This is a genomic window from Spirosoma migulaei (genome assembly GCF_054776855.1).
This window is the reverse complement of record NZ_BAAHBG010000013.1, coordinates 348,015-405,685: the sequence shown is the minus strand read 5'-3', so window position 1 is coordinate 405,685 and position 57,671 is coordinate 348,015. Positions and strand designations below refer to the sequence as shown.

Below are 57,671 nucleotides of genomic sequence, written 5' to 3'. Positions count from 1 at the left end.
CTACGAAGTTCCAAAAACGCTGGGCTTGGCCGTACGGCTGAAAGACACCGAAGTACTTACGATTGTGAGCGAAAAGGAATTGGCGTTGTAAGAAAAAATGGAACGCTGATGACGCAGATTTTTTAAGATCTAGAATGATAAATCTATATTAATCTTAAAAATCTGCGTCATCAGCGTTCCACTCTTCCAGTTTATCGCCCACAAATCCCTTTAAAATCACAGAACTGGCAGGTTTCGAGTTTGTCGGTCTTCTTAAACGGTTCCGTTTCATCCAGAAGCTGGCGGATCAGTTGCCGTAATAATTCTTCCGAATCGTTGATGTACTGCTCAGGATCATCATTGGTATCGAACCGAACGGGGTTCGTTTTGAAACCACCACTGATATCCCGAAAGGAATAAAATCCTGCTTCAACCGGCAGCCCTCTGGCCGGGAAAATATCCCGTTTGGCTTTATCGCGGGGCAGGCCGCCGTAGTCTCTGATATTCTTGAGGGCCAGATAGCGGTATAACCACAACTGCCTCATTTTTTCTTCCTTACCGTCTTTCAGGAGTTTTTCCGATAGGTCGCTGGGTGTTTTATCGGATAAATCAACCCGTCCTGTTTTATAATCCACGATCCGAATTTGATCGCCAAACTGTTCGATTCGGTCCACTTTACCGGCTATTCGCACCCTAATTTCCTGGCCATCAACCAGGGGTACCATCAGGTAGGTTTCGAGGGTTTGCTCAGTTCCAATAACGGTAAGCCCAGCCAGTTTACTTTGCTCCCGCTGGAAGTCGAGCATGAGTTTCTGCGCCAGTTCGTACAGGAGTAAATTCATTCCCGATTCAATAACCCGACCCTTCATCGACTTCGCAAACTCTTCTTCCAGCAGGTTCTTGATAATCGACTCATCAATAGGCAGGTTTTTCAGCCGATAGTCTTTATCCAGCCGCTCCAGCACCATGTGGAGCCAGCTCCCGAACTCGGCGGCCCCCATTTTCTCTTCTATATCTTCCTCCTCGCTAATGTTCACGATCCGGCTGAAATAAAAGCGCATGGAGCAACTCACGAACTGATTCAGGTAAGATGGATACAGGCCTCTTGTTGTTAGTGTATTGATGAGTTCGGCGCGGATAGCATCCGTTTTAGGCACCCGCAAATCCGTCAGATCAGCTACCGTACTAGCACCCGTTCGACCGAAGCGCACAGTGGGGTGGCTGATCCGGATAAGCCCTTTCGAGCGGGGCACCAGTTCATGTTCAATTTGCCGGATAAACCGGCTAGGCTCTCCTTTGCTGTTTCCATAGGCATCGGTAGATGTGGTGTGCAGAAGTACAATCTCGCTCGCCCGTTGCAACAGCCGGTAAAAGTGATAGGCCATTACAGCTTCCTGTTCCCGGTACGTAGGCATGTGCAGTTCAGCAGCAATATCGAATGGGATCAGCGAGTTTAACTTCCGGGATTGCGGCAATACACCTTCATTGACCGACAGTATAATCACCCGGTCGAAGTCCAGCGCCCGTGTTTCGAGCATCCCCATAATTTGCAACTGACTCTTCCCTTCACTCGTAAACGGAATACTCGTTTGCCGAATCAGTTCATACAGAAACTGTCGAAAACTCCGCACGGTAATAGCGGGGTGCTCGGAGCGGGGAGCCAGGGGCGCGGAGCGGGGGGGGGGATCGACAGCAGAATCACGGTTCCCTGCTCCCGGCTCCCGGCTCCCTGCCCCCTGCTCTCTGCCCACCGCTACCTGCCCACCCTCCAGTGTTGCTTCGAGTTGTTTAAGGAGCGTAAAGAAGAGGTAGAGATACTCGATCTCGATAGCATCCTGGCTGACCCTGTACACATCGCGCAGTAGCTCGATCAACTCGTAGAAAACGCGAATGGCTTTCATCGGATTCTCGTTGGGCCAACGGGTAAATAATACCCGAATGAGCGGATCATCCTGCCCTAACTCCCTCATTTCCTTTTCGGTGAGGTACACGCGCTGATCTTTCACGATCACCTTCGCTATCCACTGGAACAACGGTTCTGGCGGTAATACCTCTCCCGATTCCAGAAATTCACCAGGCCACATAAGTTCCCGAATGCGCTCATACTGCTTTACAAACGGATGATTCAGCACCTTTACTACATGGCGGTGATGGTATTTGGGAATCCGCAGATCACGCCCATCCTTTGTTCTGAATTCGTGCACTGTCCGTTGCATCTCGAACAGGGTATCGACTAGGGTAAATAACAACGACGATCGCAGCGACAAGCCCATTGTGACGTTCAGATCGGTCACGTTTTCGTCAAGAGCATATAACACCGGAATCAATAACGTCTCATCGGCCAGCACAATAGCGGTTTTGGGGCGCGGGGCAGGGGGCGCGGAGTGCGGAGATGACGCATCCCCTGCTCCCTGCTCCGCGCTCCATGCCCTCTGCCAATCGCTATAAATCTTTCCGGCCACTTTTGCCTGCATGCTTGCGTTTGGCACGCCAACAACCCGTATATTTTTCTCCGTACCCAGCAGATTGTTCGATTGTTGGGCCAGATCTTCCTGGTTTTGTTTTGAGAAAAACCAGCCATTATCCCGGTATCGGCGGAGAAATTCACCCGCTTCCTGTCCCCAATCGCGGATATAATATTGGTCAGCATCCCAGATAAGCTCCGCTTTCTGGGCATCGACCAGCACCCGGATAATATGTTCTTCAGCGCGGCTAAGGGCATTAAAGCCCACAAAATACACCCGTTCATAGGCCAGATTGTCTCGAATCAGGGGCTCTACATCCTGGGCGAGCAATCGGTACGCCATTCCCCGATACGCTAATCTCTGTTCGGTCAGGCGTTGATGCAGGGCGTTGTAAGCCGTGTGTAAGTTTTCGAACAGTTTGAAATAGCGAGCTGTTCCGGGGGTTTCTACAATTGGCTGCGCAGATGAAGGCCGATCAACCTGCCAACGCTCAAGCGTTTTAGCGGCTGTCAGGTAACTGAAGAGTTCAGTTGGACTAACGAGGTATTGATCAATACGATCGAAGTCGGCCAGTAGCACCGACGCCCAACCAATAAATTGCTCAAATTCAACCAGAGGGTCTATTTCCTTAAAAACATCATAGAGTTCAAACAGCAAACTAACCGAATCAATGAGCTGTACACCAGCAGCCTGCGTAATAAAATCATCGACCGCCAGTGCATGAGGAGCCAGAAACGGCCTGTCAGAACAAGCCGCTAATTCGTCCAGAAACACCGATACAGCCCGGCGTGTGGGCAAAATCACCCATACGTCGCTCAGGCTGGGGCCGTGCTGGTCAAAAATTTTATGTGCCGTTTGTTGAAGAAAAGTCATGAGCCGGTGAGTATAGAATCGGACTGTAAAGATAACCCTCCCACTCACCACAACAGCCCAGGCAGGTAGATAATTACCAAACTTATCCAGCAAAAAACCTATCAGCAAAGCGCACTTCCGAAAAATCTGGCAGGGTAAATAACGGGAATGCACCACGATGGCACCTTCAAAAGGGCAAGTCCAGATACAACTCAGTCACTAAATCTGGTACTTCTGTAAAATCCGTATAGCTTCAGCGGCCCAGATACGGTAGGCAGATTCTGTTAAATGAACCCCATCGGTAGTATATTCTGCTTGTAACTGCACAGAGTCGGACAGCAACGAATTCAAGTCAATAAAATCAATATTTTTTTCACCACAAAAGGCCTTAAGTTTCTCATTCAGACTAGTTACCTGGGTATTAATGGCCCTCCAATCGCTTCGCCAGGGATATTTTTTCGCTGCTTGTGGAGAAATACAAACCAAAGAGGTAATGACAGGGATCAACTGTTTTGATTGAAATACGGTAGCCATTTCCTGGTATTCAGCCAAAAGAGTATCTGCATCAGACGGAGGCAAGTCATTTATACCTCCCTCAATAAACGCAATCCTCGCTGTCGTATCTGCTAACTGTTTCAGGCGTGCATGAATTTGGCTTAGCGTTTCGCCACCTATGCCCCGGTTAATGAAATCGCTCCGGTTCAATAACTCCTTCCAATTCCCCATGCGAATCAGTGAGTCACCAATCAGAATAATAGCCGGGTTTTTCGGTTCGGGATTAAGTTGTCTAACCAGGTAAGCAAGTACCTTCTTTACGAATGGCTTCATGGATCAAAAACCAAAGATACCCAAATCTCCTAAGGCTTCTTTTCTTAAGGACACGGCTATCCATATATAGACGCTTAAATGAGATAGATCAACGCCTACTCCACTGACCTACGGGATAAATAAAGCCCCATACCCGTAAAAATAAGAGAAACCAGGAAGCACAGTAAGGTATATCGGCTCCTGAATGGGATAAACAATACGCTAACCATCAGGAGTGTGGATATCAGAAGGGATATAATACTAAGCGTGCGAAAAAGCTTACTCTTCATACTGGGATCGAGGTTAAATCTTCCCCTGCACCTATTTGATAAAACCGCTTACCACAGGCTGTGCAATGATAAGCTTTGCTTTGAACGATTTTTAGCAGTTTAGGGCGAGCTACCCGGTCAGGATGTGGATTGCCACAAACGGGGCATCTCTTTGTAAAACTAATTGTCCGGTAGAGGTAAACCAGGATCAAAAGTAAAACAATACCCCCTACTGCGAGGAGGATGAGAAGTAGAGAAGTCATGATTGAGCGAGTGAGTTACGGGGTACTAAAAACAAGCCTGACAAGGCCAGAAGCTTGATTTTAGTACCCAAAGTTACCCTTTCATCTTATGGCAAAGCCTCAATCCGAAAAAATTTAACAAACTATTAATTAAGTGGCTAACCCATGCCCAAAATGGTCAACTAAATCTAAAAAACACTATAACCATTAGTCGCCTATAGTAGGCATACGGGTATAACTATGAAGTCATTTCTAAACGATAGGCTATATACGTGACTAGACATAACAAGCCAAGTTAGCCTACGATTAAACGAGTTGACGCGCTCCCCCACATTGTCTGCTTTCGTGATTTCAATTCCTATCTGGTACGACGATTATCAATTTCAGGTATGTGGTGGGCTGGCAGCTCGACTACCAGAAAATCCGGGTGTTTGGTCTGGACCGGATCATGGCCCATTCGTTCCAGATCATTGATGTCCTGTGTGATCCGCCCGCTTTCGATGCCGATGTCTATTTTCGGCAGGCATTGGGCGTAGCTGCTTACGACGATCCTGCCGAAGACGTCATTCTGTCATTTACCCGCCAGCAGGGACTTCATTTTCGGGCGCAACCATTTTATCCGTTTCAGGAAGAAGACATCCTGATCGATACGGAAGCCGAGTTTCGGGTAAAACTGACGATTATCGTCAATAAAGAACTGGTATTTGAACTGGCCCGCTTAGGCGATTCGGTGAAGGTGATTAGTCCGCAAACGTTGGCAGATGAACTGACAAGTTTCTTCCGGCAGGCATTGAAACGGTATCAAGGCAGTAGTACCGAACGTTCCGGTTAGGTGAGTAACTCTTAACTAGACGCCCGACCGGGACGGTCAGTACTACACGCTAAACAGCTGAACAAACGCATCAATCTGTTTGAGGTAATCGTCGTTTGTTTCGTTACGCGTTTGCGCTAGTTCCCGGAGATCAAGCCATTGCTGATGGTAAAATGTCTGACCGAAAATAGGCTGGCGGAGCCGGGCAAACTCAGATTCGAGATGGATTGATTCAAGCGGGTTGTCTATTTGATCCAAACCTATCTTTAACTGCCCATCGGGCTGGCGCGTATACACAACAATCCGGTCGAACAGTTTCTCGTCTTCAGCTTTAGCGAGATTGAGTGGAATCTGGCGATACGCTTCATCGTGAACAGCAATCGGTGAGAACCGACCAACACCTGTACGCTGTTTATCGCTTTCAAATCGCTGGAATACGCCTAACAGGCTATCCTGGCGGTGGATGGCTAACGCATGGGCTTCGCACCGAAAACCGGCCTGTTTAATTTCCTGTGCTGTTCGTTCGATAACGGCGTAGGTACGCATAGTGCCTTCAATGATGAAATTGCAGCGCAAGCGCAGGCATTCGGCTTTTAGGTATTCGACTAAGGTATTGGAAAAAGGCTGTGTGTATTTTGGGGCATCCTAGCCGTATTCCTCGTTTATTTTTCTGGCACGAGGATGATATTGACGGTATTCATCGCCATTTATAACAACGAACTTCTGACCACTATATTGATGCCGTAATTGACGTATTAGACTAGTTTTACCTGCTGCTGGTTGCCCACCCAGAAGTATACCAGTAGGACGTTCGGATTGGTAGAGTTTCGGCTCACCAATGTATTTTACAAAAACAACCTGTTTAGCAACATTTAATTCTTCCTCCGTAAAAGAATGTATAGTCATTAAGGGATTCGTGCAGATAATAAAAATTATACAGTCGCGTTCATTTGCTCACGCTGTAACTTCAGATGAGGCACATACTCTTCGTCTACTTTTTTATACAGATCATCTAAACCATTACCATCATAAATTTGGTCTATCTCTTGCTTAAAATCGCCAATATGTTTCATAAATTGCTGATAACGAGAATCTGTCAAGACTTCCTGGCTGTCATAGCTAAAGCCTGCCAGTTTATACTCCTCAACTAGCTTATACAATTGCTCTGTCTGCTCGGCAATCATCTTGCCGATAATTTCAATCGCTACATCGTCTTTAATCCAGGGCAGTACCTTCATATCCATAGTAACGGTCGTTTTACTGATAACTACCAAATGTAACGAAAAAAGTAATTCAGTCTATCAATGCATTCGATCGCTCCGAACGTCCAGACTGGCCATAATGTCGGCTTCGATGGCCAGAAATTCTTTCCACCGCTCCCGAACCCGTTTGGCGGGTAAATAAGTCTCGGCCAGTTCGATAAAGGTGCGGTAATGACCCGCTTCCGAAATCATCAGCTCCCGATAGAACTTCTGTAAGCTTTCATCGGCGAGGTGTTCTGAGAGGAGTTTGAAGCGTTCGCAACTTCGGGCTTCTACGAGGGCATTGATGAGCAGATTATCCATCATTTGCCCCTGCTGATCGCCACTGGTTCGGCGGATGCGGGTGCGGAGTTGATTCACGTACTCATCTTTCCGTTGACGACCCAGCGGAATATTCCGCTTCTTCAACTCTTTAAGCACCCGCTGAAAATGACCCCACTCTTCGGTCACGATGGGCGTTAGCACCTCCACCAGTTTCACTTTGTCGGTATACATGACAATGAGCGAAATGCAGGACGAAGCGGCCTTCTGTTCGCACCAGGCATGATCGATCAGAATCTCCCCGATATTCATTTCGGCAATATTGACCCAGCGCGGGTCGGTCGGCAATTCAAGTCCTAACGTAGTAAGCGACATAAGTCGAAAGTCAATGGTCGATAGTTGGCAGTCAGTAAGCAAAGATACAAACGAGGGTGTAATGAGAAGTAGACAACCCAAACCGGGCGTTTTGTGTTATTAAGCTATAGAACCCGATTCATGAAACGGCTTATCCTAATTTCGCTACTCTTTTTTTCTGTAGGCCTGCTGGCAGGTTGCAACCAACAACCCGCCGAGAAAACCCCAACGGTTATCGACATTAACCCCGCAAAACTGCCTACGCTACGTACTGGCGAAGCAGTAGCCACAGTAGCGGGAGGCTGTTTCTGGGCCGTACAGGAAGAGATGAAATCGCTGAAAGGCGTTCGGGTAGCGATTTCGGGTTACGCCGGTGGCGATCTGGATTACCCGACCTATGAGCAGGTCGGTACGGACCAAACGGGGCATGCCGAGACGGTCCAGATTTATTACGATCCGAAGGTGATTTCCTACGATATCTTGCTCGATGCGTTCTTTGCCGGACATGATGCTACCCAGTTGAACCGGCAAGGTCCCGATGTTGGCAAGCATTACCGTTCGGCCATCTTCTACCGAACGCCCGACGAGAAAGCCCGCATCGATGCAGCCATTCGTCGCGAGAATGCCTCTGGCCACCATAAAGTCTCAGTGGTTACGCAGGTAGCACCATTCAAGGCATTCTATCCCGCAGAAGTCTACCACCAGGATTACTACCAGCATAATTTCTATAACAACCTGTATATTCAACTCGTATCCAAAGCAAAAGTGGAGAAGTTTCGGGAGCAGATGGAGGGGAGGTTGAAAGACTAGAGGTTTGATGTTCGTAGTTTGAGGTTTGACGTTGCTGCCGCATGGGTAAACCTCAAACTGAAAACTTCGAACATCAAACCTCCTCTGGTAACATTCGGCCCGCCCTACAACAAGTTGTCAAGTCCCGCAACCGTTCGGCCAAATCTGATATTGTGGGATTGATGCGAACCTCGTAACATTGTTCAGTATTTCACGCACGGGTATTCCCGCAACTGATAAATAACTATGCCAGAACCTGATAAATCAATTGGTCGTAAAATTCTGAGTTTCTTCGTCAAAGAGGAAGAACCCGGAGTCGCTACCGGAACTTCGCCCGCACCGGCGTCGACGGCACCGCGTCCTGCAAGTGCATCGCCCGCACCAACGCCGACGCCTACTATAACGGCGGCACCCGCAGGCGCTGTCGATTCAAAGTTTGCAGAGCATTTTGCGAATGTACTGGCGCAGAACAACCCGCCCGGCCCCGACTATTTTGAGTTTCGCGAAACGCTGCGAAGTCTCACGAACCTCGGTCTGCCCGAAGACAAACAGTACCAGGCAGCCTGGGCGAGTTTCAAGGCACTTGGCGGAAGTACGGACATGGCCGCTTTGACCAACACCGCGAATCAGTATATTGCAGCGCTGAACAAAGACCGTGATGCCTTTGGCAAAAGTGTTGAGGCTGCCTTAGCTGAGCGAGTGGGTGGTTTACAGAACGAACAGAAGCGACTGCAAACCGAAAACGAAGCCCTTACTAAACAGTTGGCAGAAATTCAGAAACAGATCGACGCCAACACAAACCGACTGTCGGCCATTGGTGGCGAAGTCAATGAGCAGAGCGCGAAAATCACGCAGAACAAGCAGAACTACGAGACAACCTTCGCGCATTTTACCGATCAAATCAAAGGCGACATCGCCAAAATGGGTCAATATTTGAAATAAGTCTGAAGTTTGTAGTTTAAGGTTTGACGTTGCTGACGCATGGGTAAACCTCAAACTGAAAACTTCGAACCTCAAACTAAAAACTAACAAATGGCAACACCTGATTTTTCTCAACTTGGCGGCAATACGGACGTAGAGAAGCGTTCGTTCTGGAGCCGCCCCGAAGGTATTCTGGGCATGATCACGCTGGCTGGTGTGGCTGGCTTCGGCCTGGTTTACTTCAACCGAATTATCGAGTTCCTGATACGGGCTACGTCGAACATCCTCGAACTGGCGCTGCTCCTGGGCGCACTGGGTGTACTAATCTTTCTGTTCACGAGCAAAGACGTTCGGACGGCCATATTCTTCCTGTTCAAGACACTGATGCGTAGCATTACGGGAACGGTGATCCAACTGAACCCGATCGCCATCATGAAAATCTACATTCAGGATTTGCGGGAGAAGCGCGAAAAAATGCAGGGGCAGATTAATATTCTGGCCGGTCAATTGGTGAAGCTGAACAAGAAAATCACGGAGAACAACGACACGATCAAACAGAAGTTTGCCGAAGCGAACAAAGCAAATTCTCTGAGCGATAAACCCGGCATGCGCGAGGCAGCTCAGCTCGCCACCATTGAAGGCGCGGGCTTGCAGGAAATGAACGAAAAACTCCTGCCGCTCCAGCGGAACATGAAAAACGTGCTGGCATTCATGGAAAAAGTGAACCAGAGCGCCGATTACATCATCAAGGAAACCGAAATCAAAGTTCGGCTCAAGGAAACTGAATACCAGATCGTTAAAGATAGCTCCAATGCCCTTAAAACGGCCGTAAGCATCTTCAAAGGCGATCCCGACAAGAAGTTCTACTTCGACCAGTCGATGGAATACATTCAGGACGACATGAGCATGAAACTCGGTGAAATGAAACGCGCCATGGATCTGTCGATGGACTTCATCAATGGGGTCGATATTCAGAACGGTATCCTATCCGACAAAGGCGAGGCTCTGCTCGAAGCCTACAACAAAGGCGAGTTCAAGATCGTCCAGTTGGATGCACCAGCACAACCGCTCAACCTCGGCCCTGCCCCGCAAAAAGACGCGGGTTATAAGAATTTGCTTGATTAAAAGAAGTTTGAGGTTTAACATTTGAAGTCTGTAGTTTTTCAAACTCGAACGTTAAACCTCAAACTATAAACCACAAACTTCAAACTCAAACCTATATGCAACGCTTAACCGTAGCCGGTCGGCTGCTGATCACGGCCGTTATTTTGGCTGGCATTTTCTTCGCATTCCGCTACTTCGGCGGTAACGAAGCCCTGCGCAAACTCGCGCCTAAAGACAAAGAAGCTACAGAGTCGCAAACGCTGCCCAGTGGCGACGATAAAACAACGGAGCCAGCAGCCGAGGAATCGACGGCGTCCTCATCTGGCGCATCAGATGAAGCAACGAGTACGCAGGCTAGCCCAGCCTTCACCTACACGGCACCAGAACCCCAAAATGGCGTACTGAAAGGTGTAGTTGAGATGGGCGCCAGTGGCTTTAACTCGTTCATTGTTCGTATTGACGATCAGAAACGCTGGAAACTCGAAAAAGCCGAGTTTGGCAACAGCCTGGTCATCGAAAATATGGCTACCGATAATGACATTCGCACCGGCTTGAAAACCTATATTGGTAAAATGCTCGACTTTGGTGTTGGCGGACGCAATATTCAGTTTGTGGTCAGTTCGGGGGCTGTGAAAGCAGAAGGTACGCAGAAGATCATTCGTGTCCTGAAATCACTTAACTATGTAGTGAATACCGTTACACCCGAGCAGGAAGGTTCGTTGGGACTGCGCGCGGTTCTTCCTACGGAGTATTACGATAACTCATTCGTAACAGACATTGGATCAGGCAACACAAAGATTTCCTGGAAAGAAGGTGGTTCGACTAAAGCACTGGAAACGTATGGGGCTAAATATTTCCAGGAAGGGACAAGTGACGACGTTGTTGCTTCTGACGTAAAAGCCAAAGCGAAACAAATCCCAACCGACCATCGGAAAACCTGTTTCATTATCGGTGGTGTTCCTTTTGAACTGGCTAAAAGCGTTCGGAAAGGCAAGGAGCGCTATACGGTTCTCGATGCACCATCGGCCTACAAACTCGAAAACGCCAAATCCAAAGCAGGCCTGAATATTTACAAGTCGATTGCCGAAGCTACTGGCTGCAATCAATTCGTATTCGACTGGGACGCTAACTTCACCATCGGCTATTTGTTGACGCTTAAATAAACGGAGGAAGGGGAGGAAGGAGGAGAGGGAAGAAAGGAGGAGAGAAAGTGATGTAAATCAGCCCTCTCGCCCTTCCTCCCTCTCCTCCTTTCTCCCCTTCCTCCCTCTCCCCCATGACCCTCCGCGACGTTTTTGCTTCTCTCTCAGGTCACCCTGGTTTGCTGTTTATTCTTCTGGCAGCGATACCCACGCTAGCTTTTTTGGTAAACCTATGGTCGGGCGAAACGGCGGAGGAAATCATTAAATGGAAGTATGTGTATGCCACGCTGGTTTATCTGGCCTGTATTCCCGGAATTTTCGCGGTTACGCTCAATATTTATTTATTTCTCTTTGAACGGCAGAGCATCTGGGACATGAATCTGGCGCTGCAGGTGTTGCCTATTTTAACGATGGTTGTCACACTGTTCCTGATTCGCCGAAAAATACCGTTCAACTACATTCCTGGCTTCGGCAAACTATCTAGTTTTCTGACAATCATTGCCGCCGTTATGGGCATTATGTGGTTCATTGATCGAACCCGAATTTATGCCATTACCTACGTACCCTTCACCTACATCGTAGTAGGATTCATTGCCCTCCTGCTGATTATCCGTTTCGCCTGGAGCCGGATTTTTTGAGCCTCTCCAATCGGCAGGGTTGCCTACTGCTGGCTGACTTCATATCTTCGGAAATCTAATTTCCGTTGACTTATGCGTTTTCAGCAATTTACCTGGGCAGCCCTATTACACTCCCTCCTATTTTCTGGATGCCAATCCAGCATAAACGAGTCTTTTGCTTCAGATGATGAGTACATGCCCCTTGAGACGGGCCGGTATATTATTTACGACGTAGAGGAGAAACGTTACTCGCTGAGCAGCGCCCCTATTCTGCTCATGTATCAGCTAAAGGAAACCATTGGTGCATCCTATACCGACGTTACCGGCCAACCCGCGTACCGGTTACTACGGTATCGGCGCTTGTCAGACAACCAACTGTGGCAGGCCGATTCTGTCTGGTCGGCCCGTAAAGTCAATAATGAAATTATTCGCACTGAAAACGGCAGGGATTTTGTTCAGCTACTAGTTCCGGTTAGTAACCAGTTGAGCTGGGATGGCAACCGGTTCAATACGCTTGGCTCAGATACGTACACAGCACGCAACGTAGGAGAGATTTATCGCGTACAGGGTAAACAGTTCGACCAGACTGTGACCGTAGTAGGGCAGACTGATTCAACACTGATTTCACAGACTAAAAACATAGCGGTTTATGCCCGGCAGGTTGGGTTGATTTATAAGGAGCGGATCAATTTCCAATTTTGTATAGCTACTCCAGCCTGCCTGGGACATAACCAGATCGATTATGGCACTCAACAAGTATACCGCATCCGGGCTCTTGGCAAAGAGTAAGACTTTCTGCTTTGTACTCCTGTTGGTGCTTAGCCAATTCAGCAGTTTTGGTCAGGTTACCCGCAAATATCTGGTGCTGTTGCGCGATAAGGCCAACACGCCTTACAGCATAAGTAAACCCGAACAATTTTTATCCCAGCGTTCTATTCTACGTCGGCAAAAACAAAACATTCCTGTATTGGAACGCGATCTTCCCGTTAATCCAACTTACCTAACGCAGCTTCAACAGGCAGGGGGGAAAATCTGGTTTTCATCACGCTGGATGAATGCGGTGTTGGTTGAAGCCAGCGACGCCACGATTGCCGCTATCCAAAACCTCTCTATCGTAAAAGGCCTCGAATTCGGCAGGTCGCTGGCCAACGCCCGCATCAGTGCAACAGAAACCCAAACCACAACGTCTTACACGGCTGATCGTTTCGGCAAGTTTGGTACGGTTGACAATCCACCCCTTAATTATGGCAGCTCACAAGATCAAGTTACGCAACTGGGTGCCGATAAAATGCACCAGCAGGGTTATCATGGCGAAGGGATGCTCATTGGTGTGTTGGATTCAGGTTTTCTGAATGCGAATAAAGTAGCTTACTTAAAACCAGTATTCGCCGAAAATAGGGTGCTGGCTACCTACGATTTTGTCAAGAAAGAAACCAGTGTGTATGAAGATGACTGGCACGGTTTATCCTGTTTGTCGACTATTGCGGCTACAGCCGATAATCAACTGTATGGAACCGCCTATAAAGCTTCCTTTATTCTGCTTCGCACTGAGGATGTAAACAGTGAAAAACAAATCGAAGAAGCTAACTGGCTATTCGGAGCCGAATACGCCGACAGTGCAGGCGTAGATGTTATCAGCTCATCGTTAGGCTATACGGAGTTCGATGATGCATCAACGAGCTACACCTACCAGAATATGGACGGCAAAACAACGCTCTGTAGCCGTGCCGCCCAAATTGCCACCGAAACCGGTATGGTCGTCGTTGTGGCCGCTGGTAATGAGGGTAGTAGTGCCTGGCATTACCTATCGGCTCCATCCGATGCGGCATCGGTTCTGGCCGTTGCTGCCGTTACACAAACAGGAACACGCGCGTCGTTCAGTTCATTTGGCCCCTCGGCCGATGGTCGTGTCAAACCTGATTTGGCCGCACGGGGTCAGGGCACCGTAATCGGCATTCCAAACGGACTGATCGCAACAGGCGATGGGACCTCATTTGCGACTCCCCTGCTCGCAGGTTTAGCCACCGGTTTCTGGCAGGCGCACCCTCGCCTGACAGCGGCTCAGGTAACAACAGCATTACGTCGGTCGGGAAGTCAATCTGGTACTCCTGACGATCAACTTGGCTACGGCATTCCAAATTTTGAGCGGGCATCATCTGTTGCCGATTCGTATGGGCCCTTTTTAATTTACCCGAATCCATTTACTGATAGTCAATCGGTTATTGTTCAGTGGAGCGAACTTGAAGCGAATACCCCCTTTGATGCAACATTAAGTAATGCCGCAGGGCGTACTATCTGGCAGAATCAGTATACCGGTTTGCCTTCATTCGTTTTACCCAATCTGAATTTATCCGCGGGTGTCTACTTCATGACACTGGTTGCTGGTGACAAGAAAAAGACGCTGAAGCTGGTGAAACAGTGAGGAGAGATTTATGGTTTTCGGTATACGGTTTTCGGTGGGCTGCCCACCGAAAACCGTATACCGAAAACCGAAACCCCATGGCAACAATTCAGGTTATTCTGGGTGATATTACCAAACAGGCAGTCGATGCGATTGTCAACGCGGCCAATACAAGTTTACGGGGTGGCGGGGGTGTCGATGGGGCTATTCACCGGGCAGCCGGTCCTGAACTGGTAGCTGAGTGTCGTAGGCTAAACGGCTGTAAAACGGGCGATGCCAAGATCACGAAAGGGTATCGGTTACCCGCTAAACATGTCATTCATGCCGTTGGCCCTGTATGGCGAGGGGGCCGGCAGAATGAGGCCGAGTTGCTAGCAAGTTGCTACCGTCGGTCATTGGAAATTGCTGCCGAGAATAAGTTGATCAGCCTTGCGTTTCCGAATATCAGTACAGGCATTTACGGCTACCCCAAAGACAAAGCGGCTGAGGTTGCTATTAGTACTGTTCTCCAAATCCGGGAAGAACTAACCTCGGTTGAAACAATCATGTTTGTATGTTTTGAGGCCGATAATTTTGCACTCTATGACCAGAAGCTACACGCACACAAGGCCAATTAGCACTTACTGGTGAACGGTTTATCGGTAGACCACGTGAATGTCCATGGATCAGACACAGATAAGCTTACTTCAGGAGCTAGAGAAATTTGGCAAGGAAAATGACAGTCAGGCAACTCGTCAGGATGAGCGAATGCTCAATATCACAGCGGATACAGGCGCTTTTCTTGCCCTTCTGATCAAAGCAACTCAGGCACAAAAGGTTCTCGAAATTGGCACTTCCAACGGCTACTCAACCATCTGGATGGCCGATGCAGTATACCCTACAGGTGGGCACGTAACTACAATTGAGATGAATGAACGTAAAGCCATTCGGGCGAGGGAGAATTTTCGGCTGGCTAACGTAGAGCAATCAATCACCCTTATAGTTGATCAGGCAGATGAGTACTTACCCTCCTGTAATCCACACTCTTTTGATTTTATTTTTCTCGACTCAGAACGCAGCCACTATACTGAGTGGTGGCCATTGGTCAACACAATTTTAAAACCAGGCGGCCTGATAGCAGTTGATAATGCCGTTTCACATCAGGCAGAGCTGGTCGCATTTACCGAACTAGTGCAACAAACGCCAGGTATGGATACTGTTTTAGTGCCAATCGGAAAAGGGGAATTACTAATTTGGAAACAGCGGTAGACTGGAACCCATTCCACTGAAAATTCACGTCGTAGTCAATGATTCGGTCAACTCTATAGTTAATCTGATACCTGATCATCACAAAAAAGCAGCCTCGCAAGATGGAGACTGCTTTCCTTAACAATTAACTATTACTTAAATCCAGTGACATTCACATCTTGTCAGTTCCTATTGGAGCAGTGCCTATATATTGGTGTCTCGTTGAGTCAATCAGTTGTTGAGAGCCGTTAGTCAAAATCTGATAGGTGCACATAGGAGTTTTCTCCCTTGGCAGGTATAAACTAGCGTTCGGCAACGCGTAAATCCTACCCGGAATGAGTATCGAACTGCTTTGGGTGAGCAAATGGCCAGTTGTGGAAAGGATTGGATTGACCAGATGACGCCAGTCACCTGAAAATTTTCAGGAGTTCATCTTTCCGACTTCGGGATACGTGAACGGTTGAATTATCGCTCATCACCACATACCCCCCTTCTCCCCGAACGTAGCGGATAATTTCGTTCAGATTAATTAAGTGGGATTGATGAACGCGTAAAAACGAACTCTCCTCCAACAGCTCCTCAATCTCTTTTAAGGTTCGGGATACGAGTAACGACTGGCGTGACTTCAGGAAAACATGGGTGTAGTTATTGTCGGCTTCACAGCGGATAATCGTATCGATCAGTACCAGTTCAAATCCCTGTAGGCTTGGCAGTGCAATTTTCTGTAAGGCAGATTTATGACCCAGCTTTTGCAGCAGTAACTCAATTTGTTGCGCCATCTGTGGCTCTGGTTGCGGGTTAACTTTGGCAACGGCTTTCAATAAATCGTCTTTATCAATGGGCTTCAGTAAATAATCCAGCGCACTAAACCGAATAGCTTTTATGGCATAGGTATCGTATCCGGTGGTGAAGATAATATCGAAGGGAATGTTGGGGAGTTGTTCCAGCATTTCAAAGCCATTCATTATCGGCATCTCCACATCCAGAAAAAGCAGGTCAGGTGTGTGATCTGCAATCGCTTTCAGCCCTTCGGCGGCAGACCGGCACTCGGCAACTACCGTTACCTGCGGGCAATATTTGGCTAATTGCATGGATAACGTCTCCCGGCAATGGGCTTCGTCGTCAATAATAAGTGCTTTTATCATGGATAGAACACAGATTCTTATGATTTTTCAGAAAATAACATGTTCGTAAATTTTACCTCTTTTTCAATCATATCTTACTCATATTGATCATAAGAATCTGCGTTCTATATCCTCGTTAGCCAATTGGAATCCGCACGACTACACTTGTTCCTGCAGGCTCACCCTCAGGATCAACCAAGTCCTGAATGAGTACGGTTGGCTGCCTGCCATCTAACAGCTGACTCAATTTCAGTCGATTCGACGTGATCTGCATACCCAGCGATTTAGTCCGTGTGGCCGATTTACTTTTCAACTCAGCAGCCTTCTTCCTGCCAATGCCATTATCATCAATTGTACAGATCAGCGTATCATTTTCCACCGCCCAGTCAATCGTGATGCGGCCACCACCCTCTTTGTGCATCAAGCCATGCCAAATGGCATTTTCGACGTAGGGCTGAATAATCATGGGTGGTAATTCGGTATAAGCAGGCTCTACTTCCTCACCAACCCGAATCGAAAAGGTGAACTGACCATCGAAGCGAAGTGACTCCAGCGTCAGGTACAGTTGAAGCGCGTCCAACTCACTTTCCAGCGTCACCACGGGCATACTGGAATGGTGCAGAATTAACCGGATCAGTTTGGAAAACTTAGCCAGATAATCGGACGCTTTCTCCGACTCATTCTTCATAATGAACCGGTTGATTGAATTGAGACTATTAAAAATAAAATGTGGGTTCATCTGTGCCCGGAGTGCCTGCATTTCCATAGCTGCTAGCTGCTTGTTGAAGGCTGTTTTTTGCGCTTCCTGCTGCTTTACCTGCCGGATTCGGTACTGAAGGCCCAGGTATATAAGACCGAAACTGAGCAGTATTAGTAGCGCCCGAAACCACCAGGTTTGCCAAAAAGGTGCCTGAATACGGATACTGAGTTTTGTTCCTTTTTCATTCCAGACCCCATCGTTATTCGATGCTTTTACCTGAAATACATAGTCACCCGGTTCAAGATTGGTATAGCTCACAAACCGGCGGGTACCGCTATACACCCAGTCTTTATCGACTCTGGTAAGCTGGTAGGCGTATTGATTTTTCTCCGGCATGTTAAAGTTGAGTGCCACAAAGTCAAACGAAATATCGTTTTCCTGATACGGAAGCTCCAGGGTTCCTGTAGGTAGTTGCTCAGTCTTGTTCTGAACCTGTACGCGGGTAATCCGTACGGGTGGAATCAGGGGGTTATCATAAATCTGGGATGGCGAGACTATATTGAATCCATTGGGGCCACCAAAAAGCAACTGGCCATCTACTCCTTTTGCATAGACTTCAAAAAACTCATTGGCCTGCAAGCCATCGCTCTCATCATAATTCCGGCATGTTCTGGTTGTAGGGTTAAACTTGCAAATGCCCTGGTTGGTAGAAAGCCAGAGATTACCATCCTTATCCGCTACAATGCCGGCAATATGATTATTAGGCAACCCATCATTGGTGGTAAAGGCTACGAATGAATTGGTGCGGGCATCATACCTATTTAACCCGCCCTGGTTGGTACCAATCCATAACTGCCCCCGGTGATCCTCGTACAGGCTACGAACATCTTTGTCGGTCAGGTGGCCCAATGGGTGCTGGTAATTGGGTTGATACTGGGTAAATCGGCCCGTTGATACATCAAGCCGACTAAGCCCTCTTCGGGTAGAGGCTGCCCAAACGGTTCCATCCTGCGTAGGCAGTGCAACAATCAGGACATCATCACCCAGGCTGGCTGGATTTTTTGGGTTGGGGTAATAGTAGGTAAACTGTTGGGTACGAGGAGTAAAACAGGCTAGGCCCCGCCCCGCCATCCACAAGTTACCCGCTGCATCTTCCCGAATACTTCGAACCCGAATCTGACTACGATACCGAACAAAGCGACCCGTCTTTCGATCGAACCGATGCAAATAAAGCCCAGCGCTAACCCACACTTGCCCGGCACGATCTTCGTAAATGGCTGAAACACCGTCGCTGAATCCCTGACCAGGCATAGTTGGTTTCAGCGAATAGCGTTGATAGCGGCCTGTCGGGCGATCAAATGAATAGAGTTCTCCAAGGTCATTACTAAACCAAATCACCCCTGTATGATCCTGGCAGATAGCTCGAACACTATTGGCTGGTAAGCGGGTAATGTTGTTGTTGATAATTGGCTGAAACGTATGAAACTTTTTAGGCTGTGCTACGTGCTTATCCAGGCCATTATCGGTACCAACCCATAAAATTCCTTCCCTATCAAAACAAAGTGAAAAAATTGTGTTGCTGCTTAGGCTTCCCGTTTGAGCCGGATTAGCCAGTACACGAGCCAGTTGCCCCGTAGTAGCAGTTACATGAATCAGGCCATCATGACCAGGCAGGGTTCCCCAGAGATCACCAGCCGCATCCGTTTTAAGAACGCCAAATGGGTAAAACCGATTGATTTCCCGACCTTTAGGCTGGTAGGTATAGATCGTCTGGAGCTTTCCTGCCTCCGTTAACCGGTAGAGCTTACCAGATAGGGCTCCAATCCATACAGCGCCCGATGGATCGGGAAAAACCAGGCAAACAGCAGTCGTATCGGACTGATCCCGCGTTAAGTTGAAACGACTATAGACCCCTGTCCGACGATTGAATTGATACAATCCATCACTAGAACCGACCCACAATCGACCCTGTTTATCTTCCTGTACGGTAAATACATCTGGCCGCTTTGAATTGGGCGACGGAAACAAGGTGAATTTCCTTGTTTCCGGGTCGAATCGGTTCAGTCCTTCCCGCGATGCAATCCAAAGAATACCCTGTTTATCCTCAACAATTGAATGCATGGCATTACGCAGCGAAATCCGGGCCGGGTCAATTCGGTAAGCCGTGGTTTTGCCGGTTTGCCGGTTAAATAAATGAAGACCTCCGCCCAGGGTTGCTACCCACATCCTTCCTTTTCGATCCTCGCAAATACCTGAAATCCAGTTGTGTTTAAACGTGTTTTCAGGATCGCCGGGGTCCGGCTTGTAGACGGTGAATGCGTAGCCATCATACTTATTTAGGCCGTCTTTTGTACCAAGCCATAGAAACCCATCCGTATCCTGCCAGATACAAACGATCGAATTATGAGAAAGGCCGTTTTTCGACGATAATCGGTCAAATTGAGGTTCTCTAACCGGAACCTGCCCCCAACTATTGGCTACTAGGCCGCTCAGGAGCATCAGACCCAGGAGCCTAAAAATCAGACGAGCAGGGCGGTCCATCTGATAAAGATGCCTATACACGCTAAGCATAAATTCTGAACAGCTTCGATGCAACAGCATGGAGGTTAGTCATAGAAAGAGACGCTAATTATTGTACTAAAATAGACATATTCCAGTCATCTACTTTACCTCCTAACAAACAAAGCGAGTTACCCTTCGGACAGGCAACTCGCTTTTGCTACTACAACTCCGGCACTTATTGACCAATGGTCATTTCCGTTTTCCGTTGTTGTTTCTTCACGTAGTAACCCGTCTCGGTTTTGTCCGGTGTTGGTTCGCTCACACGCTGAATTTTATAGTTCCGATCGGCCAGATTGGTTGACGGTGTATGGCCTACTGTAATACCACCAACGGGTTGTAGGGTAGGCATCTGACTTTTGTAGTTTGCTACCTGTGCATCACCGGGGGTTGGCTTTTTAACCGCTACGCCTTCCTTAGTTTCCCAACGACGGGCAGCAGCAGCCATGTTCGGATGCTTGTAATTACCAGTCGAGTACATTGGATTATTCAGGGGCTTTCGCTCTCCGTCATCCTGAGAGAATGCCTGCTCCGACATCGCCACTAAGCCGATGCCGACAAGCAAAAAAGTGACTAATTTCATGGCCGTTTCTATGGTTTTGTTGTACAACAAAGTTAAGACTCTGTTCTAGCAATAAACAACGAAAACAGCTACTATACTCATAGTTAAGCCATATTTTTTCGTATTAATCGCAAAATAGACTCCGAATCAGTGTAATTATCTACCATTTCTAATGAAAACCACTGAATATTCTTAATTTCATCTGAAACGCCAAATGGCTCATCCGGGTCTGCTTCCAGTAAAAAACGGATGTCATAATGCAGGTGTTCAGGCACATCATGCCGGGCGGGAATTTGGTGTACATCCACATCGAAAATAGCCGGGGCACCGTCGGCGGGCATGAGCAGCTTCAGGGATGTTAGGCCGGTTTCTTCCTGAGCTTCCCGTAGGGCAACAGCGGCTACATCGGGATCACCATCGGCATGACCGCCGGGCTGGAGCCAACGATCAAGTTTACGGTGATGAATCAGGAGCGTTTGTGTCCGGTCGGGGCTAACAATCCAGGCCGATCCCGTAATGTGACCGATAAGTAACGACCGCTCGAAGCAATCGGGGTATTGCTCAACAAAGGCGATAGTGGCCTGAGTCATAGCCTGTTCATTCGGATCGGCGGGGGAATGCTGCTGAAGCAGTTGAAGTAACAATTGGCGATGCATATAGTAGAATTGGGATTTACAATGTTCGAATTACGATTTGTTATGTACACCAAAGGAAATCCTAATTCGTAAATCGAACATCGTAAATCTCATACGTTGGGTTTCTGCGTAAAAAGCCGCAATTTGGTGCTGTTTTTTCAATAGTCTATAGAGAATTATGCACAAACTTTCGCTCACAGTAGCTACTATTTGTTTAGCTGCTCAGTTAACCACCGCCCAGATTAAATTACCTTCGCCTAGCCCCGGAGCTTCGGTTATGCAAACCATTGGCACCACCGATCTAACCGTAACGTACTCACGCCCAAGCCTTAAAGGACGCACTCCCTTTACCGATTCGTTCGTTCCCCTCGGAAAAGTATGGCGGACAGGTGCCAATGGCGCCACCAACTTTACCACCACGACCGATCTGATGGTGAACGGCAAAACCCTGCCTGCCGGAACCTATGCTATTTTATCGATTCCAGAAGATGGTAGTGCCACACTGATTTTCAGTAAGAACAAAACCGTTACGGAGCAGACCTACAAACAGGAAGAAGACGCCCTGCGCGTGAATCTTACCCCTGCCGAAAACAGTGAGAAAGTGGAAACTTTCACGATTGATTTCAGTGACCTGAGCGATAGCACAGCCAAGATGAATTTCAAATGGGCCAATGTTGTTGCAAGTGCTAGTTTAAAAGTGGACGTAACCGCCAATGCAGCCGCTAACGTAGACAAAGCCGTAGCCGACAAACCCGACGATGCCGCCGTTTTACAGGCAGCCGCCAGCTACAACCTCTCGAAAGGCCGCAACCTGGAGCAGTCGTTAAGCTGGATCGACAAGTCGATTGCCAAAGGAGAAAACTACCGGAATCTGTACGTAAAATCGCAGATTCTGGCCAAGATGGGCAAGTACAACGATGCGCTGCCACTGGCGCAGAAAGCCCTTTCTATGGGTCAAACATCGAACGATGCTGCCTTCCCGTTCTTTAAGGATGGCATTGAGAAAAGCATTACGGAATACACCGCGAAAGTTCCGGCAGCTATGCCTGCCATGAAAGCTGGAAAGGGTAAGAAGAAGGCGTAAGGAGTAATGAGTTAGCAAAACCAGCAAAGGCGGCATAATGTGCCGCCTTTGCTGGTTTTGCATTTTTCCTAGAGCAGTTTTATAACTAGGAATTATGTTATGTGAATTAATTTAGAAGTACAATCTAAAGTCCAATATTTAAATCTTGCTATTTTTTTACAGTAGACTTAAATAGTAACCCGTTTCTCCAAGCTCCTTGATAGAAACACTTCTATAAGGGATAAACTCATAGCTTTCTGAAGTAATCATAGGTTCATTAGCAGCATCGTAATATTTACGTATGCCATTAACCACTAATTTTGATACTATACCAGCATGTGAATGTATCGTGATTGGCCCTAAGGGGAAAGCCATAGACTTGACATCGCTATCATGTATACCAAGTATTATTAATTTCCCTCCTGACACATATAATGAATCGCAGGTATATTCTGAATGACCTCCCCCATTCACTGTAGATTTGTAAAAAACTTGTTTAACAGTAAAATTCCCCAAACTCTTGTAATCAATACGACTTGGGGCTGTATCCGCATCTGCTCCTGCCTGGTCAAACCTATTTACCAATATCGTATCCTTTGATAACCAAGCATCAAATCCATAAGGAAAGGATTTCCCAGCATTTTCAGCAAAACGCTCACCTCTTTCTAATAGTCGGTATCCAGTAATATCACCTGTAAAAGCCGCTCCATACCTAGCATATTTGTAGATGTAATATTTTTTATCAGGTGTTAATTGCCTTGTTAGTTCGTAGTATTCAGATTTATCCAAATACTCTCTGTGAGTAAAGTAATACATCACACCTATTATTGAAAGCGAAAAAAAAGCAATAGGGAAGTAACCAATTCTATCTATTATCTTTTTCAAATTCATGTTGGTAGTTACACGTCAATTATTTCTGTTGTATAAGTGGCAATATTTAAACCTAGGACTAATAACATCAGTTAGTCAATTCATTTTACAGCTTGACTTCTCCGCTGTAAAACATAATGGCGAGAAGCATCAGGGGAGGGTATATACACGTTTACTAACTCCCAACCATTTTTATAAATATAGTTCAGCGCGTCAACGACAGAGGCAAAACGTACCCGTTCATGATCCTTAACGGGTTTCAAGAACTCACTTGATTTATTAGCAGTATAATTCCGGCCGAAGTCAATCCAGACACTAGCTTCCCAGGTAGATCGATTAAAGCCAATTAACTCAATGTACTGAATATCCAGACTGTCAACATTAATGCTCCCTACCATAATTTGAGCTTTCGCGGTCCCTACGCCAACCAACCAGCAGGTTAAAATGGCTAAAAGTATTTTCTTCATTCTCTCGTCGCAAACTAGATCTGACCAGTTCTATAATCAAACGTTATGTTAATCAAATCTGCATATCCAACTGTTCAACCGCTCAATCTCCCCTACCGATATACCGTTTTCTGCAATATCCAGGCAATTGCAACGACCAGTAAACAGCCAATGGCGTTCAGCCACAGAAAGGCGGTCAGGTCCAGATACCAGCTAACGATGACCAATAGCTCGGCCAGAATGGTGGCCATAAACGTAGCGCGCCCACCGATGGATTTGACGTAAAAGGCCACCACAAATACGCCCAGGATAACCCCGTAAAAGAGAGAACCCAGAATATTAACGGCCTCGATCATACTGCCTAGCTGGTTGGCAAACATCGCCACTACAATGCAGAAAATCCCCCAACCAATAGTGGACCAGCGGGATGCCTGCAAATAATGCAGGTCGGTGCCTTCCTTCTTGACCAGCCGCTTATATATATCAACAACGGTGGTGGACGCCAGCGAGTTATAGGCCGATGCAATGGACCCCATAGACGCACTGAAAATGACGGCAATGAGCAAGCCAATCAGCCCATGCGGTAGGTAATCCAGCACAAAACGCAGAAACACATAGTTGACATCGTTGGTATCGGCGGCCGGATTGTTTTTCTTGATCAGATCCGCCACGTCGGCTTTCACTACGTTCAGGGCTTCGTCGGTTTCGCGAAGAATGCTCCCGGCTGCATCCTGTCCGGCTTCATCATCGGCTTTCAATGCCACCTGCATATCCAATACGGCCTTTTGACGCTGCGTTGCCAGGTTCTGATGCTTGATTTCGGCCAGTTGGTACGCCCCCGCGTAGCGGCTCTTTTTGAGCAGTTCCGTTTCCCGCTTATTGAAAAAGGTGGGCGATGGATTGAACTGATAAAACACAAAGACCAGCACCCCCACCAGCAAAATCAGGAACTGCATGGGCACTTTTAGGAGTCCGTTCATCAGCAACCCCAACCGGCTTTGCCCAATCGTTTCGCCCGTTAGGTACCGCCCTACCTGCGATTGATCGGTCCCGAAGTAGGATAGTTGCAGAAAGAACCCGCCAATCAAGCCCGACCAGAGATTGTACCGGCTACTTGGGTCGAATTTGAGGTCGATGAGATTCATCCGACCCGCTTTACCTGCTACATGCAAAGCATCCACAAATCCAACGCCTTCTGGCAATAATTTAACGGTGAGATAACCCGCCAGCCCCATCGCAAAGGTAACAATCGCCATTTGTTGCAGGTGGGTGTAGGAGATCGCTTTGGTACCACCCGTAACGGTGTACAGGAGCACCATGCCACCCATCAGCAGATTGGTCCAGTAGATATTCCAGCCCAGAATAGTAGAGAGAATAATGGCGGGTGCATAGATCGACAGGCCCGTTGATAGGCCCCGTTGTAGGAGAAACAAGCCCGCCGTGAGCGTTCTTACCCGGATATCGAACCGCTCTTCCAGGAATTCATAAGCGGTAAAGATTTTCAGTTTATGAAAAATCGGGACGAAGGTTACCGCCAGCACCACCATTGCCAGTGGTAAACCGAAGTAAAACTGGACGAACCGCATACCATCGGCAAAGCCCTGCCCCGGCGCCGATAAAAATGTAATTGCACTGGCCTGTGTTGCCATTACAGACAGGCCCACATGATACCAGGGTAACGAATGACCAGCCAGCAGGTAATCGTCCATACTACGACTTCCCCGGCTCCGAACAATACCATAGACGATAATGCCCAGCAACGTCAGAGTTAATACGCTCCAATCAAGGATACTCATGATAACCAGCGCATTAAAACATAAAACAGGAGAATTTCGGCAACTAAACTACCTATAACGATAGCATATAATTGCGGCCACGTACGTACAAACGGTGGTAAATCGGTAGGGGTCTCAGGCATGTAGGAATGGGTTGTCTCACAATAACGGCGAAATTAGCTGAAATCGGTGTATGGTCGCCAAGAAACAACATAAACGGCTTGCAAACAGATTACGTATAGGCCTATCGCCGAAATAGCCTCCGATCAGAAACCGTGCCATGTGTCGTTCGGCGGGTCGACAGCTTGGCTTATTTCCCAATCCGGATGTGGTAGCTCGCATACGGAACAAATGTAATTGGCGTAGAAATGTTCCGGCCGATGATAATTGGAATATAGGCCGCCAGATCGAACGCATGACGGCGACGGTCGAACCGGACTCCGGCCGATAAGACACCCGAAAAGTCAACGGCCCCACTACCAAACAGCACAAAGTTTTCACTAATGAACGAGAGTTTAGGGCTCACTTTCCTAACCAGTCCAAAAGAGCCCACAATATTTCGGGACAATTCGCCATTGGAGACACTCCAGCCCAGTCCGTAGCTCGTATTATTCTGACGATCGCCGGTGGTAACGATACCCTGTACATAACCAATTCCCTCCACCGTGCCATTTCCATTATTCCCTAACAACCCATTTGACCGGACACCCATATACTGCGCACTGATACCCAGCCGAACCCGGTTACTAACCGGCAATGACACTTTGGTGGAGAGCGAAAAAATAGCCGTTGGCAAAAACGTAAAGAAGGTGGTCCCAACGCTCCAGTTGTCGGTAATACCGTATTCAAACTGACTAAAATACAGGAAGTAATTCCGATAATAGAGTTTATTTTTCTCGGCCGAGAACGCCGTTGGCGCTAATCGCATCGTTTGCGAAAACAGGTTCGGAAAACCAGTGCCCTCCGCTTGAACACTTTCTTGTTCTATTCTAACAATCTGGTCCGATTTCAGTCGAACTTCGCCCAGATTCTTTGTTCGGATAACGGCTTCGGTACTGTCCTGTCGTAGAAGCTCACCCCGTAGTTGCGTCCCGTCTTTCAGCAGAATGGTATACGGGTGCTTGACCGGCGTGGTCGTGTTTTTCTTCTGGTAATAATCGTCCTGGGCTACGGCCAGTAAGGGCAGCAGCGTAAGCAGCATTAGGGATAGATGTTTCATTTGTTACGGTTTACCAATAATCAGATTATAGCCCAGGTACCCTAAGATGCGCACCTGACGACCATCATACCATTTATCTCTATCTCTGTACACCAGACTGTACACGCCCAGATCAAACGCATGACGGCGACGGTCGAACCGAAGCGCAAACGATACCGAAGCCCGTTCGAGATTATCCAGATAGTAGGCCTGATTCTGCCCCAAATTAATGCGATTATCGCTGATGATCGTTAGTCCAGGCAGCACTTTTTGCATAATCCCCAGCGTTAGAAATGACTGATTAGGAATAGGCGTATCCATTGGGGTTACCGATGAGTAAGGTGTCAGGTATTGATAATAACGTCGTTTCCCCCGATCAGTCAATCCAAAACCCAGGGTTACATTTCGCTGGCTGGTACCGATAGCAGCCAGTGCCTGATAGGTTAAGGCACCCCGACTATTGATGTACGGATACAATATATCCTGATAATCTACGGTCAGGGCGAATCGAAATTGATTCCCTACGGGTACACTCAACTTTGTGAACAGGTGTGAGTTAGCAGGTAAAAATCCGTTGAACGCGTAAAAATCACTGAGAACCAAATAAGGTATTGGCAATACAAAACTGGCCCCAACGCTCCAGTTTCGGGTAATCCCATAGTCAAATTCATTCCGTATCGCTAACGTATTTCGATAATAAAACCGGCCTTTTCCAGCCGTAAACGCTGTTTGGCCGGTTAATAACCAGGGGGAAAAACGATTTGAAAATATCCCATCATCGGCGGCAATTTCGTCGGCCGAGGTCACCCCAGCCCGAATTGTATCCACACGGGCGAGTAACTCGGGTTCAAAATACGTCAGTTGTCCATTCCGTTTTCGGACCGTGATCATCGTGTTGTCACGGCGGACATAATCGCCCTCCACCTGGGTACCATCTTTGAAGACAAACACCGTATACAACGTGGGATTTGCGCCATAACTCTCCGTTCGGACAACATCGTCCGGACGATTGGGTGAAATCCGAATGATCTGGTCAGCCTCAACAAAGGTCATATCGCCGTTTCCTTTCCGAATCGTAATCACCGTACTATCCTGCCGGACAACCTGTCCCCTCACCACGGAGCCATCGCGCATAACTACGTATGAGTGCTTGCGTTGGGTGTCGTTGGGAGAAATTTTGAAAACCTGTGCCCACAAAACAACGGGACTTAGCAGTAACAAAAGAAGAACTGTTTTCATGGTTGACGGTGTTAGAATCGAAGAAGTACTGTTGAAAGTTTTATCATGCAAATGCTTACTCCCCGGCAATTATTTTTTCAGCATATAGCCCAGACCTCCGATTTCCCTTTAGGGTTGGAAATCGAACGAGCTGAAGGTATTTATTTATACAGGCAAGGGGACAGTAAGCCCTATATGGATCTGATTTCCGGGATTGGCGTGAGTAACGTTGGACATCGGCATCCGCGTGTTCTCGAAGCCATTCACAACCAGTTGGATAAATACTTACACCTCATGGTGTATGGCGAATATATCCAGACCCCTCAAACCCAACTCGCTCAAGCGCTGGCAACTACCCTGCCAACTGAATTAGATACCGTCTATTTCACAAACTCCGGCACCGAAGCGGTTGAGGGGGCCATGAAACTAGCCAAACGCTACACGGGTCGCACTGAGCTGATTAGTTGCGTCAACGCCTACCACGGCTCTACCCAGGGCGCTCTTTCCCTCTCCGGCGACGAAAACTTCAAGCGAAACTACCGCCCCCTCCTACCCGATATTCGACATATCCGATACAGAAACTCGCTTGATATTGAGCAAATTACGTCCCGTACCGCAGCTGTTATTATGGAAGTTGTTGGGGGCGAGGCAGGTGTTCGCGTACCCGATACCGCTTATTTACAGGCCGTTCGACAACGCTGCACCGATGTAGGTGCGTTGCTGATTTTCGACGAAATTCAGACGGGCTTTGGTCGAACGGGTACGTTCTGGGCATTTGAAGGATTTAGTCAGGCTGGCGTTCCGGTTCATCCCGACATTCTGCTGTGCGCTAAGGGAATGGGGGGCGGCATGCCGATTGGTGCCTTTATTAGCTCGGCGGAGATAATGAGCGTTTTCAAAAACAACCCGATTCTGGGGCACATTACCACTTTTGGGGGGCACCCGGTTTCATGCGCGGCTTCACTGGCTACGCTTCAGGTAATTCAGGACCAGAAACTTCATGAACAGGCCGAGGCTAAGGGGCAGCTGTTCAAGGAATTGCTAAAACACCCTGCCATTCGGGAAGTGCGTGGTAAAGGGCTAATGCTAGCCGTTGAATTTGAATCGTTCGCGGTATTGAAACCCGTCATTGACCGGGCTATTGAAAAAGGGGTTATTACTGACTGGTTTTTATTCTGCGACAATTCGATGCGGATTGCGCCACCTTTGATTATTACCGAAGACCAAATTCGGGAAGCCTGTGCCGTGATTCTGGATGCCATAGGCTAGGCGGATATAGTATTCAGGTAACGGTTCGGGGCCTAGCGCAGAAAGGGTGTAAAAACCCGCTGCCATTCACCCTTGCACTCAAGTAATTAAAAAGAAGAAAGTTGCCTCTTGCCTTGAAGCCCTTCTTGTGCCAACCCCTTGTTAAACGAGGTAGCGCACTGCCCTGATAGTTGCAAGGCTATTGCAGACAGACAGTTAAAGCCGAAGTTTTATTGTCTCGCAGACTGCTGGTGGAAAAATCTGATATATACCAGGGATATCCTTTTTTATATTCGGCAAGGACAAAAAATCCCTTACGTCAAACTCTATTTGGTCAATGGCCGCAACTCGGGCGGCACCTTCAGTGATCAACGTTTCGTTCTCATAAACCTTTGTCCAGAGATAGTATTTTGGATATGCCACTCCGCTTTGTGTGGGCCCTTCACGTAAGAACTCCCACTTTACAGAAACTTTACCATACTTACCAGAAAAGTATTTTTCCAAATCACGCTTAAGATACGCATCGAATTTATGCTTATTCGGCACATTTGCATCAATATGAGATCGCTGAATCTGTTGCATTGCCTGACCGACCGACAACTTGTTTTGCCCATTACAATAGGTAAAAAAAACGATCATCAAAATGGATGTCGCTGTAAGATTCTTTCGTGTGCTCACTGTCATTTGTTTATCACGCTTACGAACAGGGCTTGGCGTTGTTGGGGAATTAGAATTCCGTCAGCTTCGAACCGAAGCCCAATTGAAATACTGAAGTTGAAGCTAACAACAAAAAGCTAAATTGAAAAACGTCGAGCTGGAACAAAAGCAAAACGGAAGTACAATCAACATTTGTACTTCCGTCTGCCCCAATAACGCCAAACCTCATGTTAGCGGTTCGTTGTTTCCATGTATTTCGTACTATTTATCTTATAAAACGGTGAATTGCCTCATTGGCGTTATCTTGAAATTTAGTATTTTTCAAAGCAGTGAAAAAAGTGCTCTGGTCAACCACGTCTCCTGATAATTTACCCTCTTTACTTGCATAAAAAACGCCACTTTTATATCGTTCATCCGAAATGCCATCTACAAAGCGTTTTGCACCTACTTCCAGCTCATGAACCATTCCGCCCATCAATGGGAATACAACAGGCATCATAAAATTCCTCAACATAAATTTCATTGCTGGAGGCAAATTATCAGGTGCTAAAGTTCCCTTTGTGTTCCCTGGACTCATAACAACAAATTTGATGTTAGGATATTTCTTTGCCATTGATAACATCCACATTGTTGCTGCATATTTGACATATCCGTATGCTTGCGTTACATCAAATTTATTACCAAAATATGATCCATCAAGAACAGCAGCAAACTCATCAACAGAAGAAGTCTTCATTGAAACTGGTTTCATTCCAAGCATTTTTACTCCTGGTACAGCTTCCGCACTGGGATATAATACTGCTTTTTTTAACTTATCATGTTTTATTAATTCCTCCACTAAAATTACATGCCCTAAAATATTGGTAGCAGCTAATTCATTCATACCTGAAGGCGTAAGTTTCGCAGCCGCTTTTCCCACCATTCCACCTGCATTTAAAATTACTGCGTCAATAGCTTCTTTTACTTTTTCTACCGCGTTTCTTACAGAATTTGCATCAGAAACATCTCCAATAATAATTTCAAAAATCTTTTTTCCTGTTTGCTCCTCAAGGTCTTTTTTTGCTGTCTCGGCTTTTGCTTGATTTCTACAGAAAAGAATTATCTTTTTTGTTTCTGGTTTCAACGCTAACTGTCGGGCAGTCTCTTTGCCAAGCCCAATATTTGCTCCGGTTATTAATATACTTTCGTTCATTTTTTTATCGTTTTTTTTAAATAAAATCACGATGTAAAAATGAAACTTAAAATAAATTCAAACTTGTCAGTAAAGTTCAAAGACTGGCAAATTCAGTTCAAATGCTTCTTACGATACTCAGAAGGCGATTGATTATACTTTTGTTTGAAGGTCTTTGTGAAATGTGAAGTGTCCTGAAATCCAACCTCGTAACAAATTTCAGATACAGATAAATCGGTTGATTGTAGTAGCTGAAGAGCTTTTCCCAATTTCTTTTCTTTAATGAAATTGGCTGGTGTATCACTAAACTGTGTTTCAAAATCTCTCTTAAAAGTTGAGAGACTTCTCCCAGACAAATTGGCTAAATCAACAATAGAAATAGATGAGTATAAATGTGCTTCTACTATCTCAAATAAACCTGCTTGTCTTGGGTTAAATAAATGTGAGAATAAAGTAATTATATTTTCTGCATTGTCTGTTTGAAGAAGCAATAGGATGAGTTCTTTGATTTTTAATTTAAGTAAATCGTCTGTAACCAAGTTTGGGTTCTCAAAATAAAAATCAAGGCTTTGGATGAAATGGGTTATAACACTTTGTTTTTCAATTTTCCTGATATATGTTTTATGAGCATTGCTTTTTATGAAATTTGGAAATTCGTTTTTGTATAATTCTTTCAAAATGTCCGGATATAAATGGACAGCATAAACTTCACAAGTCTTGTCAGGATGTTTGCGAATAACGTTTGAGAAGTAGTTACCACATCTAAGTAAAACACTTTCTTCTGCTTGAATGGATAGGTTGTCAATAGGGGAAGTTAAAGACATTAATCCTTCTTTAAGATAAGTAAAACAGGCTTCGTCTTGAAAGACTGAGCCAAGTCTTAACGGTGGCTTGATTGTTAATTTTTCAATGGCACATTTATTATTGATGTCAAAATGTTTTCTGTCTAATATCATTTATTGTTCTCGTCTTAATAGTAGTGGGGTGTCTTACAATGACCGCTAACTCTATAATATACGAAAGTCTTGTCGTACTTCTTGTATTTATTATACCTATTACTATAATGTATTGTATTTTTTAAGACATATTTTGAAAGCCCTATTAATCAGGTTAGCTACTGTCTTTATGGAAACAATACCGATAATGTTCCCACCAGTAGTGCGATTCCAAAAATAATCAGTAGCCCGATTAACACGGTTTTCAGTAAACTACCTGGTTTTTCAGGGGTTGGGGTTGCCATATAGTCAAACGTTTATATGTAATCACATAAATTTTTAACCACAGAGGCACAGAGAACACAGAGATTAAATAGCTAAAATCAATAGTTTACATCTCTGTGTTCTCTGTACCTCTGTGGTTAAAAATGAAATTTATAGCTAATAAATCACTTCTCTTACAACGGAATATTCCCGTGTTTTTTCTTGGGCATTGAAGCTACTTTATTTTCCAGCATCTTGAAGGCCCGGATGAGTTTCTGGCGGGTCTGATCGGGCATGATAACTTCGTCGATGTAGCCCCGATGCGCGGCCCGGTATGGATTAGCGAACTTCTCGGTATAATCCAGTACTTTTTCCTGCAACTTAGCTTGAGGGTCTTCCGCTTCGGCGATTTCACGCTTAAAAATGATCTCGGCCGCACCACTGGCGCCCATAACGGCAATTTCGGCCGATGGCCAGGCGTAGTTCATATCGGCACCGATGTGCTTGGAGTTCATCACATCGTAAGCACCCCCGTAGGCTTTACGGGTAATGACGGTCACACGGGGCACAGTCGCTTCGCAGAAGGCAAAGAGTAATTTAGCACCGTTGGTAATGATACCATTCCATTCCTGATCGGTACCCGGCAGAAAACCGGGAACGTCTTCGAGAACGAGCAAGGGGACGTTGAAACAATCGCAGAACCGCACAAAACGGGCTGCTTTCGTACTGGCATTGATGTCGAGCACACCCGCTAATACGGCGGGTTGATTACCCACGATACCAATACTACGGCCGCCAATTCGGGCAAACCCAACAACAATGTTCTCCGCGAAATTCTTGTGAACCTCCATAAAACTACCCACATCCACCAACTCATCAATCACCTCACGCATGTCGTACGGCTGGTTTGGATTAGAGGGGATAATGGTGTTCAGTGTTGGCCGGGACTCATCCGTGGACTCATAGGCGAGCATGGGCGGCTCATCTTCGCAGTTTTGTGGAATATAACTGAGCAGCTGCTTAAGCGACTGAATACAAGCCAGTTCATTGGCGCACGAAAAATGCGTTACGCCCGATTTGGTGCTGTGCGTACTCGCCCCGCCCAGTTCTTCGGCAGTGACGGATTCGTGCGTAACGGTCTTCACCACATTGGGGCCGGTCACGAACATATAGCTCGTATTCTCAACCATGAAGATAAAGTCGGTGATAGCCGGGCTATAAACGGCCCCACCTGCACAGGGCCCCATAACCGCCGACAACTGGGGAATAACACCCGAAGCGCGCGTGTTGCGGTAAAAAATATCGGCATACCCGGCCAGCGACAATACGCCTTCCTGAATCCGGGCACCACCCGAGTCATTCAGCCCGATGATAGGCGCTCCATTTTGCAACGCCAGATCCATCAATTTACATATTTTTTCCGCATGAGTTTCTGACAAGGCTCCTCCAAAAACGGTAAAATCCTGCGCAAACACATAGACTAATCGGCCATCTACGGTGCCGTAACCCGTCACTACCCCATCGCCAAGATAATGCTCCTTATCCATACCAAAATCGCGGGTGCGGTGCATGACAAACTTGCCTATTTCCTCAAACGAGCCCTCATCTACCAGAAGTGCAATGCGTTCACGAGCGGTCAATTTCCCCTTTTTATGCTGAGCGTCAATGCGTTTCTGTCCACCACCAAGTTCAGCTTCAGCATTTTTACGCGACAGGATTTCGGATTTGGTCAGTTTTGGAGAATTAGCCTGATTGGTCTCTGGTTGGGTTTCCGTTTGCATGCGATTTGGCTTCGTGAAATCAAGTATAGACAAAGTTAATTTTTCTTACGGATTCCAACGATTTGATTTGTTTTTGTATCCTTTGTGAACTAAACACTATTCCGCCATGAATCGACTTCTGCTTTCCTTCCTCATGCTGCTCGTTTGTGTAGTACTCGACAGTTGCGGTCGGCCGTACGCACCTACCCCACCTAGCACCGGCGACATCTACCGGCCAATTTATGCCTCCTACGCCGATGCCCGGACGGTGCAGACACTCGCTCCGCAACCACTCAAAAACGTGGGCAAAATTTACATTAAGGACAAGTATCTATTTATCAATGATGTGGGCAGCGGTATTCATATCATGGATAATTCTGACCCGGAAAAGCCAATCCAACTCGCCTTTATTGCCATTCTGGGCAATCAGGAATTAGCCATTAAGGACAGTATTCTCTACGCTGACAACCTAACGGATCTGGTTGCGCTCAACATTGCTAACCCACTCAACGTCCGGCTTGTGAAGCGGCTGGAAAATGTATTCGAGTATTCAGCCTTTCCAGTAGCAACCAATGTACGCTTTGAATGTGCGGACCCCAACAAGGGCGTGGTCATCCGCTGGGAGAAAGCGGCTATTGACAATCCGCAATGTTATCGATAAGAGAGTTGATGTAAGTTGATAGTCAACCCGATAGAGGTAGTCTATCAAATGGCTAGCTTTGTATCAAGTTACTGTTTCATGCTTAGTTATCAACATGTTTGTAATGACCGCCAGTGGCGGGCCACTACCGGTCTCACAAAGACCCAATTTGAGTTGCTTGCCCGCTATTTTGGTGAAACGTATGAATTCTTTCATGGGCTTTCGATCAGTCAGTTAGCCAACAATATTGACGTTGAGATTAAACTGGCATCCTACCCAGACTGCCTTTTTTTTGTCCTGTTTCAGTTAAAAAGCGGACTCAGCTACGACAGCCTTGGCTTATTGATCCAGACCGATGGAAGTAATGCTCAGCGTTGTTTCGAAAAATATTTACATCTACTCGAATTGACGCTGGAGCGACAAGGCGTTATGCCTCGACGTAATTTTAGTAGTCCATCGGAGTTTGAAGCCTACCTCAAAGAGGACAAAGACATTAGCTTAGATGGCAGTGAACAACCTACTCAGCGACCTGCTGATGAGCCAGCTCAAAAGCAGGCTTTCTCCGGTAAAAAAAATGCCATACCTATAAGGAGCTGATTATGAGTCGTCCTAATCGGCACATTTTGTATGTTAGTCGGTCGTATAGCGGCCATAGCCATGATTATTCGGTTTTAAAGGCTGAATTTAATCCGGCTCAAAGCTGGTTTGCCAACTGCCGAGTGCGGCTTGACCTAGGTTTTCAAGGTTTCGCCGACGACTATCAATGTGATCAGGTTGTCATAGCTCATAAACGGAAACGCGTAAAAAAAGGACAAAGCAATGAATTAAGCGTTGCTCAGAAAGTTCATAACCAAGTAGTGAATGGGCAACGAGTTGCTGTTGAACATAGTCTGTCCGGAATGAAACGATATCGCATTTTGGTAAATAGAAATCGGATCAAAGTGACTGCGGTATTAGACAGGCTGTTAGGTGTCTGCGCAGCTCTGTGGAACTTTACAATTGCTTAATCAGCTGAAAATCAACTTACATCAACCCTAAGGTTTTTCTATCTCGAAACTGATTTACGATTTATGAAATCATTCCTCTACTCTCTATTGGTACTAATTGTACTCGCATCCTGCTCCAGTGCATCAAGCAGCGATTCGCCAACGCCCGGATCGGGAACGGGTGGCTCAACAGCCCGCTTTACGGTAAGTGGCAATACCTTGTATACGGTCAATAATACGGCGCTGCAAGCCTACGATATTTCATCCAGCAGCGACCCTAAAAAAGGGAGTAAAACGAATATTGGGTTTGGTGTCGAAACGATATTCCCGTACCAAAATAACCTGTTTATTGGCACACAGACGGGGATGTATATCTATGATATCAATCAGCCTAATGCGCCTAAATCGGTAGGCATCTATACGCATATCCTGAGCTGCGATCCGGTTGTTGTTCAGGGAAATTATGCCTACGTAACCCTGCGCAGCGGCACCAACTGCCGTAACCAATCGGTGACGGCAAACAGTCTCGACGTAATCGACATTCGAACTATAGCCAGCCCCAAATTGCTGCGTAGCTATCCAATGACCAACCCGCGTGGCCTGAGTGCCGACGGTACGCTACTATTTGTAGGCGAGGGCGATTATGGCCTTCGGGTCATGGATATCAGCGATCCGGCCAATGTAAAGGAGCTAGAATACTTTTATGATACAAAGACATACGACGTTATTACCACTCAAAAACTACTGATTGTTACAGGTCCAAAAGGAATCTATCAGTACAGTTATGCCGACCCCAAGCAGTTGAAATTACTCAGCGAAATCCCCGTTCAGTTATGAAAACCTATCGTTGGCTTTGGCTATTTGTATTGCTTACAGGGCAGGGATTGGCTACGTATGCCCAAACAGAAAAAGCGTTTCCATTATCTTCCATTGATGCCGAGCAGAGCCAGCGCTGGGTCGTTAAGTTTGCTGCGCTCAGCTTAATCGATCCTAGCAATACGATTCAGTTTGGGATAGAGCGAATGGTGGGGCAACATCAGGCTATTCAGGCTGAGCTTGGATACGGTTGGCAAGGCATGAACCTCTGGGACGTGTCTCAACGATCTCGTTATACGGATACCAAGATCTGGCGAGGGCGGGCCGAGTGGCGCTATTACTGGCATGGGGGGCCAATTGGTTCGTATGTGGCGCTGGAAGGCCTCTTTAAGCCAACAACCGCTAACGAACATGGAACGGTGGGTGTTGGCTGCGAATCTGGTCCTTGCCAGTATTACCAGATGTATTCGGCACCTATAACCAAGCAAATTTGGGCGGGGCATGTGAAATTTGGGCGGCAATTTTCATTGTCACGAAACAATCGGCTATTGGCCGACTTCTACGGTGGTGTTGGTGTTCGTTGGGGTACCCTCGACCGCTCTACTATTCCCGATGGTATTCCTTATTACGGGTCGTATGGCATCAACTTCCTGAATGTATTTTCAATCCCTGATCGGCCAACCGCCAGTCTTTCATACGGGATAAAACTGGGTTATTCATTTTGAGTCAGATCGAATTCGTTTCCTTCTAATATCATAGTGTATGCGGCCGATGGGCTAAAAATTGGCTTTCTTTGTAAAAAACTGCGAACGACTTCCGCTTGAGAGCCTGTTTCATTTCGTTACTTTTGGTCTACCTGTGGCCTATCCTAACGGTTGCTCAACCGCTGGGTGGACAACGTATTTTTTCCTTCCTCGACTTACCTACACACGCTCGGGTTGCCGCCCTTGGCGGGCAGGTTGCTACGGCTACAAGTCCCGATGGTTCGTATCATCTCAACAACCCTGCCCTAGCCGATTCTGTTAAAGATAATGACTTATCTATCAGCCTGATGCCGTATCTGGCAGCCGCAAAATATTATACGTTGCAGTATGGTTTGCCGATAAAGAGTAAGGCATCGAACCGGCGTTCCGGGTGGGCGGCTGGCTTGCAATATTTGAGCTACGGCCAGTTCACCATGACTGACCCCGTGGGTAACACAACTGGCACTTTCTCTGCGAATGATTATGCCCTGAGTATTACCCACGCCCGAACAGAAGGCAACTTTACTCTTGGGGCAACCATCAAAGCGGTTGGGTCCAGCATCGATATGTATTCCGCCTTTGGCGTTCTGGCCGATTTAGGTGGGGTTTGGCGGCATCCGAAAAAAGATCTCACCTTCGGACTGGTCGCTAAAAACGTAGGCTATCTGATCAAAAACTACGGCTCGCTCGATGCCGATCTACCCTTCGATTTACAGGCGGGCGTAACCATCAAACCCGAACATGCACCGATTCGCCTAACGCTGACGGCCCACCATCTTCAGCGCTTCGACATCAGTTATAACGATCCGAATCTGAATGTCCGCTACGATTTGAGCGGCAATCCAATTCCGCAAACCACCAGCGTAACCGAGAAAATAGCCCGGCACCTTAGTATTGGGGCCGAGCTATTGGTCCATCGAAACGTGAATCTGTTAGTGGGCTACAACCACCAGAAGCATCAGGAAGGTAAGCTGACTACGGGTGGAGCGGGCGCGGGTATTTCATTCGGAGCCTCGGTACAGGCGAAGGGTTTCCAGCTAACCTACGCCCGGTTTACATCCGTTCCCACAGCCGGAACCAGCCAATTATCCCTTCGAATTGATTTGGATCGCTGGCTGAAGTAATCAAAAATATACAAGTTGGACCGCTGATTTTTATGCTACTTATGATTCAACATGATTTAAATGACTCGTTGAAAATCATGTTGAATCATAATCATCATAAAAATCAGCGGTCTATCTTATTTAAAAACGTCCAACCCGCTTCTGCAAGGCATCGCGTGAAAGGGTAATCAAGTGTCCAATTGGTTTTCCGGCCCGATAGGTAATTACCCGAAGATTAATAGGGCCGTCGGGCAAGTCAACAGGCTGGCTGTACCGAGTTGAGAACTGGTCAGGCATGGTATCGTCAATTGTGTAGTAGATATCCAGACCCAGCACTTCACCTTCCAGTTCAAGGCGTAGTTTGCCATCTTTCATACTTGTTTTAACAATAGCGTCATAAATCGCCCGCGAATAGTTGACTTGGGCGACATCAGCCCGCTCAAAATGCGTTTCCATCCGTTGCACAAAGTTGGGCCAGTTCTTAACCTCCTTCGGCGACCAAAACACTTCCGATAAAGCCCAGGCGCGTGGATAGGTCATGTATTCGGCATACCGCAGGGTTGGTATCTGTTCCGTCCAGAGATTACCCTGCCCACCCAGAATATACTTGGCATCTACTCCATCTGGAACGGGTTCATAGTTATAGCTGGTTCGTGCGCGCAAACTGGCGTAAATGGGCGGGTCAATCGTTGGTTCTCCCTGAACATAATCCAGATAGGCAAAGGTCGTGGGGGTCATGACTACATTATGGCCCGCGTGCGCTGCTTCAATGCCGTACTTGACACCCCGCCAGCTCATCAACGTAGCACCCGGCGAAATTCCACCCTCCAGAATCTCATCCCAACCCAGTAATTTTTTACCCTTGGCCGTCAAAATCTTTTCGACGCGGCCCATAAAATACCCCTGCAAATCTTCAACATGCCGGATATTCAACTGCTTCATCAATGCCTGACAACCGGGATCATTCGCCCAATAACCTTTGTAGCACTCATCGCCCCCAACGTGGATGTACGGGCTCGGGAAAAGAGCGGCTACTTCGGTAAATACCTTATCTAAAAACTCATAGACTTTTTCATCTGACGGATTCAACGTATTCTCAACCTTCATTTTAAACGTGCCATTACCATACCAGTCGGAAAATGCCGTTCCAGGGTTAACACTAACAATGGCCTTTGTGCAACTGAGTTCCGGATAAGCCGCAAGCGCAGCCATACTGTGGCCAGGTACGTCAATTTCAGGAACAATGGTTACGTTACGGGCCTGGGCATAGGCAATAATCTCCCGAATGTCGTCCTGCGTATAAAAGCCACCATAGGGGGTTGGTTCGCCTGGTTTTGGCTCGGCCCGATCGCCAAAGTGGCCCGCCCTGGCAACCCGCCAGGCCCCTACAGAGGTAAGTTTGGGCAACGATTTAATTTCAATTCGCCAGCCGTTATCATCGGTCAGGTGCCAGTGAAATGTATTGTACTTCAGTTTCGCCAGCTGGTCGATGTACTGCTTTACCTCCACTTTTGTGAAGAAATGACGGCTTACATCGAACATAATCCCCCGCCAGCCGAAGCGCGGATAATCGGTGATCCGAACAGCAGGAATACTCCAGGTTTTCGTGGTTACGGTCTTCCCCTCAATTTCTTTCGGAAGGAGCTGAGTCAGGGTTTGCATCCCATAAAACAACCCCGCAGGACGATTTGCTGTAATAATGACTCCTTTCGGCGAAGCATCCAGTGTATACCCTTCTTCGCCTAATTGGGTATTGGGCGTATCGGTCAGATTCAGTTGAATTTTGCCGGTTTTACCTGACTTTGCCACCAGGCCAAAACCGGTTGGCATATTCAGTCGCTGGCTAAGCATATCTGCCACCGCGCGCCCATCGGCCTGGTTGTAGTGAATAGTAGTTGCTTTGGTAAGGGTAAAAGTGCCAGTTTGAGGCTGCACACTCACAGGCTGGGGAATTAAATTAATGGGCGACTGGGCCTGAGCCGTGGCAATACAAAGAACAAAAAGAAGAACTCGACTAAGATTCATACTACGTGTAATTGATGATTATGAAGTAAAGTAAATAGGCTAGTAGATTTAACGTTAAATGACCAAACGCCAAATTTCGTCGATTGAGTTGGCACATTTTCCCTTTTCCTGTGTTTCTTTGACAGGAGCGCACAACACGCTCCATTTTTTTCAATGACCCAATTACTCAAAGACCTTACCCCGCGGCAAATCGTTGCCGAGTTAGACCAGTATATTATCGGTCAGAATGATGCCAAGCGTAATGTGGCAATCGCCCTGCGGAATCGCTGGCGCCGGATGAATAGCCCTGCCGATATGCAACGTGAAATTACGCCGAATAATATCTTAATGATCGGTGCAACGGGCGTTGGTAAAACTGAAATAGCCCGTCGACTGGCGAAACTGGCCGATGCTCCGTTTATTAAAGTTGAAGCTTCCAAGTTCACTGAAGTCGGCTACGTTGGCCGCGATGTTGAAAGCATGGTGCGCGACTTAGTCGAGCAAGCTGTCAATATGGTACGAGCTTCCAAGAAAGAAGCCGTTCAGGCAAAAGCGCAACAGTTAGTTGAAGATGCCATTCTGGATATTTTAATTCCACCCGTGAAGCCTGCCAACGGCCAGCTGGGATTTGAAAACGAGAAGAAAGATTCCGACGCTGAACTCAACGAGCGTACCCGCGAACGATTCCGCGAAAAAATCCGCTCGGGCGAGATGGACGACCGAAAAATCGAGATCGATGTGCATCAGGCGCAAACGCCCAACATCGGCATTATGGGTGGCTCGGTCGACGATCTGTCTATGATGAACATTCAGGAGATGATTGGCGGCATGATGCCCAAGCGCGGTAAAAAACGCAAAGTGAGCATTGCCGAAGCCCGTAAAATCCTGCTGGAAGAAGAAGCGGCCAAGCTCATCGACATGGATGAGGTGAAAGAAGAAGCCATCCGCAAAGCCGAAGATGCCGGGATCATTTTTATCGACGAGATCGACAAAGTAGCCTCTGCCCGCTCTGGTAATGGCGGAGGTGGCCCCGATGTGAGCCGGGAAGGCGTACAGCGCGATTTACTGCCGATTGTTGAGGGCAGCGCCGTAAACACAAAATACGGCGTCATTCATACCGACCACATCCTGTTCATTGCAGCCGGTGCTTTTCATGTAGCCAAACCCAGTGATTTGATCCCCGAATTACAGGGTCGTTTCCCAATCCGGGTTGAGCTGCAAAGCCTGTCGGAGGATGATTTCTATCAAATCCTGAAAGAACCAAAAAACGCGCTGACCAAGCAATACGAAGCCATGTTACAGGCCGAAAACGTTGGTCTTACATTTCAGGATGACGCCCTCCGCGAACTAGCCCGAATTGCCTTCGAAGTAAACAGTGATGTGGAGAACATTGGTGCACGACGTCTGCAAACGGTACTGAGTCATCTTATGAATGACTTCATGTTCGATATCCCTGACGTAATTGGCGCTAACGCTCAGGTAGTTATCACCAAAGATTTAGTAAGTGAACGTTTAAATGGACTGGTGAAGAATAGGGATTTAAGTCAGTTTATTTTGTAGACGCATTCATCCAAATTAACGAAGCGCTTGGGACTCAAGCGCTTCGTTAATTTGGATGAATGCGTCTACTCACACTGCAACCATCTACTCAATCACAATACAGCTATAACAGGGCCTCTTAAAGTCCTTTTCTATTAAGGCAAAGCCAAATGTAATTTCAGAGAAGTATTAAGTTGTTGCGTATACACTGCCGGTAAGGCACCATATCGTTTGACTAAACGGCTTTTATCCAACGTCCGAATCTGGTCTGTTTTTGCTTTAGAATCTTTCGTAAGGCTAGCAACGCCGGCAGGAATAAACACTTCAAATGATAAAATTCGAGTCACGTTTGACGTTATGGGTATTACAGAAACAACACTATTATTAGCATTATTTATATCATTAGAAACAACTATAACCGGGCGAGTCTTTTGTATTTCACTACCAATAGTTGGGTCCAATGCTGCTAACCAAACTTCCCCGCGTTTAATATTCATCCCAGTTGTCAAGATCTAACTCATTAAAATCTCGAGTAATTATTTTATTCTCTTCAGCGGCAAATCGATATTCTTCGGCCAGATGATGTTCTCTTTCTATTTCGTTTAACCTCGCTTGTAAGGCTTCAATTGCAAAAAGTTCAGCATCAGGCGTGACACGAGCCAATGAAGCGGCTAACTCTTCAGAAAGATGTAGTTCCAATGTTCTCATGTCCCGAATATACAGTAAAATGGAGATTTGAAATAGGTTATCACTGATTCATTGCGCTGTTCAGCAGTACAACCTGCCCAATCGCCCAGTCAATATCTGCGCGTTTCCGATCGGGCGAATCAAAACGGTTAAAGGGCCGAAGTTCCAGAACGAAGGTTTCCTCAACCACTTCGTCATCAATGGGCGTATACAATTTATAGGCCATCACTTTTACAGGTAGCAACCCATGCCTGGATTTGAAGCGGGTAACTAGAGAAGCCAGCAACTTCTCGACTTCTTCAACAGATACACCATCAGCAGGAACAAACCGCACTTCGGCGTGATTTCGATCAACGAGCGTCTGCTCTCCAGGTCCGAAATGGCCTTCACAGCTCGAAAAGGTACGAACCAGTCCGGTTTTGTTCAGCGCATCGACCAGTGGGCGAATTTTCGGCTCAATGTCATGCATCATGGTTCCTCATCCAGTAGGGCTAACTCGTCCGTTCCGTCAATGTGATGATGCATGACTTGTGGGCCTTTTCGCCATAGCCAGCCCAGGTACCCCACAGCAACCAGTGCCAATACACCCGAGACCGCAAAAGAGGCATCGATTCCCGCTTCACCAGCAAAATGATTAAGTACCCAGCCTGCCCCCAATGCACCTAGCCCAATTCCAGCTTCAAGGGCAATGTACATGGTTGCCATTGCCCGACCCCGCGTTTTTTCATCACTTAAGTCGGCCGTCCAGGCGGTTACCGTTGGCGAGTTCATTCCCCACGACATCCCATAGAAAACAGCGGCCGTCCAGAACAGGAACGTTGAATCGGTTATAATTAAGAGCACCATCGAAAAAGCCAGTACGATCGTTGAAATGAACAGCACCGGAATACGGCCATATCGATCTGAAGTCCGGCTAAATACCAGCCGAATAACCAGCGAAGCAACGGTATAGACCGTAAAAAACAGTCCCTTGTTGGTAACGCCAAGTGACGCACTAAACGTGGAGATCACCGTCAGGATAACGCCCGACGAAAACGACTGCAACAACAGAACGAGGAATGGCGGAATGGCACTTTTATCAAAAATTTCATCTTTTTTCAGCCGTAACAATTTAAATCGAAACGGCTGCGTATTCACCAGCGTTTCAGGCATTCGGAGCAGAATACCGATCGACATAAGGGCAAAGGCCGACGATGTCCAGAACATAACATTCATCGAGAAATCGGTGGCTAACCAACTCCCAATGGCGGGTCCAAGCGACATTCCCATGGCGGTAAACAGACCCAGCATACCCATCGCTTCACCCCTACGGTTGGCCGGAACAACATCGGCCACGTAGGCGGAGGTGGCTGTCGGCTTCGTTCCTGTTGAAAATCCATGAATGAGCCGGAGTGTCAGGAAACCCCAAACCGTGAGAAGATACGGGTAAAGTAACCCGCATACAAAGCACACGATAGAGCCGAAGGCCATAACCGGCACCCGCCCAACCGTATCCGTAATTTTTCCACTAAAGGGGCGCGAAACCCCGGCAGTTAACGTAAATAGGGCAATAATAAGCCCAACGTATTCCTGTCCCCCCATCTTCTCCAGATAGGCTGGCAACTCAGGAATCATCATTGAAAAACTGGCCGAAAAGAGAAAGTTACTGACTGAGAGCAACCAAAAGGAGAGCGTGTAAAGCGAAGGACCGCTGGAATTTCGTCGAGTAAACAGTGAACGAGCAATCAAAGCGAGTTGATTTGGTTCGCCCAAATTTACAATAGTTTTGACAGGATTTACAGGATAAAACAGGATTTAAGAGTAAGAATAATCCGGCTTCATCTTGTAAATCCTGTCAAAAAAACTGTGCTTTTTGAGATTACTTCGGTTCAGGTGTGCTATTACCACCATCGACTACAAATCGCCATTGGCCATTACGCTGACGTTTCCATACGGTTATGTAAACTCCTTGTTCTGACGTTCGCTTTCCAGCATTATCTTTTTTTGTCAGCATCCATTGGCCAAACGTATAACCCAAATCACCCGATGAAGATGCATCCGCTTTCAATACCTGCCACGTCAGAACGGGCCCATTCGCAGGTAATCGGCTCATCTGCGCCCGAAGAGAGTCAAATCCTATGGTTGGGGCGGCTCCGTCATTGAGTTTAATTACATCATCGGCAGCGTAGGTTGTAAAGGCTTTGGCCATGCCCTGTTTTTCAGAAAGTATGCTAAAATTCTGATCGGCCTCACGTATTTCATCAATAGCTTTCTGACGCACCGCTGCGGCCGGATTCATGGAACGTGGACTATCGACCTGGGTACGACAGGAGGCCATCAGACCAAAAAGTAGTATAAGTGGTACTGTGTACTTCATGTTCGGTAGGTTAAATGGTTCTGTTTTGGCGTAAATTTGCGCATTAATTAAAATGAATAATGAACAATGTATAATGTGCAATTGTGGTGCCAAGCTAATGGGCAATTGAATCACCTGCTAGTTCAGTGCTTCTCTTGAGTATCGTTATCCATTATCCATTATCAATTATACATTCTTTTTCGTATGTCTCGTAATTTTAAAATTGCCCTGTTCCTCACAGTCTCCATCCTGCTCACAACGTTTTCGTTTTATTTCTGGCAGGTTTTCAAAAGCCCGAATCTTCAGGTAAACGAGAATGACAAAACCTTTGCGTTGCTGATTCCACGAGGAGCTACGTTCGAGTCGGTGATGGATACCCTTAAAACGCATAAGGTCATCAACGACGAAACATCCTTCCGGTTTCTGGCCAAGATGATGAAATATCCTGAGCTGGTTAAAGAAGGACGTTATGAAATCAAACCGCTTATGGGCAACCGCGAAGCCTTGGTCAAACTTCGCAGTGGTAATCAGGATGCTATGCCTGTAACCTTCAATAGCATGCGGCAAAAAAGTGACCTTATTCAGCGACTGGGCAGTAAGTTCGAGTTTGGGCCAGAAGCACTGGGCAAGTTATTGAATGATCCAGCTACCTGCCAGAAATTCGGCTTCGATACTACAACGATTGTCTGTTTGTTTCTGCCCAATACCTATGAGATGTTCTGGACCATTAAGCCAGAAGCTTTTCTGGAGCGGATGGGTACTGAATACAAAAAATTCTGGACACCCGACCGTCAGGCCAAAGCGAAAGCCCTGGGCATGAGCCAAACACAGGTACAGGTGCTGGCGTCTATTGTGGCCGCAGAAACCAATAAGCGGGACGAGCAACCGCGGGTAGCGGGCGTTTACCTAAACCGCTTAAAACGAGGCATTAAACTGGAAGCCGATCCAACCGTAATTTTTGCCCTCCGTGATTTTGGCATCCGTCGGCTGTTGAATAAACAACTCACCGTCGATTCGCCCTACAATACGTATCGTTATGCTGGGCTCCCCCCTGGGCCTATCAACCTCCCAGCCCCAGCCACGATTGATAATGTCCTGAACGCCGAGCAACACGATTATCTATACTTCGTAGTCGACGCCCGATTCAATGGTTACCATACATTCTCCAAAACGCTGGCCGAACACATAGCTAACGCCCGTCTATACCAGCAGGCGCTAACCCGAATGAAGATTATGAAATAACAGGAGAAAAGGAAGGAGGGGGAGTAATGGGAGAAGAGGGAAGATACTGGTAAGACTTTTCATTCTCCTTTCTTCCCTCTCCTTCCCTTCCTCCCTTTACTCCCCTTTTTTATGATTACCCACAACATTACCGACATTCGGGTGAGGTATTACGACACTGACCAAATGGGCATTGTGTATTACGGAAATTACGCCCGCTTTTATGAAATTGGGCGGGTTGAAGCCCTTCGTCATCTAGGATTGACTTATAAAAAAATGGAGGAAGATGGCATTTCCATGCCAGTCTATGATCTCAATTCCCGGTTTATCAGACCTGCGAAATATGATGATCTACTCACCATTCGGGTTACCATTCCACAACTTCCAAAAACCCGGCTAATGTTTGATTACGAGATTTTCAATCAGGACGGCCAATTACTGAATACGGGGCAAACTACCCTTGTATTTGTCAGAACGGAAACCGGCAGACCCTGTGCAGCTCCGCCTGAACTGGTCGAGGCTGCTAAACCTTTTTTTGAACAATAATTGCTGATCGTCAGTCAATAGTAGGCAGGCAACAAGCAGAAGCCAACTATTCACTGACAACTAGCGACCTCGCACGGGCGCCCCGTAACGACTTTTGCACTATGTACGACAAGCTATTGGGGTTAAAGACATTCCGAAAGGTTAGGGTTTGGTTGCATAGTCATCATCCCTTCAACTCTAAAACAACCTGGTATGCATTTTTGAAGCGAATGCTTGCCCAAATTACGGATAACGACACCAGCGAACGCGCTGCGTCTGTATCATATAGCTTAATTCTGGCGGTTTTCCCAACGGTGATTTTCTTCTTCACCCTGATTCCTTATATCACCTTTATCCCTGATCTTCAGAAGCAGATCATGGATTTTTTTGAGGAGGTCCTACCGGGGAATACTTTCAGCATGGTTGATACCACAATACAGGATATTATCAGTCGCCCCCAGAGTGGAGTACTTTCATTTGGTTTCTTTCTGGCTTTATACTCGGCTACGAGTGGTTTGGTGGCGCTCATGCAAGCCTTCAACTCTTCTTATCATTCGGCAGAAAAGCGCAGTTTTTTTAAAATTCGTGCCATTGCCATTGGCTTGACGTTTACACTGGCCTTTGCGCTGATTCTGGCGATTGTTGTCTTGATAATCGGGGGAATTGTAAGCGACTACCTACTTCACTTTGGCATCCTGAACAACGTTGTTTTTATTAACTTACTGGCTATAGGCAGGTATTTAGTTGTTTTTGCGGTGTTCGTAGGTGCCGTTTCAGTCATCTACCGCTTTGGCCCGAATGTAAACATGAATTGGATCTTTATCATGCCGGGGGCCATAACAGCGTCGGTTCTGATCGTGTTAACAACCTTCGGTTTTTCCTACTATATCTCCAATTTTGGTTCGTACAACAAAGTTTATGGGTCAATCGGTACAGTGATTGCACTGATGATCTGGATCAACTTAATCTCCTTACTACTCATTCTTGGTTTTGAAATGAATGTTTCGCTCTACAATCTGGAAGGGGACAAACACCCTAGTGTAGCGGCAAAAACAACAAACGCCACCTCAGAGACTTGAGATGACGTTTGCAAAACCTAACCCATAAATGTAAAAGCACACGCTACAGTCAGACGCCAAATTGGCACGGTCGTAACGCGTTCGTTTTAGAAAATGGCCAAAAGCGTGCCAGTTTTACATTTTGGGGAAAATATCTTTACTAAATGGTTCTGATTTTAGTAGATGGCGAATCAGCCGCTTACGCACCTTTAGGTAGCTAATTATAAATCAAGCAGTTTGGCTGTTTTTTAGCTTCAGAGCAAAATGCTGTTTTTTTTATGAGTTCTGTCTCCATTGGATCAAACCCCTCCCAGCTAATACCTTGCCAAAATCTGATTAATCCGCTGGTAACTGTTATCTGCATCTGTTATAACCACCAAAATTATGTTGTACAAGCCCTCCAATCGGTGGTTGAACAGGACTATTCCAACCTGGAGCTACTCATCATTGACAACGGTAGTACAGATCGGTCGGTAGAGCGGATTACCGAATTTATTCAGCCCTATCCAGCTATCCGTTTTATACGGAACCCAGTCAACCTGGGATTAACCAAAGCATTTAATCAAGGGTTAACAGTAACTGGAGGCCAATACATCATAGACCTGTCGGCCGATGATGTATTATTACCCAGTCGGATTACTAAACAGGTATCGTTGTTTGAGCAGTTACCCACTGACTATGGGGTTGTCTTTTCGAACGCAGGGTATATTAACACAAAAGGTCAGCTAATTGGGTATCATTACGAAATTGATACGCATGGCTTCGCGCTTGCTACCATACCTACCGGAAGTATCTTCCGAAACATTCTGGAATCTTATTTTATTTGTACGCCCACAATGATGATGCGCCGGGCTGTACTGGGTGAACTAGGAGGCTATGATGAAACCTTAAGCTACGAGGATTTTGATTTCTGGGTACGGTCGTCACGGTATTACCAATATGCTTACCTCGACGAGGTATTGACGTTAAAACGGCAACTGCCCAGATCCATGTCAACGCAGGTAGTGCAGCCCAACAACAACCTACTTGCCTCAACATTAGTCGTTTGTCAGAAAGCGTTTACCCTTTGTGTTACTCCCGATGAGTTCCAGGCATTAGCTACCCGGCTTCAAACGTTTATTCGGAAAGCATTTTATGCAGAACAAGTTGATCTGGTTTTCCAGTTCAATCATCTTCTTCGTCAAATTGCCCAGCCAAACTTACTAACCAGGTTTATTCTCGCCCTAAGCCGCTTACAGCTACCAGTCAACATCGTATATCAACTGTATCTCAAGCTGCGTTCGAAACCGCTTTAGGTGGTTTTTGGTTTATAGGTTATGGTAGTTGGTACCAACTACCATAAATCAACTACCATTATCATGTCTGCTGAATTTATTAAGCTTTATCCAAAAAACCCTGACCCACGCCGGATTGATCATATCGTGAAAGCCCTGCGTGATGGGGCCGTTATTATTTATCCAACGGATACCATTTACGGAATGGGCTGCGATATTCATAATGCACGGGCAGTTGAACGGGTAGCCCGCATAAAAGGGATTAAACCCAGCAAGAATGATTTTTCATTTATATGCTACGACCTGAGTCATATTGCCGATTATGCCCGCGTGAGTAACCAGGCGTTTAAGTTGATGAAAAGTGTGTTGCCGGGTCCCTTCACATTCATTCTCCAGGCAACTAACAATGTTCCTAAGTTGCTCAATACCAACAAAAAAACGGTAGGTATTCGTGTGCCCGACAATGACATCCCAAGGCTTATTGTACATGAACTCGGTAACCCGATTATTACCACTTCGATTCGCGATGAGGATGAAATTATTGAGTACTCAACTGATCCGGAATTGATTTTTGAGAAATTCCAGAATCAGGTAGATATCGTAATTGATGGGGGATACGGCGGAAATGTACCCTCAACCATTGTGGATGCTACCGACGATGATTTCTCCGTGATTCGCCAGGGGCTGGGTGAATTAGTACTTTGAAAAGTTACAATAAGATTCTATACTTGCACCGTAGGGTTAATACTCCTTTACACTGGAGGCTAACCCTTTTTTTGCGAATCATCTTTTTAACTCATTATTTTAGTATGCGCTTTTCTTTAGCCGCGCTCTCCGTGCTGGCGGTTTGTCAGATTGCTGGTTGCTCTTCTTCATCCAAACAGGACGATTCGTCAAAAACAGGCAAACTCACTGCCGAAGCCACCGCAAAACCAACCACACCTCCCGATTCTTCCGGCAAACCCGCACCGGAACCGATTGCCTCAACCCGTGGTGTGAGCACTGGAGATTCAACCCTCGATTCGCTAACCTTTACTCCCCCTGCTGGACCTCTCCTGCCTAAATACCGCATTTTTGCGTACTATGGCAATCCACATTCCAAGAAAATGGGAGCACTGGGCAAATACCCAAAGGAGGAAATGCTGCAACGGCTGGATAATGAAATTAAAAACTGGCAGAAAGCCGATCCTGCCACACCCATACAGCCCGCCTTGCATTTAGTGGCAACATCGGCCCAGGGTGCTCCTGGCAAAGATGGTGGCTACCGGATGCGGATGTCGGATAAAACCATTAAGAAAGTACTGAAATGGGGCAATGAGCACAAAGCCATTGTATTTCTGGATATTCAACGTGGCCATGCCCCCCTTGGTCCCGAGATGGAATACATGACAAAATACCTAAAATTACCCTTCGTACACCTGGGAATTGACCCGGAGTTTTCGATGGTAACGGGTGCTAAACCAGGCACCAAAATTGGCTCGTACGATGCCGCTGATGTTAATCAGGCCGTTCAGTTTCTAAGCCGGATTGTCAAAGAAAACAATCTACCTCCCAAAGTACTGGTTGTACATCGCTTTACGCAGGGGATGATTAAAAACTATAAGAATATCAAACTCGACCCGAATGTACAGATAGTGATGGACATGGATGGCTGGGGACCACCAGTGTTAAAGAAAGACTCGTATCATGATTATATCCAGAAAGAACCCGTACAGTACACGGGCTTCAAGTTGTTTTACGAAAACGATTTCCGCAAACCAGGTTCTCGCATCATGACCCCGGAAGAGGTACTGGCCCTGACCCCAAAACCAATGTATATCCAGTATCAGTAGACTATCATAGAGCGTGGATTAAGCCAAAACGCTTGAATAACCTACGCCAAAACTGGCTACAGCATCCATTTTCTAAAATCCTCCAGAAGTTGCTCTTACTGAACACAAGAGCAACTTCTGGAGGATTTTTCTTGTGTGTAAATCTTATACCGCCAACTCATCGTATATACTTTATCGGTGCTGATTTCGAAATCCACCTAAACTTACTTATGTGTAAGTCTATTACCAAATATATAGTTGGTCTATAGTATAATTGCCTTCTTCTTTATTCGTTAAGTTTTTATAGGGTAGTTTGAGTAACGATAGTATTGTATATCTTGCAGAAGTTTGCTCTACTCAACATAGTTTTCCGATTAGGTTAACCTATCTCAACTTCGGTCCAGTCTTATTTTTCATTTTTACTCATTACCCTTATCGTACATATCTACAGTTTTCCAGAGTTCATTTCCCTGGGGAAATATGCTCCTACGGTTCAATTGAATGGCGGTAGCTATGCCAACTAACCGCAATGAGAACGCCCCAAATCCAGACCTGCACTTGATTAACAAAGCGCTGGCAATGATTTGCGGAAAATGGAGATTGTATATTATCCTGCTTTTGGGCGAGCAAACGCTCCGGTACACTCAGCTCAGTGAGTTACTGCCCGGTATCAGTGAGAAGGTCCTTGCTGGCGAATTAAAAGCACTGGTAGCACTGGGTGTAATGAAACGAAAGGCATATGCAGAAATGCCCCCGCGTGTAGAGTATAAATTATCAAAAAAAGGCCGATTAGCCTTGCCGGTCCTGAACCAGCTTCAGGAAATCGGTCAACTATTTAATTGATTTATTGATGCGAACCCCATTAAAATTTAAGGATACAAGTCGATCACAATTCTATGCAACCGTTCGTAAACGAGTTGATACTTATTTTAGCGAAAGAGCCCTTTCGCCACATGCTAATGGGGCAATGTGGGCAAAGGCGAGTTTCTTTTTAATTGGGTATGCCCTGCTCTATGGCTTAATTATATCGAACCAGTTTGGTACCTTGCCCATGCTGGGGATGGCCATTGTACTAGGCATGTTTGCTGCGTTCATTGGCTTTAACATCTCACATGATGGCTTACATGGTGCTTTTTCTGCCCATAGCGGAGTCAATCGGGTGTTAGGTAATAGCTTTTATCTGCTGGGCGCAAATCCCTACATCTGGAAAATTACCCATAACGTTGTTCACCATACGTACACAAATATTCCGGGTCATGATGAAGACATTGAGCTCGCACCAGGACTGGTTCGTTTAGACCCACAGGAAGAGGTTCGTCCCTGGCATCGCTATCAGCAGTGGTATACCTTTCCATTATATGCATTAGCCTCCCTATCATGGGTATTTCGAAAAGATTTCGTTAAATTTTTCAAGAGTCAGATTGGTCACCACGACAATTCATGCCATCCCCGAAGCGAGTACATCAAGCTATTCGTTTCCAAAGCCATTTATTACTTCTTTTTTCTGGTTCTCCCCTTCTTAGTACTTGATTTGGCCTGGTGGCAAATTCTGATTGGTTTTGTGTTGATGCACCTGGCCGAAGGCTTAGTGTTAGGCCTTGTTTTTCAGTTAGCTCATGCCGTTGAAGGCACTGATTTCCCGCTGCCCAATGAACAGGGTGACATCCTGAACGCCTGGGCTATCCACCAGATGCACACAACAGCCAACTTCGCCCCCGATAGTGCGATGGCGGCTTTTCTGTGTGGCGGGTTAAATCGTCAGATTGAACACCATTTGTTTCCTAAGGTTTGCCATATTCATTATCCGGTTATTTCAACCATCGTTAAGGATACTGCTCATGAATTTGGACTTCCTTATCTGGAAAATCGAAGCTTCGGTTCGGCTCTGGCATCGCACTTCCGCCTTTTACGCCAATTGGGTCGTCAGACCGATTCGCTGCCCGTAGAGGTGAAGCCGATGGCCCGTAAAAACCCTGCTACCAAACCAGTTCTATCCAGTTAAACGATAGGCCTCTTTTGCATTTAATTGCCCCCCTTTCTTAACTCACCTTGTACTCAAAATTTCTCCTCGTTTTATGGCCTCCCAACAAGACCTTGATTTCACGTACACAACTATTGATAAAATTTTTCGCCTGAGCGTAGGAGAAACTGGTGATTATAGCGGGGCTATGTATAATGGCGATTTTTCGCTAACGCTCGAACAAGCTCAGCGCCAGAAACATACTTTTATTGCTGATAGCCTACGTGTAGGTAAAGGAACACGAATACTCGACATGGGTTGTGGCTGGGGACCTTTCTTAACCTTTGTGAAGCAACGTGGGGCCATCGGACGTGGCGTAACCCTTTCTAAAGGCCAGGCTGAAGCCTGCCGGGCCAATGGGCTGGAGGTTGATATAAAAGATTGCCGATTGATTACGCCAGCCGATTATGGTACGTTCGATGCAGTAAGCTGTATTGGCGGGATGGAGCACTTCTGTTCCGTTGAGCAATATCAGGCGGGTCAGCAGGATCAGGTGTACGCCGATTTTTTCACGAAACTCAACGATCTGCTACCTGTTGGTGGTCGTTTCTATATGCAGACCATGGTGTTCGGAAAAAATATGATTCCGTTTGAGGAAATCAGCTTGGACGCCCCCAAAGAATCGCCTTCCTATGCCTTGGCGCTGATGATTGCCCAGTTTCCGGGTTCATGGCTACCGTACGGTCCTGAACAGGTCATTCGGAACGCCAAGCCGTATTTTAAGCTCGTATCGCAAAGCAGCGGCCGACTCGATTATATTGAAACCATTGGCCAGTGGCGCAAGCGATTCCGGGCTTTCAACCTAAAGAAGTACTTCCTCTATGCTTCGCTGCTACCGAAATTATTGACAAATAAACCATTTCAGGATCTGATCGCGGTGTTCAGGGTAAGCCCAAACCGGGTTTGTTTCCAGAATGAGACGATGGAACATTACCGGCTGGTGTTTGAAAAAGTATAAGACGTTAGGCAGAATCGAACTATGTTTTTGTGTGACTCCAAAGGAGTCACATGTTTATAGAAAGGCCAAGTTTTCTATAAACATCTGACCCGACGGGGTCACACCAGGCAATAAATGATATAATCTAATTCTGCGTGATTGCTTACGTATCCTGGCAAATTTAGATTCACTTACTCAAATCATTATGGCCGTTCGTGTCGCTATTCACCACCATACTCAGTACGATTACGATCGGACAGTTCATCTGTCACCTCATTTCATCCGACTTAAACCCGCAGCGCATTGTCCGGCAATAATTGAATCCTATTCGTTGACCGTTCAGCCAGCCAATCATGTAATTCACTGGCAACAAGATCCGTTTGGCAACTTTATCGCTCGTGTCGATTTCTGGGAACCCATGCAACTGATGTCTATTGATGTGGACATCGTTGCAAGACTAGAGCCGGTAAATCCCTTCGATTTTTTCCTGGATACATACGCAGAATCGTTTCCTTTTGACTACGAAGCGCAGTTAAAAAAAGACCTTATACCCTATCTGGAGGTTGACGAGCCAGGCCCTGCTTTATCCAGATGGTTACAGCAGGTCGATCAAACCAAACAGAATACGATCAGCTTCCTGATTAAACTGAACCAACAGGTTAATCAGGATATTGCGTATAGCACCCGAATGGAACCTGGTGTTCAAACACCCGAGGAGACCTTAACTTTAGCCATTGGCTCCTGCCGTGATTCAGGCTGGTTAGTTGTCCAGATTTTGCGGCATCTGGGTCTGGCAGCCCGCTTTGTTTCTGGTTATCTGGCACAGGTCAGGATGGAGAAGACGGATGAGAATGATTCAGCTAATCCCGAGGAACGAAACTCACTTGCTTTACACGCTTGGACAGAAGTATTTATACCTGGTGCCGGCTGGATTGGTCTTGACCCAACGTCTGGCATGTTAGCCACTGAAGGTCATATTCCGCTAGCCTGTACCTCTACGCCAGCTGCGGCAGCCCCGTTAACTGGCACTACCGATCTCTGCGAAACAACGTTTACCTATTCCAATACCTTGACGCACCTTCCAGATGAGCAGTCTGTATAAGAATAAGTATTTCAGCTATTTATAATCATTTTGGTCGTAAACGTGTTGATAGATTACAACCCTTGTTGTGCGCTTGTTTAAAGGCAGTAAAATGCCGTTGATAATGGATGAATACCCAAATACAGTCAGCACCAAGCACAGCCTGCGCACCTCATTGAAAACCTCTCCGCTACTTCCCCCAACGGCATTAAGAGCACCTTACGTCATTTACCAATCAACTTCAGATACACGGATTGGTATTGATGTTGTCCCGTCAATTTTGCCCATCCTTTCCAACAGTTCACCCAATATATTTTTTCAAAATCATCTTGGCCATGGCTAACGATCAGCCTAAAAAAGTGGCAACTAAAGAGCCTAAAGCACAGGGTACGCCTAGTGCCTACGTATGAACAGCGCGAATCGACTTCAGTCCTGAATTCGTTATCCGCCAACGTCTCTTCAAAAGATAAAAAATAAGCAACATGAATACTACGCCAAAGTTAACCGCTCAGGAACGTCAGCGAGCGGCCCATCAACTAGTCGAAGCTAGTAAGAAGCCTTATATTGCCCGTGGATTGTCCCGAGCCGTCCTGTATTTAACCGACGAACAAGCGGCTAAACGGGATGACCTGATTCCTCAATTTGGGCAGTTACCCACGGCGCATTAAGTACATCGACAGCGCATTTACCCTGTTAATCAAGTCAACATGACAATTATTTTTAATTACCTGTTTACGCAAACCAGAGACGGTTTTATAACCCGAGTTCCAGTTCGTATTCAGGCAGGAGGCTTGTTGGAGAAAGGGATAAACCTGGATACTTTCAATTTAAATGGCGTTGATCTGCATCAATGGATGGGCAAAAGCTTAGACGTTGATATTGAAGGTGGCATTTATTCCATCAGTGGATTGGCTGACCAATAAAGCCACAGATAGAAATTGGTTTTAGCGATTTCTACAACCCAACTTACCCAATTCACGATTACCCAAACCAGCCAATAGCTACAAAAAAATGGTTCAAAAACTCATTAGCAACTTCGTTAGGATGATTCAACAGATTGGTTGGGGTGATTTGTCCGACCGGACGTTTCGCCCAGTCATTATCCAGGATCACAGACCCGACAAATCCATCAGGACAGGTCTGATTCAGGACCGACGCCCGTAATCAAATACCCTTATCCTATGAATACATCAACTAGTTTATACACGGCTGATCAGATTAAGCAACGGCTAAATCGGGCACATCAGCTTCTTGAGTCTTCCTTATTCGATCCAACTTCACTCGATACGGGTTCCTGGAAAGTAGCTTTTGCCGAACTAATCATGGTCAGCGACGAGTTGCTGAATCAATCGCAGCAGTTAGGCCACCGAATCGATTTTTATGAGGGTGTAGGCGTATCCGGCAAGATTCAGGATATCACCTCATTAGTAGAATGGATGCGTGCCTGTTTACCAGTGTCCATTGCCGATTTGGCCGGGCAGTTAACTACGCAACGCTTGAATCGTTACTTTAATCAGGGGACCGGCTATTTTGCCAATGGGTCTTTTTTCACCGGCGAGTTTGACAATGAGCTCGCTCTATTTATCGACGATCAGCGAATCTATTTAAAACGACAGCTTGGTCGGGCCATTCAGGAAGCCGAGCCCTATTTACTCCATCTGAATTAAATATAAAGAGGCCCGATCTGAAAAGACCGGGCCTCTTTTATTACAGTACGAGAATCAACTACCGGTTCTCAACCAGTGCCTTAAACTCGTCGACACTGATCTCCTGCGATACAATAGTTAGTTGTGTTTTGGCATAACCAATTACTTTATCGTCAAATACCCGATTGAAGGTACTGGTATAATTCTGACCATTGTTCTTTTCGTCCATTAGGTAGTTACGGGCGATGCGGTCAATGGTTTTGTTCATCTCCTCATCTTCGCTACCGGCAAAACCGAACTGCTCACGTACCATTTGACGGGTAGCATTCAGCACTTCTTCAAATTCAACTTTGATGTCGGCTTTGTCAGCAATTTTATTTTTGATGAGCTGTAGTTTAACCGACTTCGTAAAGTCGTCGTACTGCTCGTCAATTTGCTCAGGGGTGAACTTCCCTTCATTTACTTCCATCAACCAGTTTTTCAGGAACTCGTCAGGTAGCAAAATTGGGGTATTTTCGATCAATGATTTCTCGATATCTAAACGCAACAGCTGATCCGATTCACGGCTATAGTTGCTCCGAATAATTTCGGCCACTTTCGTGCGGAATTGTTCTTCATTTTCAACAGCACCTACGCCCAGCACTTTATCAAAAAACTCCTGATTCAGTTCGGCAGGCTCATGACGGGTAATGTCGTCAATGGCAAAGGTGAACTCACCAGTTAATTCAGCAGCCTCTTCTTTTTTCACACCGGTAGCGTTAGCACGGGATTTCTCATCCGGGAATGCTTGCTCCAGTACAAACGTAACAACGTCACCTTTTTTCTTACCCACAAACTGACCTTTGGCATCTTCTGCCATCTGGTTCATCGGGAATGCAGTCTTGGCCGAAAATAATTCACCTTCGCCAGTTGTCTGCTTCAGTTCGCCATAAATGGTATCGCCATCACCAACTTCCTCTCCATGTGCATGCGCGTGGAAACGCTCCTGTAAATCAGCAATGGTTGAATCTATTTCGGCTTCGCCCGCCTGAATTTCGTAGTTTGTTACACTTGGCAGATCGCTGAAATCAATATCGAATTCCGAAGCCAGACCCAGTGTATAACTGAACGCAAAATCGGTTTGGTTGTCCCAGTCGATAGCATCCGCTTCATCGCGATTTGGAACGGGATCGCCTACAACCTGCAATTTATTTTCGCGGATATAGTCACTAACCGTCTTGCTGAGCATAGAATTGATCTCATCGACCAGAATGCTTTTACCGTACATCTTTTGCACGAGCGAAGCGGGTACGTGGCCAGGACGGAATCCCTTTAACTGAACCTTACGACCGTAGTCTTTCAGTTTCTTATCAACTTCTGGCTTGTAGTCGGCTGGAGTTAGGGTAATCTTCAGCGAAGCATTGGTATCGCTGGCTTTTTCGAGGGTAATATCCACGTTTGTATCGGTTTAAAATGGTGAATGAGCGAATGAGAGATTGAGCGAATGTTAGTCAATGCGACAAATTACAATTCACTCATTCACTCAATCACTCATTCAAAACTTTGTACGGGCGGAGG

58 protein-coding genes, 1 tRNA gene and 1 pseudogene (2 of these 60 cut by a window edge) are annotated in these 57,671 nt (G+C 46.5%); 34 read left to right on the top strand and 26 right to left on the bottom strand.

Annotation, left to right across the window (positions count from 1 at the left end):
• Positions 1–91: the final stretch of an acyl-CoA dehydrogenase gene (locus ACYVGO_RS17505; protein ID WP_460970368.1), read on the top strand. It extends 1,715 nt beyond the left edge of the window; only the last 91 of its 1,806 coding nucleotides appear in the window; the start codon falls outside the window, past its left edge; its stop codon occupies positions 89–91.
• A 100-nt stretch (positions 92–191) separates the two neighbouring features.
• On the opposite strand, the gene ACYVGO_RS17500 is transcribed toward ACYVGO_RS17505, so the two are convergent.
• Positions 192–3,317: a PD-(D/E)XK nuclease family protein gene (locus ACYVGO_RS17500; protein ID WP_460970367.1), complete on the bottom strand. Its 3,126-nt coding sequence runs from the start codon at positions 3,315–3,317 to the stop codon at positions 192–194.
• A gap of 198 nt (positions 3,318–3,515) precedes the next feature.
• On the bottom strand, positions 3,516–4,124 hold the full coding sequence (locus tag ACYVGO_RS17495) for an SGNH/GDSL hydrolase family protein (RefSeq protein ID WP_460970366.1): 609 nt from the start codon (positions 4,122–4,124) through the stop codon (positions 3,516–3,518).
• Positions 4,125–5,005: 881 nt separating this feature from the next.
• Here ACYVGO_RS17495 and ACYVGO_RS17490 point away from each other — a divergent pair.
• Positions 5,006–5,446, top strand: coding sequence for a helix-turn-helix transcriptional regulator (locus ACYVGO_RS17490; RefSeq protein ID WP_460970365.1), 441 nt, complete (start codon positions 5,006–5,008; stop codon positions 5,444–5,446).
• Between the two features lie 42 nt (positions 5,447–5,488).
• Here ACYVGO_RS17490 and ACYVGO_RS17485 read toward each other — a convergent pair.
• The 3 genes and pseudogenes from ACYVGO_RS17485 to ACYVGO_RS17475 all read right to left on the bottom strand — a co-directional run bounded on the left by ACYVGO_RS17485 (position 5,489) and on the right by ACYVGO_RS17475 (position 7,323).
• A pseudogene (locus ACYVGO_RS17485) lies at positions 5,489–6,331 on the bottom strand (zeta toxin family protein).
• Positions 6,332–6,357: 26 nt separating this feature from the next.
• On the bottom strand, positions 6,358–6,669 hold the full coding sequence (locus tag ACYVGO_RS17480) for a hypothetical protein (RefSeq protein WP_460970364.1): 312 nt from the start codon (positions 6,667–6,669) through the stop codon (positions 6,358–6,360).
• Between the two features lie 57 nt (positions 6,670–6,726).
• On the bottom strand, positions 6,727–7,323 hold the full coding sequence (locus ACYVGO_RS17475) for a MiaE family protein (protein ID WP_142772494.1): 597 nt from the start codon (positions 7,321–7,323) through the stop codon (positions 6,727–6,729).
• A 120-nt stretch (positions 7,324–7,443) separates the two neighbouring features.
• Between ACYVGO_RS17475 and msrA the strand changes: the two genes are divergently transcribed.
• The 9 genes from msrA (at position 7,444) to ACYVGO_RS17430 (ending at position 15,524) form a co-directional block, all read left to right on the top strand.
• The gene (gene msrA, locus ACYVGO_RS17470; RefSeq protein WP_460970363.1) at positions 7,444–8,112 is read left to right on the top strand and encodes a peptide-methionine (S)-S-oxide reductase MsrA; all 669 of its coding nucleotides are present in this window, start codon (positions 7,444–7,446) and stop codon (positions 8,110–8,112) included.
• Positions 8,113–8,337: 225 nt separating this feature from the next.
• Positions 8,338–9,033: a hypothetical protein gene (locus ACYVGO_RS17465; protein WP_460970362.1), complete on the top strand. Its 696-nt coding sequence runs from the start codon at positions 8,338–8,340 to the stop codon at positions 9,031–9,033.
• A gap of 90 nt (positions 9,034–9,123) precedes the next feature.
• Positions 9,124–10,137: a hypothetical protein gene (locus ACYVGO_RS17460; RefSeq protein ID WP_142772491.1), complete on the top strand. Its 1,014-nt coding sequence runs from the start codon at positions 9,124–9,126 to the stop codon at positions 10,135–10,137.
• 95 nt (positions 10,138–10,232) lie between these two features.
• Positions 10,233–11,279: a hypothetical protein gene (locus tag ACYVGO_RS17455; protein WP_142772490.1), complete on the top strand. Its 1,047-nt coding sequence runs from the start codon at positions 10,233–10,235 to the stop codon at positions 11,277–11,279.
• A gap of 113 nt (positions 11,280–11,392) precedes the next feature.
• Positions 11,393–11,896 (top strand): hypothetical protein, encoded by a 504-nt coding sequence (locus ACYVGO_RS17450; RefSeq protein ID WP_460970361.1) that lies wholly within the window; start codon positions 11,393–11,395, stop codon positions 11,894–11,896.
• A gap of 174 nt (positions 11,897–12,070) precedes the next feature.
• A complete protein-coding gene (locus ACYVGO_RS17445; RefSeq protein ID WP_460970360.1) occupies positions 12,071–12,664 on the top strand; it encodes a hypothetical protein in 594 nt (197 codons plus the stop codon).
• Positions 12,618–14,297 carry a S8 family peptidase gene (locus ACYVGO_RS17440; protein ID WP_460970359.1) on the top strand — a complete coding sequence of 560 codons (1,680 nt, stop codon included), beginning with the start codon at positions 12,618–12,620 and terminating at the stop codon, positions 14,295–14,297. The genes ACYVGO_RS17445 and ACYVGO_RS17440 overlap by 47 nt, the downstream gene beginning before the upstream one ends.
• 77 nt (positions 14,298–14,374) lie before the next feature.
• The gene (locus ACYVGO_RS17435; RefSeq protein ID WP_460970358.1) at positions 14,375–14,893 is read left to right on the top strand and encodes an O-acetyl-ADP-ribose deacetylase; all 519 of its coding nucleotides are present in this window, start codon (positions 14,375–14,377) and stop codon (positions 14,891–14,893) included.
• 43 nt (positions 14,894–14,936) lie between these two features.
• Positions 14,937–15,524 carry an O-methyltransferase gene (locus tag ACYVGO_RS17430; RefSeq protein WP_460970357.1) on the top strand — a complete coding sequence of 196 codons (588 nt, stop codon included), beginning with the start codon at positions 14,937–14,939 and terminating at the stop codon, positions 15,522–15,524.
• A gap of 386 nt (positions 15,525–15,910) precedes the next feature.
• Here ACYVGO_RS17430 and ACYVGO_RS17425 read toward each other — a convergent pair whose 3' ends face one another.
• The 4 genes from ACYVGO_RS17425 to ACYVGO_RS17410 all read right to left on the bottom strand — a co-directional run bounded on the left by ACYVGO_RS17425 (position 15,911) and on the right by ACYVGO_RS17410 (position 21,104).
• Positions 15,911–16,648: a LytR/AlgR family response regulator transcription factor gene (locus tag ACYVGO_RS17425; protein ID WP_460970356.1), complete on the bottom strand. Its 738-nt coding sequence runs from the start codon at positions 16,646–16,648 to the stop codon at positions 15,911–15,913.
• Between the two features lie 115 nt (positions 16,649–16,763).
• The gene (locus ACYVGO_RS17420) at positions 16,764–19,868 is read right to left on the bottom strand and encodes a two-component regulator propeller domain-containing protein (protein WP_460970355.1); all 3,105 of its coding nucleotides are present in this window, start codon (positions 19,866–19,868) and stop codon (positions 16,764–16,766) included.
• A 196-nt stretch (positions 19,869–20,064) separates the two neighbouring features.
• A complete protein-coding gene (locus ACYVGO_RS17415) occupies positions 20,065–20,469 on the bottom strand; it encodes a hypothetical protein (RefSeq protein ID WP_142772482.1) in 405 nt (134 codons plus the stop codon).
• Positions 20,470–20,552: 83 nt separating this feature from the next.
• Positions 20,553–21,104: an NUDIX hydrolase gene (locus tag ACYVGO_RS17410; protein WP_460970354.1), complete on the bottom strand. Its 552-nt coding sequence runs from the start codon at positions 21,102–21,104 to the stop codon at positions 20,553–20,555.
• 157 nt (positions 21,105–21,261) lie between these two features.
• Here ACYVGO_RS17410 and ACYVGO_RS17405 point away from each other — a divergent pair, with 157 nt between their 5' ends.
• Complete coding sequence (locus ACYVGO_RS17405) at positions 21,262–22,167, top strand: DUF2911 domain-containing protein (protein ID WP_460970353.1); 906 nt, start codon at positions 21,262–21,264, stop codon at positions 22,165–22,167.
• A gap of 156 nt (positions 22,168–22,323) precedes the next feature.
• Here the strand turns inward: ACYVGO_RS17405 and ACYVGO_RS17400 are convergent, their stop codons facing one another.
• From ACYVGO_RS17400 to ACYVGO_RS17380, 5 genes are all read right to left on the bottom strand, one after another.
• Positions 22,324–23,037 carry a hypothetical protein gene (locus ACYVGO_RS17400; RefSeq protein WP_460970352.1) on the bottom strand — a complete coding sequence of 238 codons (714 nt, stop codon included), beginning with the start codon at positions 23,035–23,037 and terminating at the stop codon, positions 22,324–22,326.
• Positions 23,038–23,117: 80 nt separating this feature from the next.
• Positions 23,118–23,483 carry a hypothetical protein gene (locus ACYVGO_RS17395; protein ID WP_460970351.1) on the bottom strand — a complete coding sequence of 122 codons (366 nt, stop codon included), beginning with the start codon at positions 23,481–23,483 and terminating at the stop codon, positions 23,118–23,120.
• A 92-nt stretch (positions 23,484–23,575) separates the two neighbouring features.
• On the bottom strand, positions 23,576–25,258 hold the full coding sequence (locus ACYVGO_RS17390; RefSeq protein ID WP_460970349.1) for a sodium:solute symporter family protein: 1,683 nt from the start codon (positions 25,256–25,258) through the stop codon (positions 23,576–23,578).
• Positions 25,259–25,547: 289 nt separating this feature from the next.
• Positions 25,548–26,456: a hypothetical protein gene (locus ACYVGO_RS17385; protein ID WP_460970348.1), complete on the bottom strand. Its 909-nt coding sequence runs from the start codon at positions 26,454–26,456 to the stop codon at positions 25,548–25,550.
• A 3-nt stretch (positions 26,457–26,459) separates the two neighbouring features.
• Positions 26,460–27,674, bottom strand: coding sequence for a hypothetical protein (locus ACYVGO_RS17380; RefSeq protein ID WP_460970347.1), 1,215 nt, complete (start codon positions 27,672–27,674; stop codon positions 26,460–26,462).
• 45 nt (positions 27,675–27,719) lie between these two features.
• Between ACYVGO_RS17380 and ACYVGO_RS17375 the strand changes: the two genes are divergently transcribed.
• A complete protein-coding gene (locus ACYVGO_RS17375) occupies positions 27,720–28,922 on the top strand; it encodes an aspartate aminotransferase family protein (protein ID WP_460970346.1) in 1,203 nt (400 codons plus the stop codon).
• A 195-nt stretch (positions 28,923–29,117) separates the two neighbouring features.
• On the opposite strand, the gene ACYVGO_RS17370 is transcribed toward ACYVGO_RS17375, so the two are convergent.
• The 4 genes from ACYVGO_RS17370 to ACYVGO_RS17355 form a co-directional block, all read right to left on the bottom strand.
• Positions 29,118–29,483, bottom strand: a complete 366-nt coding sequence (locus tag ACYVGO_RS17370; RefSeq protein WP_460970345.1) for a hypothetical protein — start codon at positions 29,481–29,483, stop codon at positions 29,118–29,120.
• Positions 29,484–29,823: 340 nt separating this feature from the next.
• Complete coding sequence (locus ACYVGO_RS17365) at positions 29,824–30,780, bottom strand: SDR family NAD(P)-dependent oxidoreductase (RefSeq protein WP_460970344.1); 957 nt, start codon at positions 30,778–30,780, stop codon at positions 29,824–29,826.
• 62 nt (positions 30,781–30,842) lie between these two features.
• A complete protein-coding gene (locus ACYVGO_RS17360; RefSeq protein WP_460970343.1) occupies positions 30,843–31,685 on the bottom strand; it encodes a helix-turn-helix domain-containing protein in 843 nt (280 codons plus the stop codon).
• A gap of 437 nt (positions 31,686–32,122) precedes the next feature.
• Positions 32,123–33,709 carry an acyl-CoA carboxylase subunit beta gene (locus tag ACYVGO_RS17355; protein ID WP_460970342.1) on the bottom strand — a complete coding sequence of 529 codons (1,587 nt, stop codon included), beginning with the start codon at positions 33,707–33,709 and terminating at the stop codon, positions 32,123–32,125.
• 106 nt (positions 33,710–33,815) lie between these two features.
• Between ACYVGO_RS17355 and ACYVGO_RS17350 the strand changes: the two genes are divergently transcribed.
• The 6 genes from ACYVGO_RS17350 to porQ all read left to right on the top strand — a co-directional run bounded on the left by ACYVGO_RS17350 (position 33,816) and on the right by porQ (position 37,997).
• On the top strand, positions 33,816–34,349 hold the full coding sequence (locus ACYVGO_RS17350) for a hypothetical protein (protein WP_460970341.1): 534 nt from the start codon (positions 33,816–33,818) through the stop codon (positions 34,347–34,349).
• A 78-nt stretch (positions 34,350–34,427) separates the two neighbouring features.
• Complete coding sequence (locus ACYVGO_RS17345) at positions 34,428–34,925, top strand: hypothetical protein (RefSeq protein ID WP_460970340.1); 498 nt, start codon at positions 34,428–34,430, stop codon at positions 34,923–34,925.
• A 2-nt stretch (positions 34,926–34,927) separates the two neighbouring features.
• A complete protein-coding gene (locus tag ACYVGO_RS17340) occupies positions 34,928–35,335 on the top strand; it encodes a transposase family protein (protein WP_460970339.1) in 408 nt (135 codons plus the stop codon).
• Between the two features lie 63 nt (positions 35,336–35,398).
• A complete protein-coding gene (locus tag ACYVGO_RS17335; RefSeq protein ID WP_460970338.1) occupies positions 35,399–36,151 on the top strand; it encodes an LVIVD repeat-containing protein in 753 nt (250 codons plus the stop codon).
• The gene (locus tag ACYVGO_RS17330; RefSeq protein WP_460970337.1) at positions 36,148–36,855 is read left to right on the top strand and encodes a hypothetical protein; all 708 of its coding nucleotides are present in this window, start codon (positions 36,148–36,150) and stop codon (positions 36,853–36,855) included. Before ACYVGO_RS17335 ends, ACYVGO_RS17330 begins: the two co-directional genes overlap by 4 nt.
• A gap of 95 nt (positions 36,856–36,950) precedes the next feature.
• Positions 36,951–37,997 carry a type IX secretion system protein PorQ gene (gene porQ, locus ACYVGO_RS17325; RefSeq protein ID WP_460970336.1) on the top strand — a complete coding sequence of 349 codons (1,047 nt, stop codon included), beginning with the start codon at positions 36,951–36,953 and terminating at the stop codon, positions 37,995–37,997.
• 120 nt (positions 37,998–38,117) lie between these two features.
• On the opposite strand, the gene ACYVGO_RS17320 is transcribed toward porQ, so the two are convergent.
• On the bottom strand, positions 38,118–40,001 hold the full coding sequence (locus tag ACYVGO_RS17320) for a beta-N-acetylhexosaminidase (RefSeq protein WP_460970335.1): 1,884 nt from the start codon (positions 39,999–40,001) through the stop codon (positions 38,118–38,120).
• 153 nt (positions 40,002–40,154) lie between these two features.
• Here ACYVGO_RS17320 and hslU point away from each other — a divergent pair, with 153 nt between their 5' ends.
• Positions 40,155–41,540 (top strand): ATP-dependent protease ATPase subunit HslU, encoded by a 1,386-nt coding sequence (hslU, locus tag ACYVGO_RS17315; protein ID WP_460970334.1) that lies wholly within the window; start codon positions 40,155–40,157, stop codon positions 41,538–41,540.
• A 134-nt stretch (positions 41,541–41,674) separates the two neighbouring features.
• Here the strand turns inward: hslU and ACYVGO_RS17310 are convergent, their stop codons facing one another.
• From ACYVGO_RS17310 to ACYVGO_RS17290, 5 genes are all read right to left on the bottom strand, one after another.
• Positions 41,675–42,016: a type II toxin-antitoxin system PemK/MazF family toxin gene (locus ACYVGO_RS17310; protein ID WP_460970333.1), complete on the bottom strand. Its 342-nt coding sequence runs from the start codon at positions 42,014–42,016 to the stop codon at positions 41,675–41,677.
• A complete protein-coding gene (locus ACYVGO_RS17305; protein WP_142772463.1) occupies positions 42,006–42,227 on the bottom strand; it encodes a hypothetical protein in 222 nt (73 codons plus the stop codon). The genes ACYVGO_RS17310 and ACYVGO_RS17305 overlap by 11 nt, the downstream gene beginning before the upstream one ends.
• Before the next feature lie 40 nt (positions 42,228–42,267).
• Positions 42,268–42,675 (bottom strand): hypothetical protein, encoded by a 408-nt coding sequence (locus tag ACYVGO_RS17300; RefSeq protein WP_460970428.1) that lies wholly within the window; start codon positions 42,673–42,675, stop codon positions 42,268–42,270.
• On the bottom strand, positions 42,675–43,934 hold the full coding sequence (locus ACYVGO_RS17295; protein ID WP_460970332.1) for an MFS transporter: 1,260 nt from the start codon (positions 43,932–43,934) through the stop codon (positions 42,675–42,677). Before ACYVGO_RS17295 ends, ACYVGO_RS17300 begins: the two co-directional genes overlap by 1 nt.
• A gap of 130 nt (positions 43,935–44,064) precedes the next feature.
• Positions 44,065–44,562: a YybH family protein gene (locus tag ACYVGO_RS17290; RefSeq protein WP_460970331.1), complete on the bottom strand. Its 498-nt coding sequence runs from the start codon at positions 44,560–44,562 to the stop codon at positions 44,065–44,067.
• A gap of 183 nt (positions 44,563–44,745) precedes the next feature.
• On the opposite strand from ACYVGO_RS17290, the gene mltG reads away from it, so the two are divergent.
• From mltG to ACYVGO_RS17220, 14 genes are all read left to right on the top strand, one after another.
• Positions 44,746–45,783: an endolytic transglycosylase MltG gene (mltG, locus tag ACYVGO_RS17285; RefSeq protein WP_460970330.1), complete on the top strand. Its 1,038-nt coding sequence runs from the start codon at positions 44,746–44,748 to the stop codon at positions 45,781–45,783.
• A 111-nt stretch (positions 45,784–45,894) separates the two neighbouring features.
• Positions 45,895–46,308 (top strand): acyl-CoA thioesterase, encoded by a 414-nt coding sequence (locus ACYVGO_RS17280; RefSeq protein WP_142772460.1) that lies wholly within the window; start codon positions 45,895–45,897, stop codon positions 46,306–46,308.
• Positions 46,309–46,409: 101 nt separating this feature from the next.
• Positions 46,410–47,366 (top strand): YihY/virulence factor BrkB family protein, encoded by a 957-nt coding sequence (locus tag ACYVGO_RS17275; RefSeq protein ID WP_142772459.1) that lies wholly within the window; start codon positions 46,410–46,412, stop codon positions 47,364–47,366.
• 257 nt (positions 47,367–47,623) lie between these two features.
• Entirely contained in the window at positions 47,624–48,640 is a 1,017-nt protein-coding gene (locus ACYVGO_RS17270) for a glycosyltransferase family 2 protein (protein ID WP_460970329.1), read from the top strand.
• Between the two features lie 63 nt (positions 48,641–48,703).
• Complete coding sequence (locus tag ACYVGO_RS17265) at positions 48,704–49,324, top strand: L-threonylcarbamoyladenylate synthase (protein WP_460970328.1); 621 nt, start codon at positions 48,704–48,706, stop codon at positions 49,322–49,324.
• Positions 49,325–49,428: 104 nt separating this feature from the next.
• Entirely contained in the window at positions 49,429–50,451 is a 1,023-nt protein-coding gene (locus tag ACYVGO_RS17260; RefSeq protein WP_210422466.1) for a hypothetical protein, read from the top strand.
• 492 nt (positions 50,452–50,943) lie between these two features.
• Positions 50,944–51,273, top strand: a complete 330-nt coding sequence (locus tag ACYVGO_RS17255; RefSeq protein WP_460970327.1) for a winged helix-turn-helix transcriptional regulator — start codon at positions 50,944–50,946, stop codon at positions 51,271–51,273.
• Between the two features lie 7 nt (positions 51,274–51,280).
• A complete protein-coding gene (locus tag ACYVGO_RS17250; RefSeq protein WP_460970326.1) occupies positions 51,281–52,432 on the top strand; it encodes a fatty acid desaturase family protein in 1,152 nt (383 codons plus the stop codon).
• Positions 52,433–52,505: 73 nt separating this feature from the next.
• Positions 52,506–53,408: an SAM-dependent methyltransferase gene (locus ACYVGO_RS17245; RefSeq protein ID WP_142772454.1), complete on the top strand. Its 903-nt coding sequence runs from the start codon at positions 52,506–52,508 to the stop codon at positions 53,406–53,408.
• Between the two features lie 184 nt (positions 53,409–53,592).
• The gene (locus tag ACYVGO_RS17240; protein ID WP_142772453.1) at positions 53,593–54,489 is read left to right on the top strand and encodes a transglutaminase family protein; all 897 of its coding nucleotides are present in this window, start codon (positions 53,593–53,595) and stop codon (positions 54,487–54,489) included.
• A 461-nt stretch (positions 54,490–54,950) separates the two neighbouring features.
• Complete coding sequence (locus tag ACYVGO_RS17235; RefSeq protein ID WP_142772452.1) at positions 54,951–55,136, top strand: hypothetical protein; 186 nt, start codon at positions 54,951–54,953, stop codon at positions 55,134–55,136.
• Positions 55,137–55,175: 39 nt separating this feature from the next.
• A complete protein-coding gene (locus ACYVGO_RS17230) occupies positions 55,176–55,391 on the top strand; it encodes a hypothetical protein (protein ID WP_142772451.1) in 216 nt (71 codons plus the stop codon).
• Positions 55,392–55,479: 88 nt separating this feature from the next.
• A complete protein-coding gene (locus ACYVGO_RS17225; protein WP_168207782.1) occupies positions 55,480–55,632 on the top strand; it encodes a hypothetical protein in 153 nt (50 codons plus the stop codon).
• Positions 55,633–55,649: 17 nt separating this feature from the next.
• Positions 55,650–56,135, top strand: a complete 486-nt coding sequence (locus ACYVGO_RS17220; protein WP_142772450.1) for a hypothetical protein — start codon at positions 55,650–55,652, stop codon at positions 56,133–56,135.
• A 58-nt stretch (positions 56,136–56,193) separates the two neighbouring features.
• On the opposite strand, the gene tig is transcribed toward ACYVGO_RS17220, so the two are convergent.
• Together tig and ACYVGO_RS17210 are read right to left on the bottom strand one after the other, a co-directional pair.
• On the bottom strand, positions 56,194–57,549 hold the full coding sequence (tig, locus tag ACYVGO_RS17215) for a trigger factor (RefSeq protein ID WP_460970325.1): 1,356 nt from the start codon (positions 57,547–57,549) through the stop codon (positions 56,194–56,196).
• Positions 57,550–57,659: 110 nt separating this feature from the next.
• Positions 57,660–57,671, bottom strand: a tRNA-Leu gene (locus tag ACYVGO_RS17210); it runs 70 nt beyond the window's last position.

Coding starts and splice junctions, on each gene's coding strand:
- ACYVGO_RS17500 (WP_460970367.1), bottom strand. CDS start 3,317: ATGACTTTTCTTCAACAAACGGCACATAAAATTTTTGACCAGCACGGC.
- ACYVGO_RS17495 (WP_460970366.1), bottom strand. CDS start 4,124: ATGAAGCCATTCGTAAAGAAGGTACTTGCTTACCTGGTTAGACAACTT.
- ACYVGO_RS17480 (WP_460970364.1), bottom strand. CDS start 6,669: ATGGATATGAAGGTACTGCCCTGGATTAAAGACGATGTAGCGATTGAA.
- ACYVGO_RS17475 (WP_142772494.1), bottom strand. CDS start 7,323: ATGTCGCTTACTACGTTAGGACTTGAATTGCCGACCGACCCGCGCTGG.
- msrA (WP_460970363.1), top strand. CDS start 7,444: ATGAAACGGCTTATCCTAATTTCGCTACTCTTTTTTTCTGTAGGCCTG.
- ACYVGO_RS17465 (WP_460970362.1), top strand. CDS start 8,338: ATGCCAGAACCTGATAAATCAATTGGTCGTAAAATTCTGAGTTTCTTC.
- ACYVGO_RS17460 (WP_142772491.1), top strand. CDS start 9,124: ATGGCAACACCTGATTTTTCTCAACTTGGCGGCAATACGGACGTAGAG.
- ACYVGO_RS17455 (WP_142772490.1), top strand. CDS start 10,233: ATGCAACGCTTAACCGTAGCCGGTCGGCTGCTGATCACGGCCGTTATT.
- ACYVGO_RS17450 (WP_460970361.1), top strand. CDS start 11,393: ATGACCCTCCGCGACGTTTTTGCTTCTCTCTCAGGTCACCCTGGTTTG.
- ACYVGO_RS17445 (WP_460970360.1), top strand. CDS start 12,071: ATGCCCCTTGAGACGGGCCGGTATATTATTTACGACGTAGAGGAGAAA.
- ACYVGO_RS17440 (WP_460970359.1), top strand. CDS start 12,618: ATGGCACTCAACAAGTATACCGCATCCGGGCTCTTGGCAAAGAGTAAG.
- ACYVGO_RS17435 (WP_460970358.1), top strand. CDS start 14,375: ATGGCAACAATTCAGGTTATTCTGGGTGATATTACCAAACAGGCAGTC.
- ACYVGO_RS17430 (WP_460970357.1), top strand. CDS start 14,937: ATGGATCAGACACAGATAAGCTTACTTCAGGAGCTAGAGAAATTTGGC.
- ACYVGO_RS17425 (WP_460970356.1), bottom strand. CDS start 16,648: ATGATAAAAGCACTTATTATTGACGACGAAGCCCATTGCCGGGAGACG.
- ACYVGO_RS17420 (WP_460970355.1), bottom strand. CDS start 19,868: ATGGACCGCCCTGCTCGTCTGATTTTTAGGCTCCTGGGTCTGATGCTC.
- ACYVGO_RS17415 (WP_142772482.1), bottom strand. CDS start 20,469: ATGAAATTAGTCACTTTTTTGCTTGTCGGCATCGGCTTAGTGGCGATG.
- ACYVGO_RS17410 (WP_460970354.1), bottom strand. CDS start 21,104: ATGCATCGCCAATTGTTACTTCAACTGCTTCAGCAGCATTCCCCCGCC.
- ACYVGO_RS17405 (WP_460970353.1), top strand. CDS start 21,262: ATGCACAAACTTTCGCTCACAGTAGCTACTATTTGTTTAGCTGCTCAG.
- ACYVGO_RS17400 (WP_460970352.1), bottom strand. CDS start 23,037: ATGAATTTGAAAAAGATAATAGATAGAATTGGTTACTTCCCTATTGCT.
- ACYVGO_RS17395 (WP_460970351.1), bottom strand. CDS start 23,483: ATGAAGAAAATACTTTTAGCCATTTTAACCTGCTGGTTGGTTGGCGTA.
- ACYVGO_RS17390 (WP_460970349.1), bottom strand. CDS start 25,258: ATGAGTATCCTTGATTGGAGCGTATTAACTCTGACGTTGCTGGGCATT.
- ACYVGO_RS17385 (WP_460970348.1), bottom strand. CDS start 26,456: ATGAAACATCTATCCCTAATGCTGCTTACGCTGCTGCCCTTACTGGCC.
- ACYVGO_RS17380 (WP_460970347.1), bottom strand. CDS start 27,674: ATGAAAACAGTTCTTCTTTTGTTACTGCTAAGTCCCGTTGTTTTGTGG.
- ACYVGO_RS17375 (WP_460970346.1), top strand. CDS start 27,720: ATGCAAATGCTTACTCCCCGGCAATTATTTTTTCAGCATATAGCCCAG.
- ACYVGO_RS17370 (WP_460970345.1), bottom strand. CDS start 29,483: ATGCAACAGATTCAGCGATCTCATATTGATGCAAATGTGCCGAATAAG.
- ACYVGO_RS17360 (WP_460970343.1), bottom strand. CDS start 31,685: ATGATATTAGACAGAAAACATTTTGACATCAATAATAAATGTGCCATT.
- ACYVGO_RS17355 (WP_460970342.1), bottom strand. CDS start 33,709: ATGCAAACGGAAACCCAACCAGAGACCAATCAGGCTAATTCTCCAAAA.
- ACYVGO_RS17350 (WP_460970341.1), top strand. CDS start 33,816: ATGAATCGACTTCTGCTTTCCTTCCTCATGCTGCTCGTTTGTGTAGTA.
- ACYVGO_RS17345 (WP_460970340.1), top strand. CDS start 34,428: ATGCTTAGTTATCAACATGTTTGTAATGACCGCCAGTGGCGGGCCACT.
- ACYVGO_RS17340 (WP_460970339.1), top strand. CDS start 34,928: ATGAGTCGTCCTAATCGGCACATTTTGTATGTTAGTCGGTCGTATAGC.
- ACYVGO_RS17335 (WP_460970338.1), top strand. CDS start 35,399: ATGAAATCATTCCTCTACTCTCTATTGGTACTAATTGTACTCGCATCC.
- ACYVGO_RS17330 (WP_460970337.1), top strand. CDS start 36,148: ATGAAAACCTATCGTTGGCTTTGGCTATTTGTATTGCTTACAGGGCAG.
- ACYVGO_RS17320 (WP_460970335.1), bottom strand. CDS start 40,001: ATGAATCTTAGTCGAGTTCTTCTTTTTGTTCTTTGTATTGCCACGGCT.
- hslU (WP_460970334.1), top strand. CDS start 40,155: ATGACCCAATTACTCAAAGACCTTACCCCGCGGCAAATCGTTGCCGAG.
- ACYVGO_RS17310 (WP_460970333.1), bottom strand. CDS start 42,016: ATGAATATTAAACGCGGGGAAGTTTGGTTAGCAGCATTGGACCCAACT.
- ACYVGO_RS17305 (WP_142772463.1), bottom strand. CDS start 42,227: ATGAGAACATTGGAACTACATCTTTCTGAAGAGTTAGCCGCTTCATTG.
- ACYVGO_RS17300 (WP_460970428.1), bottom strand. CDS start 42,675: ATGCATGACATTGAGCCGAAAATTCGCCCACTGGTCGATGCGCTGAAC.
- ACYVGO_RS17290 (WP_460970331.1), bottom strand. CDS start 44,562: ATGAAGTACACAGTACCACTTATACTACTTTTTGGTCTGATGGCCTCC.
- mltG (WP_460970330.1), top strand. CDS start 44,746: ATGTCTCGTAATTTTAAAATTGCCCTGTTCCTCACAGTCTCCATCCTG.
- ACYVGO_RS17280 (WP_142772460.1), top strand. CDS start 45,895: ATGATTACCCACAACATTACCGACATTCGGGTGAGGTATTACGACACT.
- ACYVGO_RS17275 (WP_142772459.1), top strand. CDS start 46,410: ATGTACGACAAGCTATTGGGGTTAAAGACATTCCGAAAGGTTAGGGTT.
- ACYVGO_RS17270 (WP_460970329.1), top strand. CDS start 47,624: ATGAGTTCTGTCTCCATTGGATCAAACCCCTCCCAGCTAATACCTTGC.
- ACYVGO_RS17265 (WP_460970328.1), top strand. CDS start 48,704: ATGTCTGCTGAATTTATTAAGCTTTATCCAAAAAACCCTGACCCACGC.
- ACYVGO_RS17260 (WP_210422466.1), top strand. CDS start 49,429: ATGCGCTTTTCTTTAGCCGCGCTCTCCGTGCTGGCGGTTTGTCAGATT.
- ACYVGO_RS17255 (WP_460970327.1), top strand. CDS start 50,944: ATGCCAACTAACCGCAATGAGAACGCCCCAAATCCAGACCTGCACTTG.
- ACYVGO_RS17250 (WP_460970326.1), top strand. CDS start 51,281: ATGCGAACCCCATTAAAATTTAAGGATACAAGTCGATCACAATTCTAT.
- ACYVGO_RS17245 (WP_142772454.1), top strand. CDS start 52,506: ATGGCCTCCCAACAAGACCTTGATTTCACGTACACAACTATTGATAAA.
- ACYVGO_RS17240 (WP_142772453.1), top strand. CDS start 53,593: ATGGCCGTTCGTGTCGCTATTCACCACCATACTCAGTACGATTACGAT.
- ACYVGO_RS17235 (WP_142772452.1), top strand. CDS start 54,951: ATGAATACTACGCCAAAGTTAACCGCTCAGGAACGTCAGCGAGCGGCC.
- ACYVGO_RS17230 (WP_142772451.1), top strand. CDS start 55,176: ATGACAATTATTTTTAATTACCTGTTTACGCAAACCAGAGACGGTTTT.
- ACYVGO_RS17225 (WP_168207782.1), top strand. CDS start 55,480: ATGGTTCAAAAACTCATTAGCAACTTCGTTAGGATGATTCAACAGATT.
- ACYVGO_RS17220 (WP_142772450.1), top strand. CDS start 55,650: ATGAATACATCAACTAGTTTATACACGGCTGATCAGATTAAGCAACGG.